This is a genomic window from Streptomyces sp. NTD91, from assembly GCF_059510455.1.
Genome location: NZ_JCAJZW010000037.1, coordinates 1 through 55,736, shown reverse-complemented (window position 1 = coordinate 55,736; position 55,736 = coordinate 1). Strand labels below are relative to the sequence as shown.

The following is a 55,736-nucleotide window of genomic DNA, read 5'->3' as shown; positions in this document are numbered from 1 at the left end:
CCCGAGTTCACGCCCGCCAGCACATGGGCGGAACACCGGATGCGGGTCATGCGACTCAACATGCCGACCCACATTGGCACCCACGTGGACGCCCCGTCGCACTTCGTCGAGGACGGCGCCACGCTCGACCAGGTGCCGCCCTCGGCGCTGGTCGGCCGGGCGTACTGCCTCGAGATACTGCGGGACGGCCCCACTCCGATCACGGCGGCCGACCTGAAGGCCGCCGATGACCTCGAACCCGGTGACGCCCTGCTGATCCGCACCGGCTGGGACGACCGCTACGCCGAACCGGCCTACGTGGACAGGCATCCGTACCTCGCGGTCGACGCGGCCGAGTGGGTCGTGGCCAAGGGACTCCGATTGATCGGCATGGACACGATCAGTCCTGACCTGCCGATGAGCATGCGCCCGCCGAACTTCCCCTACGACGTGCACCGCACGCTGCTGGCGGCCGGCACGCTGATCGCGGAGAACCTCGTGCTGCGCGAGATCTCCGACCGCTGGTGCACGCTGTTCCTCGGCGTGCTCAACCTCCACGGCGGCGACGGCGCGCCGGCCCGGGTGCTGGCCGTGCTGGGCTGACGGGCGGGTCCGGCCGGTCGCTCGCGGGGCAACCGGTCCTGGGGCCGAGGGCGTCACCGGCTGTAGCCGGGTGCGGCTGACCGCACCCGGCCTTTCGTTCCGGACCCCGTGCACGCCGTCTGCTCATGCGGCCTGCGCACGCACGGCACTCACGCAGGTCCGAATGATGTCCAGGCCCTCGTCCAGGTCGTCGTCGCCGATGGTCAGCGCAGGCATCAGCTTCACCACGTCGCCCCGTGCGCCGGAGGTCTCCACAAGGAGCCCGCGTTCGAACGCCTCCGCACAGACCTGGTGCGCCAGTCCCGGGACGCGCAACCGCAGCCCGATCGCGAGACCGCGGCCGCGGACGTCGAGATCCGGGTCGGCCCCGGCCAGTTCGGTCAAAGCTTCGAGGACTCGGCTGCCCCGGACCCGAGTGGAATCCTCCAGTGCCGCGTCGCTCCAGTACGAGTGCAGTGCCTGCGCCCCGGTCACGAACGAAGAGCTCACACCGCGGAACGTTCCGCTGTGGTCACCCGGCTTCCACACGTCCAGATCCGGCCGGACGAGCGTCAGCGCCAGCGCCAGACCGTAACCGCCGATGGACTTGGACAGGCAGACCATGTCCGGCACGATCTGCGCGTCCTCGAAGCTGAAGAAGGGCCCGGTCCGGCCGCAACCCATCTGCACGTCGTCCGCGATGAGCAGTACGTCGTGCCGGCGGCAGACCTCGGCGAGATCGCGCAGCCACTGCGTGCCGGCCGTGTTGAGCCCCCCCTCGCCCTGCACGGTCTCCACGACCACGGCGGCGGGCCGGTCGAACCCGCTGCCCGCGTCGGACAACAGCCGGTCCAGGTAGCGCGGTCCCGACTCGACGTCGTCCAGATATCCCGCGTACGGCAGCGGATTCACATGGGTCAGCGGCACTCCGGCCGCGGCACGCTTGGTCGCGTTGCCGCTGATCGCCAGCGCTCCCAGGGTCATCCCGTGAAAGGAGTTGGTGAAGCTCACCACCGTCTGCCGACCGGTCACCCGGCGGGCCAGCTTCAGTGCCGCCTCCACCGCGTTGGCACCGCCGGGCCCGGGGAACACCACCTTGTATTCCAGTCCCCGCGGGACGAGCACCAGGTCCTGCAGCGCTTGCAGGAAGTCACGCTTCGCCACGGTGAACATGTCCAGCGCGTGCGATACACCGTTCCGCTGGATGTAGTCCAGCAACACCTGTTTGAGCACCGGGTTGTTGTGCCCGTAGTTGAGGGCGCCCGCACCGGCGAAGAAGTCGAGGTAGGCGGTGCCGTCCTCGGCGTACAGCCGACTGCCTTCGGCCCGGTCGAACACGACCGGCCACAGGCGGCTGTACCTGCGCACCTCGGACTCCAGCGTGGTGAAAATCGTCATCTCGCATTCCCCTTCCCGAGCGCACATCCGCCTTGGCCCACCTGTAACGAGCATGAGGCAAAAGGCTGGGAGATGGTTTGAGGACTCGGTGCCGCTTGGCCCCTTACCCTGCCAATTGGTACACGGCAGAGTCCCTTGCCGCAAGGAATTCCTCACTGCCCGGAGAGGCAGTTGAGCCCCTCAATGTGCTTCTTTCTGCCGGGTTTCTGCCGCTGTCAGACGTGCGGTTCTCGGCTAGTGTCGACGCAGCGCATTTTCCATACTTCTCTGCTTGAGGTGTTCAATGTCAGAGACATCGCCGATGGCCGCCGAGGACGGGCAGTCGTCCACAGTCGAAGTTCTGGACTGCACGCTCCGCGACGGCAGCTACGCCGTGGACTTCAATTTCACCGAGGGTACGATCAGGAGCGTCCTGGCCGGTCTTGAGGGATCGGGTGTCCGGTTCGTCGAGCTGGGTCATGGAATGGGCCTCAACGCCGCCGTGTGCACGCCTCATCCCACCCGTGTCTCCGACGCACGGTGCTTCGCCATCGCGTCCGAGACGCTGACGCACGCGAGTTGGGGAATGTTCTGCATCCCGGGAATCGCCGAGCTGGATCACCTCAGACAGGCCGTGGCCGCCGGCATGCGGTTCGTCCGGGTCGGAGTGGACATCACCGACGTCGCACCGGCCGAGGCTTTCATCGCCCTCGCCAAGGACCTCGGCATCACGACGTTCGCCAACCTCATGAAGACGAACGTGCTCGGCACCGACGGTGTCACGGACGCGGTCCGGCAGTGCGCGGAGTACGGCGCTGACACCGTCTACCTCGTCGACTCGGTGGGTGGTTACCTGCCGTCGGACGTCACCGAGCTGTTCGAGAAGGTCGGCCGGTCGGTGGCGATTCCGCTGGGCTTCCACGGGCACGACAACCTGAGCCTGGCCAACGCCAACTCGCTCGCCGCAGCGATGAGCGGGGCGCAGTTCGTCGACACGACGCTCGACGGCATCGGCCGCGGAGCCGGCAACACCGTCACGGAGACGTTCGCAGCGACCCTGCATGCCCAGGGCCGGCGCGGCACCTACGACTTCCGGGCTCTGGCGGAGCTGAGCGAGTCCGTCATCCGCCCGCTGGAGCGACTGCACGACGACCGCACGTACCAGCTCGTCGGCGGGATCACTCGCACACACTCCAGCTTCTTCCCGCTGATCAGCAGGTGCGCGAAGACCGCGAACGTCGACGTCTTCGAGCTGATGGCCGCGGTCGCCGACATCGACCGGGTCCGCCCCGCGGAAGACATGGTGCTGAAAGCCGCCAACGCCATGGCCGCGCGCTAGCCGCCGTCGCCGCGGGCGTCGGCGACACCGCCCCCTGACCATTCGTACGCATGGCCCGAGAAGAGCTTCCGTGGAACCCAAAGACCAAGTGATCCTGCTGATCGACCCCACCAGGACCGGCAACGGACGGGAGTACGAGACCGCCGTACGCGAGCTCGGTTTCGAGGTGCTCTCGCTGTTCACGGGTCTCTCCGCAGTCGCGAGCCGGCAGGCCGATCTCGACGACGAGATGTCGCTCCGGGTCAGCGACGCGGACGACGCCGTCCGGCAGATTCGTTCGGCCGGGTTCGACGTGCGTGCCGTCGTCCCCGCCAATGGTTCGAGCCTCCACGTGGCCGACGAGATCGCGGCGCGGCTCGGGTTGCCCGGAAACGACCCCGCTCTGGGCTGGGCCCGGCGCAACAAGGCGGAAATGCGGGTCAGGGCCGCGCAGACGGGACTGCGCGTGCCGGAGTTCCGGCTGGTCCACTCGCCCCGAGAAGTGGCACAGGCAGCAGGGGACATCGGATTTCCCGTCATCGTGAAGCAGACGATGGGAACGGGTTCCTACGGCGTTTCGGTGGTCAGTGACGCTGCGGCGCTGGGCGAGGCGGACAAGGTGTGGACGGTGGACCGGCTCGGTCAGCCGGTCACCGAATGGCTGGTGGAGCGCTACATACGCGGGCGCGAGTACGCGGTGAACTTCCTCAGCGCTGACGGCGAGCACCGCCTGATCGACATCTGGGAGTACCGGCGGCCCGACGACCGCGACTACGACTTCCCCCTGTGGGACATCATCCAGATCGATGGCGCACATCCCGACCATGGCCGGGTGGAACGGTTCTGCCGGCAGGTGCTCGACGCGTTCGGCATCCGTCAGGGACCTGGCCACATCGAGGTCAAGTGCGACGCGGACGACGTCTACCTGATCGAGCTCGCGGCCCGGTTCTCGGGCGGCCCCGCGGTTCCGATGTGGGCGAGACACTCCGACCTCCGGCCGTTCCGCGACGCCGTGGAATGCTTCCTCGGCCGCCGTCCGAAGATGATCGACGGGGATCACGGGTTCAGGGCCGTGCTGGGCTCGGTCGTCCTTCGCAACGACGACGCGCCCGGCACGCTGGTGGCCGTGCATGGGCTGGACGAGCTGAACGCCCTGCCCGGCGTCGCCGACGTGCTCGTGGAGTTCCGGCCGGGGGACCACGTGCCGGTCACTCACCACAGCATGTGCATTCCGGTCAGCGCCTCGGTCCACGGCCCGGACCGGGAGACCGTGCTGCGCACCATGGCCGTCGCGCGGCAGACGGTCAGGCTGGAGATCGCACCCGACCCCGCCGGCCTGACCACGGCGGCACCGGGCACCGTCGCCGCGGGCTGAGGGCGTCCGGGCGCGTGGGTCGGCGCAGGGACCCGGATCGCTTGCCGAGCCCGTGCACAGGGTTGGTCCCGGCCGGAGCGACGTCGGCCCGGCTCGACGAGTGGCGGTCCGCCGGACCGTGGCCCGGGCGGGGCCTGCGGAAACCGCCGCTCGTGCTCTCACCGGGCCGATCGGAAGGACAAGCTGGGGCTCGGCCTCGGGATCGGACCCCGGTGCGCTGGCCGGGCGTTGAGCGCCGGCACCCCGCACGGTGGCGGATGCCGGCGGCGTCGACACCCATGGAGCTGCATGCCGCCGCCGACCGGCCGGCGGCGGGCAGCGGCGGTTCGGACCCGCTCGGCCAGGTGTTACTCGGCGGACCTGAGCCTGACGGTGTTGCGGAGGTCACCGACGCCTTCGACACGGGCTTCCACCGTGTCGCCGTCGTGGATGACGCCGGCGCCGGGGGTTCCCGTGGCGATCACGCTTCCGGCTTCGAGGACCATGCTGCCGGAGAAGTAGCCGACCTGCCAATAGGGGTCGTACATCATCGCGGACACCTGGTTGGACGCGATCGTCCTCCCGTTGACGACGGTGGAGATCCGCACGGCGGAGAGGTCGGGGATCTCGTCCGGGGTGACGACCCAGGGGCCGAGGCTGCAGAAGGTGTCGAAGGCCTTCGCCCAGGGGATGTGGCGGGCGTTGACCCGGATCGCGTCCTCGGCGGTCATGTCCAGGACCGTGGTGTAGCCGAAGATGACGGACGAGGCGTTCTCCGGCGCGACGTCGCGGCAGGTGGTTCCGATGACCACGCCGAGCTCGGCCTCGGCGGTGACGCGCTGCGACTGGCCGGGGAGCAGGATGTCGTCGCCGTACCCGATCACCGTGGAGGACGGGCGCAGATAGGAGCCGGGAGCGTCGGTCGGCTGCCGTACGCCTAGGTCGTCGGCGTGGCGCAGGTAGTTCAGGCCCACACCCCACAGCTTGGGCGGACACCGGTACAGCGGCCCGAATACCGGCTCGGCCTCCATGACCGGCACGCTGGGGCCGGAAAGGGGGGCGACGGTGGCCGCGAGCGCGACGGCCTCGCCCTTCTGGATGATGTCCAGCATGGTGGGGCCGTAGCTGGTTCCTGCGGTCGCGTTGATGAGGCTCAGCGCGGCGACACCGCCGGGCACCGATAGGCCGACGTCCTCACCGGTCTCGGTCTGGAGAGTGCAGAGTCGCACTGTTACGTCCTTCCTGGTCGTGCGCAGATCACGCGGCTGCGTTCTGCTCGGCCATCGCCTTCTCCCCGGCGATGCTGACGATGTTGAGTGCCCTGAACATCGCCACGTCGTGGTGGTCGACGCGGCGCAGGACACCGAGGATGAGAAGGTGGTAGATGTCGTCGGCGCATTCCGCAGCCGTCAGACCTGTCTTGTCCGCCACCTCGGGTATCGACCAGTAACCGTCCGCCTCGGGAGACGTCCTGTGCGACATGGTCGACAGCAGGTCACGCTGCCGGGTGCTCAGGGTGGCGATGATGTGGTGGACCGAGGCGTAGGCCTCCGGCTGCCGGCGGCCGGCGGGGGGGCGTCGCGCCACGGTGAGCGGCTCAGTGGTGAGTTGGTGGGCGAGCTGCCGCAGGGAGTAGACCAAGCTCCAGTGGGCAGCGGATTCGAGAGCAGCGGGAAGGCCGTCGAGTGCGCGGCAGATCCGGGCGACGTCCGCGAGGATATGGGCGTCGGGACGGAAGGCCGGCTGGATTCGTTTCAACTGGGCGAGCAACAGCGCCACAGAAGCCACTTCCTCCAGGTCCGCAGGTTCGGTGTGGGACGGGGGCACCGGAAGCGGCGCGAGGGGGAAGAGGGTGTCGAAGGGCATGCCGGCGGGGTTCCTCGTCGTGACCAGGATCCGCAAACGGGGGCATGCGGCCACGAGATCGGCTGTGATGTCCGCCGGCTCGTCCTCCGGTCGGGCACCGTCGAGGACGAGGAGGCCGTTCGACTCCCCGATGGTGTCGGCGAGGCGCCGGCGGCTGTCGGATCCGGAGTGCACCAACTCGCGCAGCCATGTGGGTTGCTCCGGACGCCCCACCGGCACCCTTCCGCTTCGGAGCGGGTCGCCGTCGAGGGGAAGCCAGAAGATCGTCGAGTGCTCGGCTGCCTCCAGTGCGTGCGCCACCTCCAGCGCGAGCCGTGTCTTGCCGACGCCCTCGATCCCGGTGATCGTGATCAGGCGGTGGTGCCCGGCGCCGAGCATCGTCGTCAGCGCCGCCAGCTCCTGCTCCCGCCCGATGAACGGGCCGCTCACGGCCGGCTCGGCCGCCCTCGCCAGGAAGCCGGGCGAATGGTCGTGTGCCAGCCGGTTCATCTGGAAGGCGCTGAGGCCGAGGGCGTCGGCGAGAAGACGCAGGGAGTCCGCCCTGGGTTGCCGTACCCTGCCGTTCTCCAGGTCGCGTATCGCTCGAATGCTGAGGGTGCTGGAGCGCGCCAGCTGCTCCTGGGACAGTCCTACCTGGAGCCGCAGGTCGCGGAGTCGCCGGCCGAAGGGCGCGGCCCCCGCCCCGCCGCCGTCGGCCCAGCCCTCACGGAATCCGATCGGGATATTCCGCTTGATCGACTCGCCGGCGGCGCTCGGTTCGCGGCGCAGGGTCATCGGCGTCTCCCGCCCCGAAGGCCGAGTGGAGATCCGGCCGATTCCCGACACCGATGGTGTTTCCATGGCACATGCTCCTCGGGGGCCGCGCCAGCGGCCCCGGATCGGTGTACGGGGCCGCTGGCGCGGCCCCGTACAGGTCTCAGTGGTGCGGATCGGTTTCAGGGGCGCAGCAGGTTGAACATCTCGGCCCGGAGCGCGGCGTCCTCGCCGAAGGCCCCGCGGTAGGCGGTCGAGGTCATCTGGGCGGCCGCCTTGATGCCGCGCATCGTCATGCACAAGTGCTCGCCCTTGGCGATGACGGCCACGTCCTTCGAGCCGCTGAGCACGGCGACGTCCTCGGCGATCTCGGACACCAGCCGCTCCTGCACCTGGAGCTTGTGCGCGTGCCGATGGGCGATCCGGGCGAACTTCGACAGGCCCAGCAGCTGCTCGGCCGGCCGGTAGGCGATCATCACCGAGCAGTTGAACGGCAACAGGTGGTGCTCGCAGAGGGACCAGACCTGGATGTCCGAGACGACCACCAACTGCTGGGTCCCGATCGACTCGAACAGGGTGCCGATCGAACCCGGTTCGTAGTTGATGAATTCGCGCCACCAGCGGGCGAAGCGCGTCGGCGTATCGCGCAGCCCATCGCGGTCGGGATCCTCCCCGATCTCTTTCAGGAGTTGCCGGGCGAGTGCGACCAGTGGATCCTCCTCACGCGGCTCCTCCGAGTCGACGTCGCCCTCCTGCACCCACGTCGTCACAGACATTCAGGCACCTTTCCAGTCCGACCGGCACGGCCGTTGCTCGATTGCGATGAACGGGCGGCCGGTCTGCCCGGCCGGCCTGCGTTTCAGGGCCGGTACTCAGCCCACGTCTTGGGGGTTTCGGAGATCCGCACGGATGTCAGCTCCGGGAACTCCTTCGACCAGCGCTCGTAGAGCCACACCGCCAGGTTCTCGGCGGTGGGGTTGGTGTCCACCACCTCGTTGAGGTGGCGGTGGTCGAGCGTCTGGTCGAGCCACGACTTGAAGGGGACCAACTCGCCGTAGTCACGGACGAACCCCGTCGGTGTCAGCGCCGTCAGGTCGGCGCTCAACTCCAGCTCAACGACGTAGTTGTGGCCGTGCAGCCGGGCACACTGGTGTCCCTCGGCCAGGCCGGAAAGTTGATGGCTGGCCGAGAACTCGAACCTTTTCGTGATCCGCAGCGTCATGTCTCCGATTCGTCCTTATCGTTTGGTTCGGCCACGCGTTCAGACACCTCGCGTGTCGCCCCACACCAACGTGTGCAGGCGTGTTGTGAGATTCCAGCCTCGTGCGATCACCGCGTCGGCCAGTTCGGCCAGGTGCCGGCCCACCTCGGCACCTGTCTGCCCCTTCGGCATGATCCAGACCGAGCCCAGACCGAACTCCTCGACCAGTCCGGCCACCTCGTCCAGGTCGGCGGTGTTACGGCAGACGAACTTGAACGTGGTGCCTTCCGTCACCGCCAGGCTCTTCAACGCGTGCGGAACGATCCGCCGATCGGCCGGATCGCCCGAGTGAGCGAGTTTCGGCGAGACGTTGAAGCGCACTCCGGCGGCTACCAGGGCCGGGTCCGCGGCGTGCGTGCCGTTGGTCTCGATCTCGATCTCCAGACCACGTGCCGTGAGCAACTCGACCAGCGGTACCAGCCGGTTCTGCTGCCCGAGCGGCTCGCCGCCGGAGACGACGATCAGCCCGACACCGAACGCGAGGAGTTCCTCGGCCACCTCGCTGACCGGACGGCGGTGCAACTCCTTGCGAGGGTCGTACGCGACCCCGGAGTCGCCCGCCCCGGTCCAGTCCCACGTGTAGGGCGTGTCGCACCACGTACACGACAGGTTGCAGCCGCCGAGTCGCAGGAACGCGCACCGGCGCCCCATGGACCGGCCCTCACCCTGGACGGTGGGGCCGAAGATCTCGTTGACTACCAGCTCCGGTTCCACACGGCACCGCCTCCTTCCCTATCGAGTCCACCGGTGAGGCGGCCGGCACCGGTCACCGCGGGGTCCACGCTTCGCGGTAGACCGTCGGGTCCGTGATGCCCAGATCCGCGAACGCCCCGCGTCGCTCCACACACGCCGCACACGCACCGCAGTGCATGTCCTCGCCACGGAAGCACGTCCACGTCCGGTCCCAGGGCACGCCGAGCTTCTCGCCGAGCAGGACGACTCCCGTCTTCGGCAGTTCGATCAGCGGAGCGAGCAGGTCCACCTCGGGCGCGAGCGAACCCTTGGTCGCCACCCGCTCCATCGCGAGGAACAGCCGCAGGAACTCCAAGGAAGTGTCGGACGGGCCGACGTCCTCGGCCATGACGCCGAACGCAACGGCATCCGCCTGCACGGTGACCGCCAGGGCGAAGGCCACCGACAGCAGCACGGCGTTCCGGTTCGGCACGATGTTCGGATTCCCGCCGACCGGCCGGTCCGGGCGGGGGACGGCCACGGACGGATCCGTCAGCGACGATCCGCGCATGACGCTCCGCAGCGAGCGCAGATCGACCTGCTCGTACGGGGCACCGAGCCGTTCCGCGGCAGCGGCAGCGAACTCCAGTTCCCTGCGGTGGCGTTGGCCGTAGTCGACGGCCAGAACGTGAAGGTCGTGGCCCTCGGCGGCGAGGTGGTGCGCCATGGTGACCGAGTCGATCCCGCCGGACACCACCGTAACGATTCTGCTCATGGCTCACCCCACCGGGACGGAGTCGGGCGAGACGCCGAGCTTCTCGAGGACCGTCCGCCGCGCGTACGCCGGCGGCAGTCCCCGGCCCCCACCGACCGGAGCGGCCAACGGCTCGATCAGAGTGTCGGGGTCGGTCTCGAAGAAGAAGACCAGCGACAGGAGTTCCTCATCCGGAGCCGCCGGGCTGGGCGGCAGCACACGGTGCTTCAGCGCCCGCCAGCGCCCATCGGTCCACTGCTCCATCAGGTCACCGAGATTGACGACGAGCGAGTCCGGGCTGTACGACGGTGAGAACCAGCCGTCCTCCTCGTTCCACGCCTGCAACCCGCCGACACCGGGCTGACGGCTCAGCAACGTGACGGTGCCGAGGTCGGTGTGCGGCCCGTTGCGGAACTGGCCGCGAGCGACCTTCTCGATGCTCGCATAGGACGGGTACCAGCTGGCGTTCTGCGTCCACGTCGCCCTCTGCGCGCGCGAGGTGAAGAAGTCCTCCGGCAGCCCCAGTGTGACAGCGAGCACCTCGTTGACCGCCTGCACCACCCGCACCATGTGCGTGGTGTACGCCTCCGCGGCCGTCCGCAACTCCGGCAGCTCGACCGGCCAGCGGTTCGCCGGATAGTTGTACCGGTCCCGCTGCTCGTCGCCGGTACGGTGACCCGGCCCCACGTAGAACGACTCGTGCAGATCCGGCGCGCTCGGGGCCTCCTCGCCCTCGCGCACCGGCACCCCGACTCCGCCGGGGGGATGCATCTCGAGCCACCCGCCCTCGTATGCGGCCTCGATGGCGTACTGGTCCTTGACCTCCTTGCGCAGAACGAAGAACCGCTTGGCGGCGATCCGGAACGCGTCGGTCACGGCCTGCGGGACACCGTGCCCGGACACGAGGAACATTCCGGTGCTGCGCAGCGCGGCGTCCAGCTCCGCGGAGATCGGGGCGCGGTCGGCGTCGGACGCCCTGCGCCATGCCTCGAGGTCGACTTCGGGAATTCTGCCTGGCACAGCCGTGACCTCTCATTTGCTCCGTGCGAGTACCGAGCCCACGCACGTACGGATGATGTCGAGACCTTCGTCCAGGTCGTCGTCGCTGATGGTCAGCGGGGGCAGCAGCTTCGCCACGTCACCGGCCGCACCGGACGTCTCCATCAGCAGGCCGTTCTCGAAGGCCGCGACGCAGACCGCGCGCGCCGCGCCGGGTGCCGCGAACCGCAGCCCGGCGGCGAACCCACGGCCCCGGACCTCCAGGTCCGCCTCGGGGTGCTCGGCGGCAAGGGCGCCCAGCGCCGCCGCGATCCGCTCCCCCCGCTCGCGGGTGGACTTCTCCAGCGTCCCGTCACTCCAGTACGACCGCAGTGCCTGCGCTCCGGTTACGAAGGCCGGATTGACACCGCGGAACGTCCCGTTGTGGTCGCCCGGCTTCCAGACATCCAGTTCCGGCCGGATGAGCGTGAGCGCCAGAGGAAGGCCGAACCCTCCGATGGACTTGGACAGACACACGATGTCGGGGGTGATGCCGGCGTCCTCGAAGCTGAAGAACGGTCCTGTGCGGCCGCAGCCCATCTGGACGTCGTCCACGATGAGCAACACCTCGTGCCGTTCGCACACCCCGGCGAGATCGCGCAGCCAGTCCGCACCGGCGCCCCTCAATCCGCCCTCGCCCTGAACGGTCTCCACGATGACGGCGGCGGGCCGGTCCAGGCCGCTGCCCCCGTCGGACAACAGCCGGTCGAGATAGCGGGGGCCGGCGTCGCCGATGCCCGGGTAGCCGTCGAAGGGCATCGCGGTCGTCAAGGTCAGACTCACGCCGGCGGCCGCACGCTTCGCCGCGTTGCCGCTGACCGCGAGGGTCCCCAGGGTCATCCCGTGGAAGGAGTTGGTGAAGCTCACCACCGTCTGCCGTCCGGTGACCCGACGGGCGAGCTTCAGAGCCGCCTCGACCGCATTCGCACCGCCCGGACCGGGGAATACCACCTTGTACGGCAGCCCGCGCGGCGTCAGGACGACGTCCCGGAAGGTCTCGAGGAAGTCCCGTTTCGCCACGGTGCACATGTCTAGGGCGTGCGAGATCCCGTTCCGGGCAATGTAGTCCAGCAGGGCCTGCTTGAGGAAGGCGTCGTTGTGACCGTAGTTGAGCGCACCCGCACCGGCGAAGAAGTCAAGGTAGGGCCGACCGTCCTCGGAGAACAGCCGGCTGCCCTCCGCCCGGTCGAACACGACCGGCCACAGCCGGCTGTAGCTGCGGACCTCGGACTCGAGGTCGGCGAAGATCGTCATGTCGCCGTCCGTGCCTGGACCACGAACCAGTGCCGGTCGAGCCGGACACCACGGTCGCTGCCGGCCGCGGCCACATAGCGCTCGAACGGAACCCGGTCCGCCACCGTGTCGTAGTCCTCGAAGATCGGCACCTGGCGCAGGAACCTGTCGAGTTCGACCGGCGAGTGGTAGAACTCCTCGGTCCGGAAGGACTGTTGCAGCTCCACCACGAAGCCCGCCCCGGTGAGCTCCTCGACCACCTCGTCCATCACCGGCCTGCCGTCCCAGCGGCCGTAGAGCTGGCCCCGGCCGAAACTCTCCTTCAGCTCGCGAGCGTCCGTCTCGCCGATGCCCATGTAGAGCAGATGACCGCCGGTCCTGAGCACCCTGCGGAACTCTCCCGGGAACAACGGTCCGCGTCGGGACGTGAGCACGTCGGCCTCCCCGTCAGGAAGGCCGGTGCGGGAGGCATCGCGCCGCTCGAACCTGACGTTGACCAGTCCCGCCTCCTCACGCCTGCGCTCGGCGGACCTCAGCATCGACGCCGACAGGTCGATGCCGAGCACGCTGCCGAACGCCGGCGCGACCCTCAGCAGACTGCGTCCGTCGGCGCAGCCGACGTCGACCAGCCGGCCGTCGGAACCGCACAGGCCCCTCGCCAGCTCGTCGAACGCGGCCTCTGGGTCACCGTCCGGAAAGACGTCGGTACGCAGCCCCCCGCTGGTGTATTCGCCGAACTCGTCGGCGACCCGCGAGTAGAAATCCGGGTTCATCATCACCTACCTTGGTCTGATCGGTTCCGCGGAGTTATTGCGCGGAATCCGTTCGGCACGTGGGCCGTATTGCGCCCGGCCGTCTGTGCGGAAATACCGGGTCGAAGCTTTTTCGGCCTCGCGCTGTTATTTCCCTGCAGCGATTCTTGCTCGGACCGGGATCGCCAACAATGTCCGTCCGTACAGAACTCTCGGGCAAGGATGGGTGCGGGCCGGCGCCAGAGGCCGCGCCGACGGGACAACACGCAGGGTCCCGGGTATGGTTCGCGCCCCCGGTCTGCACGTCCCCCACCGGCGGGGCACCCGTACTCCGCGGGCAGGGGGTGGGGATCCACGCCTACAGGCCGTGCTCGCTCAGCCGCTACCAGCTCAGTGGGGCGTGCGTACCGCCGTCGTCTCCTTCCACACCGCGCGGGCCGCCTGCAAAAAGGCGTCGTTCTCCGCTGGTGTCCCCACAGAGGCGCGCAGTCGACTCGGTACGCCGTTGTCGCGGACCAGGACTCCGTGGTCGAGCAGGGCCTGCCACGCCCGGCGGGTGTCGTCGAAGGCGCCGAACTGTACGAAGGGTGCGTCGGATTCGTCGGCCTCGTAGCCGATGGCGGTCAACTCGTCCACGACGCGGCGCCGTTCATCCTTGAGCTGTTCCACGTAGGCCAACAGCGTGTCGGAGTGCTCGAGCGCCGCCATGGCGAGCGCCTGGGTCACGGACGACAAGTGGTAGGGAAGGCGTACGAGTTGCACCGCGTCGACCACGGCGGGTGCGGCGACCAGATAGCCCACTCGCAGCCCCGCGGCACCGAAGGCCTTGGACATCGTGCGGGTGACCACGAGGTGGGGCCGGCCCTCGATCAGCGGCACCAGGGACGGTCGGTCGGAGAACTCCCCGTACGCCTCGTCCACGATGACCATGCACGGACGGGCTTGCTGCGCCGTGTCGTACACCTCGAGCACGGTTTCCGCGGGCACGGCGGCACCGGTCGGATTGTTCGGGGAGGTGATGAGGACGAGGTGGGGCCGTTGCCCGGCGAGAGCCTCGCGTGCGGCGCGCAGATCGATGCCGAAGTCCCGGTCCCGCGTGCAGGAGACCCACGCCGTACCGCTGTTGCGAGCGATCAGCGCGTGCATCGTGTACGACGGCTCGAAGCCGAGGGCGCGGCGGCCCGGCCCGCCGAACGCCTGGAACAACTGCTGGAGCACCTCGTTGGACCCGTTGGCAGCCCACACCCGCCGGGCGTCCACCGAGTGACCGGTGACGCGTGTCACGTACCCGGCCAGCCCGGCCCTCAGCTCCAGGGCGTTCCGGTCCGGATAACGGTTGAGCCCGCCCGCGACCTCGCGCACCCGTTCCGCCATCGCCCGCACCAGCGGCTCCGGCAGCGGGTAGGGGTTCTCGTTGACGTTCAGGCGTACCGGGACATCCAGTTCGGGCGCGCCGTAAGGGGTCTGTCCGCGCAGCTCGTCGCGGACGGGCAGATCGTCGATGCGGGTCACCGGGGGCACTTTCTGGTCGAGGAATTCGAGGACGAGCGGGCCTGGCGAGGTCACCGCACTCCTCGAAGCAGGAGTGACGGGCGCGGGGTGTACATCAGCTCCGGCAGCGCGTCGCGCCCGGGGCCGGATCGGACTTGGTCAGGGATCCGCGGACGTCCGCGCCGCGGTGGACGGCGTGCCGGTCGCCGGCTGAGGTGCAGCCGAGCACGAGGGCACGCACCTGCCGGCAGCGGCGGCGGCCAGGCACTGGGCGACGCGCCCGCTCATGGACATGCCGTGGGCGTCCGCACAGTCCACGTCCAGTTCGTCGAGACCGTGGCCACCTCGTGGGCGAATCCCCCGGTGGAGCAGTGCGGATGAGGCTTGGCGCTCTCACCCGTACCCCGGTGGCCGACCGTGACCGTGCTCCGCGGGTCGGCGAAGTCGTCGCGCACGCCGTCCCACCAGCGGTGGTCGTTCGCCTGGCCGGCGAGCAGCACGAGCCGGGGGCCCGTCCCCGCGGATCCGGTAGGCGATGCGGACCCCGCCCGAGGTCTCGGCGTGCGGCACTGTGGTTCCTTTCGGAGACGACATGCTGGGCGGACCGCGCCTGAGCCGGGCGGCCGTCCGGGGCCATGGCGGGCACGTGCTCGCCCCACCGGGCCAGGGCGAAGCCAGATCTTGCCGTTGCGGTGCAGCACGGCATTGCCGGGACCTGTCCTATCGACCCGGTGGCCATATTCCCGGCAATACCTGACCCGGTGGCGGGTGCGGGGATTCTTTCCGCACCCAATGTCCTCTGGTCAGTCTCGCACTCTGCCACTGGGCATCACAAGGAAAGAAGAGACATATCAGGGGGCACTTTCACTCCGCCAACTGCCTCTTTTCTGCCGCCGCATTACGGTCGCCGCGCGCGGTACGCGCCTTACGGCGCGGCGGAGTTTTTCGAGTGCGTTCTGGCCGCTGCCGAGGGCGAGGTGAGTTGGTCGGCGATGTCGGCGGCACCGGCTCTCCTGTGTGTCCACTGCCGTCCCGCGTCCGCATCGGTACCGCTACCGGGCCAGGACCTCGTGCTGAACGAGGTAGCCGCACCGATCAACGATCCTGCTCCCTCAATCGCCGTCTGCCAGCTCAGAGCGGGCCTGGATGAATGTGTCCGATGTGGGTGTTGATCGCAACCATGACGAAGGGCGCCCGTTGGTCAGTGCGTGAAGACGAACCTGGACGACCGATCAGCGGCGAGAGCCCGCACCGCGAAGCGAACGGCGTTCCCATGTCCTGCGAGGACGGGTGAGGTGCGCCTTGTTCCGTATCCCTACAAGGAGTGCCCCAGGGGGAGTTGACGGCGGACGATACAGTCGTGGTGACACAGGGGCCGCTCCACGTGTCGATCCCAACCTGATCACGGCCAGAGCCTCAATCGACAATCAAATTCCCTCTACGATCAGCCGTCGAGTCGACGCACCCAGTCGTCGCGGTACGCCGCCCAGTCCGCCGCCGTCGCGGCGAAGTCCACGTAGAGGGCGACGCCGAAGTGGGCGCGGTCCGCGTCCGTGCGGGACAGTGCAGCTGCCGAGAATGTCATCCATGCAGCTCAGGGACTTGCTCGGCGCTGAGGCAGGATTAGCACTCGTGTTGCTTCGTCTCGCCCACCTGACCATCACCAACGCTTTCCCCGTGCTGCGGCTGTTACCGATGAGTGAGCGCGACAAGGACGCTGAGTTTCTCGTCCTGCGCCACCAGATCATGGTCCTCGAGCGGCAGCTCGGGGAGGGCCGGGTGAAGTTCGCCTTGGAAGACCGAGCCTTCCTCGCCGCTCTGCTGGTGCCGCTGCCGCGTCAGGTTCTGCGTCTGCTGCGGTTGCTGGTCCAACCCGACACCGTACTGCGATGGCACCGCGACCTGATCGAGCAGCGCCACGCCCGCACCTGCCGACCCAATAGGCCGGGCCGCCCGCCCACCGTTCGCTCGATCCGCATCCTGATCCTGCGCCTGGTCCGGGAGAACCCGTCGTGGGGCTACCGCAGGGTGCACGGCGAACTCGCCACGCTCGGCGTCAGCATCGCCGCCTCCACCGTATGGGAGATCCTCAAGATCGAGGGCATCGACCCCGCACCCGACCGGGCCGCCACGACCTGGGCCGGCTTCCTGCGCTCCCAAGCCGACGCGGTCCTGGCCTGCGACTTCATCGAGATCGTCACCCTGACCGGCCAGCGCCAGTACATCCTCGCGGTCATCGAGCACGCCACCCGCCGCATCCGGATCCTCGGCACCACGGCACACCCCACCGCGCAACGGGTAAGCCAGGCCGCACGAAACCTGGTGATGGACCTGGAGGACGCCCGGACCAGCGTCAAGTATCTGATCCGGGACCGGGACGCGAAGTTCCCGACACTCTTCGACCAGATCCTGGGCGAGGCCGACATCCAGGTCGTGCTCACCGGCGTTCGGATGCCGCGCATGAATGCCATCATGGAGCGCTGGGTCCAGACCTGCCGCCACGAACTCCTGGACCGCACTCTCGTCTGGAACGAGCGCCACCTGCGCCACGTACTCCGCCAGTTCGAAGAGCATCACGACAGCCACCGGCCCCATCAAGCGATGAACCAGGCCGCGCCACTGCGTGCGGTACCCGAACCAATCACCGATCCCGGGCGCATCTCCCGTCTGGCCATACGCCGCCGAGACCGGCTCGCCGGAGTGATCCACGAATACCGCCACGCCGCCTGACCTGGCCGGATGACATATTCGGCAGCCGCACCGCTCTACGACGCCCTGGGCATCACCATCAGGTACGAACACGCAATGAGGACCGCGACCGTAAGGTCGAGGCCCTCGTCACCGTATCGTCAATCGTTGTGTGTCCGAGGGGCGAGTTGACGGCTGACGATACGGTTCCGGTGGCACAAGGAAAGCTCTGTGCCTGAGACTGGTCCTTGCGTACTCCAACCTCCCTTGCGGCGCAATCCGGTTGACGTCCCCGCATCCAGGTCGGCACGACTCGCGCGGGCGGCGAGCTGACACGCTCCCGTTTCGGGCGCCGGACCGAGGGGGCCGGTGACGCCCAGCCACCGGGCGAGCCGGATGGCGGCGTCCCGCGTTGTCCATCGGCTGCGGGACGCGGGGGTTGCATCGTGTTCCGCAGCCCGCACCGACGCGCGTGGTCGGGCGGGCCGGCGATCGGGGTCGGTGACCGCCCCGACCGCTTGGTGAGACCTCGACGGACACGCGTGGGTCCCCCGCTCCCGAAAAGGTGCCCGCCCCATCCGCCCGGTTCCGCGCGACGGACCCGCCCTCCAGCCGCGTAGAGCAGACGACGGATTCACCCACGGAGGGGACTGCACAGTGACATCGCGTGCACTCAAGGGGGCACTGAGGGGTGCCAGGGGTACGGCGACCGCGGCGGCGGCGATGGCCGTCCTGGCCGCGTCGCAGGCGCCCGGGGCGGTCTCGACCGAGGCCGCGGAGCCCGCGCGGAAGGCGGCGCCCGCCGAGCACGGCCCCAGCGTGTCCGGCGACACCCCGTACCGCACCGGCCTTCCCCCGCTGCGGACACGGGAGAACGGCTCGGCACCGGGAGCGACGGGCGGCGCCGCCCTACCCGCGAGCGTGTTCACCGCGTACCGGCGTGCCGAGGAGAAGCTGGCGCGCAGCGCGCCCGGCTGCCGGCTGCGCTGGCAACTGCTGGCCGCGATCGGCCAGGTGGAGTCCGGGCAGGCATGGGGCGGCCGGGTGACCCCGGACGGTACGACCGTGACGCCCATCCTCGGCCCGCGGCTGACCGGCGGCGCGTTCGCCGTCGTGCCGGACACCGACGGCGGCGCGTACGACGGGGACGCAGTGTACGACCGCGCGGTCGGCCCGATGCAGTTCATCCCGTCCACCTGGGCCCGCTGGGGGACGGACGGCAACGGCGACGGACGGTCGGATCCGAACAACGTCTACGACGCGGCGCTCGCCGCCGGCCGCTATCTGTGCGCGGGCGGCCGGGACCTTTCGCTTCCCGCCGACCTGAACCGGGCGATCCTGGGCTACAACCACTCGGACGCTTATCTGCGCACCGTCAAGGCCTGGTACGCGTACTACCTGACCGGACACCGGGTAGTGCCGGACGCGCCCGCCGAATCCCGGCCGTACCGGCCGAAGCCGTCCCACCCGAAGAGGCCGAAGCCCTCGCAGCCGAAGCCCTCGGACGACCGGAAGCCGACCCCCGGGCCCTCGCGCACGGCGTCGGCGCCGCCCGCCTCACCCTCCCCCGGCCCGTCCGGTACGGCCGGCGTCCCCAAGGAGTCCGGGACGGCGCCGGTCCCCGCTCCCGAGCTGAGTCTCACGCCGCCCGGCGGCGTGCTGCCCGACGTGAAGCCGCTGACCATCGGCAACAGCTAGAACACGATGGGCGTCTCCCCCTCCACAACCACGACTACTCGGCGGTAATGTCGCCACCCGCCGGAAGCACAGGACCGGCAGGTGAGTGCGAAGGGGCCCTCATGGCGACGGACACGCCCACAACGGCCGCCGAGGAGCGTTGGCAGCGCATGTGGAGCCATCGTGAGCAGCTGCTCAAGGTGGCCCGGCGACGCTCCATGAGCCAGGAGGACGCCGAGGACGCCGTGCACGAGGCGATGTTGCGGGCCGCGGAGCGCCCGGACCTCGACGACGAGCGGCTCGGCGCCTGGCTGACGACGGTGACGATGCGGCTGTGCGTCGACCGGTACCGTCAGGTCAACCGCGAGGCCGAGGTGGGCAGCCGCCCCACGCTCGTCGTGCCGGGTCCGGTACCCGTCGAGGAGGCGGTGTGCGACCGGGCCGAGGCCAAGTGGCTCGCCGTGCGCAGCGGTGAGCTGCCCGCCCGGCAGGCGGAGGCCCTCCGGCTGAAGTCCGAGGACCTGGACGTGAGCCAGGTCGCGGTACGGATGGGGCTCAGCTACCGGACCGTCGAGTCCCTGCTCGCCCGGGCCCGGCGGACGCTGCGCGCCTCGCTGGCCGGGACGCTCGGACTGGTGCTGTTCCTGGTCGGGCGCGGGCGGCTCCGCGGGAGCGGCAAGGCCCAGGTGGTCGCGGTGACCTCGACGGCGGCGACCCTGGCGGTGGCGGGGTTCGTGCTCCCGTACGCGCTCAACGCGGGCGGGAACGGGAGCGGTCCGGCGCAGCGGCCGGCCGCGTCCAGCGACGGGCAGGTCCGGCGCGGCGACACCGCGGGCGGGGGGCGTACCCCCAGGACGCGCGCCCCTTCGCCCCCGGCGCCCGGGGCCCGGAGCCGGACGCCCTCACCAACCGGGGGAACGTCCCTGCCGCTGCCGTCTCTGCCGGACGTGTCCTCGTCCCCGCTCCAGGGGCTTTCGGCGCCGCAGGTCCCGCAGGTGCCCGACGTGCCGAAGGTGCCGAACCTGCCGACGAGCTCAGCCGCCTCGTCGGTCCCGTCGCTTCCCCCGGCCTCGGCGATACCGGCGGCTCCGCTCTCCTCCCTTGGCCCTGGTTTGAGGACGCCTTCGAGCCCGCCGTCGCCGAAGCTGCCGTAGCACGCCGTAAACGCGTCCGTGCCGTAGCCCGCCGTAACCGCGTCCGAAAAAAATCCCGGTCGCCGCGACGGACGCCCCGCGCCTCCCCGTAGAGCAGATGTCGGAGCTGCTCCACAGGCGAAGGGTGGGACCGGATGGGTGTCGAGATCTGTGTGGAGGGGCTGACCAAGTCCTTCGGCCACCAGGTCATCTGGCAGGACGTCTCGCTGACGCTGCCCGCCGGGGAGGTCTCGGTGATGCTCGGCCCCTCGGGGACGGGCAAGTCGGTGTTCCTCAAGACGCTCGTGGGACTGCTGAAGCCGGAGCGCGGCTCCATCACCATCCAGGGCCGGGACATCACCAATCTCCGTGAGCACGACCTGTACGAGGTGCGGAAGCTTTTCGGCGTGCTGTTCCAGGACGGCGCGTTGTTCGGCTCGATGAACCTGTACGACAACATCGCGTTCCCGCTGCGCGAGCACACCCGCAAGTCCGAGAGCGAGATCCGGCGCATCGTGCTGGAGAAGATGGACATGGTCGGGCTGATCGGCGCCGAGGGGAAGCTGCCCGGTGAGATCTCCGGCGGCATGCGCAAGCGTGCCGGACTCGCCCGCGCCCTGGTCCTCGACCCGGAGATCATCCTGTTCGACGAGCCGGACTCGGGCCTGGACCCGGTCCGGGTGGCCTACCTCAACCAGCTCATCGTCGACCTCAACGCACAGATCGACGCGACCTTCCTGATCGTCACCCACGACATCGCCTCGGCCCGCCAGGTGCCGGACAACATCGGGCTGCTGTTCCGGCGCGAGCTGGTTATGTTCGGGCCCCGTGAGGAACTGCTGACCAGTGACGAGCCCGTCGTACGGCAGTTCCTGAACGGCCGTATGCAGGGGCCGATCGGCATGGCGGAGGAGAAGGACGCGGCCCAGGTCGAGCAGGAGCTGGCCCAGATCGACGAGGGTCCACGAGTCCGGGACCTGACTCCCCGCCTGCTGCCCGGCCCCGGCATCACCCGCCCGCCCCGCTGGGAGGCGATCACGAGACGCGAGGCAGAGCTGCACGGGACGGGGGTGAGCAGCGCGTGAGACTCTCCCCGACAGGTGCGCTCCGGCACTCGGGCAACCTCTTCGCGATGGCGCTGGACGTCGCCCGGACCATGCCCCGACGGCCCTTCCAGGCACGGGAGTTCATCCAGCAGGCGTGGTTCGTCGCGAGCGTCACCATTCTGCCGACGGCACTGGTCTCGATCCCCTTCGGGGCGGTCATCGCGCTGCAGATCGGCAGCCTGACCCGCCAGCTGGGCGCACAGTCCTTCTCCGGTGCCGCGTCCGTGCTCGCGGTGCTGCGCGAGGCCTCGCCCATCGTCACCGCGCTGCTGATCGCGGGCGCGGGCGGCACGGCGATCTGTGCGGACCTCGGGGCACGCAAGATCCGGGACGAGATCGACGCGATGCAGGTGCTCGGCATCGACCCGATCCACCGGCTCGTCGTACCGCGCGTGCTCGCGTCGATGGTCGTGGCCGTGCTGCTCAACGGCCTCGTCTCGGTCGTCGGTGTCGCGGGCGGCTACTTCTTCAACGTCGTCCTCCAGCACGGGACGCCCGGCGCCTATCTGGCGTCCTTCACCACCCTCGCCCAGCTGTCCGACCTGTGGGCGGCGGAGGTCAAGGCGCTCGTGTTCGGGGCCATCGCGGCGATCGTCGCCTCCTACAAGGGGCTGACGGCGCAAGGTGGTCCCAAGGGCGTGGGCGATGCCGTCAACCAGTCCGTGGTGATCACCTTCATGCTGCTGTTCGTGACCAACTTCGTGATGACCGCGGTGTACTTCCAGGTCGTCCCGCAGAGGGGTTAGCCGATGAGACCACGGAATCTCCTCGATCGCCCCTTGCGCTCACTCGAAGAGCTGGGCACCCAACTGTCCTTCTACGGGCGTTCGCTCGCGTGGACGGGCCGCACCCTGCGCCGCTACAAGAAGGAGGTCCTGCGGCTGCTCGCCGAGGTGAGCTTCGGGCGCGGCGCGCTCGCCGTCCTCGGTGGCACGGTCGGCGTGATCGCGTTCCTGTCCTTCTTCACCGGCACCGAGGTCGGCCTCCAGGGCTACGCGGCCCTCAACCAGCTCGGCACCTCCAACTTCGTGGCGTTCCTGTCGGCGTACTTCAACACCCGGGAGATCGCTCCGCTGGTGGCCGGGCTCGCCCTGTCCGCGACGGTCGGCGCCGGGTTCACCGCGCAGCTCGGTGCGATGCGGATCAGCGAGGAGACCGACGCGCTGGAGGTGATGGGCGTCCCGTCGCTGCCGTTCCTGGTGACGACGCGGATGATCGCCGGCTTCGTCGCGGTGATCCCGCTGTACGTGATCGGACTGCTCTCCTCGTACCTGGCCGCCCGCACCATCACCACCGGCTACTACGGGCAGTCGACGGGCACGTACGACCACTACTTCCACCAGTACCTGCCGCCCGTCGACGTGTTCTGGTCCTTCGGCAAGGTGATCGTCTTCGCCGTGCTGATCATCCTGGTGCACTGCTACTACGGCTACCACGCGAGCGGCGGCCCGGCGGGTGTCGGCGTCGCGGTGGGGCGTGCGGTGCGGACCTCGATCGTCGCCATCAACGTCCTGGACTTCTTCCTGAGCCTCGCGATCTGGGGAGCCACCACGACCGTACGGATAGCGGGGTGACAGCGATGCACATGCACAGAATGAGACTCAGGCTGTACGGCATCGCGTTCCTCGCCGTGCTCGCGCTGCTGCTGTCGCTCGCGGTGGCCGTCTACCAGCAGACGTTCACGTCCGTCGTGTCCGTCACCCTTCAGGCCGGCACCCTCGGCAACCAGCTCGATCCACGGGCCGACGTCAAGCTGCGCGGGCTGCTGGTCGGCGAGGTGCGCGAGGTGCACGCGGACGGTACGAAGGCCACGCTGGACATCGCGCTCGATCCCCGGTACGTCCCGTCCATCCCCTCGGACGTGCACGCCCGCCTGCTGCCCAAGACGCTGTTCGGCGAGAAGTACGTCGACCTGGTCCCGCCCCCGCGCTCCGCGTCGTCGCCCCGGCCGATCCGCGCCGGAGACGTCATCACCCAGGACCGCACGAAGGTCGGCATCGAGGTGCAGCAGCTGATGAACGACCTGCTACCGCTGTTGCGCACGGTCCGGCCGGGTGAGCTCAACGCCACGCTCTCGGCGTTCGCCACAGCGCTGGATGGCCGCGGCGACCGGATCGGTGACAACCTCACCCGGGTCGAGGGATATCTGCGCCGCCTCAACCCGCACATGCCCTCCCTCAAGGAGGACATCTCGCGGTTCGCGGACGTCGCCGAGGTGTACGGCGACGCCGCGCCCGACCTGATGCGGATCTTGCGCAATGCAGTCACCACCAGCCGCACGATCGTCGACAAGAAGGACCAGCTGGCCGCCGCGCTCCGCTCGACCGCTTCCGTGGCGGACACGGCGAACGGCTTCCTGTCCGAGAACGGCGACCGACTGATCACCCTGGGCCGGGTCTCCCGCCCCACGCTGGAGTTGTTCGCCCGCTACTCCCCCGAGTACCCGTGCCTGTTCCAGGGACTGGTCCGGCAGGAGAAGGCCTCGGAGGACGCGTTCCGGGGCGGCGAGATGCGGATCACCCTCGAAGTCGTCCGGCCGCAGGGGGCGTACCAGCCCGGTGAGGAGCCGGTGTACGGCGAGCGGTCCGGCCCGAACTGCCGTGGCCTGCCGCATCCTCAGGTGCCCGGCCCGAAACCCCATCTCGATGACGGTACGTCGGCCGGAGATTCCGGCGGCGCACTCCCCGGAGGTGTCAACGTGTCCGCCACCCGGGGTGAGCAGCAGGCCGTCGGCTCGCTCGTGGCCCCTGTCATGGGCGTCCCCGCCAACCAGGTGCCGCCCGTAGCGACCCTGCTGTTCGGTCCGCTCGCGCGCGGAACGGCGGTGAGTGTCGTATGAACAGGTCAGGAGCCCGGCAGACCGCCGCCCCGCTGGTCAAGTTCAGCCTCTTCGCCCTGGTCACGATCGCGGCGACGGCGCTGCTCGCCGCCACCATCGTCAATGTCTCCTTCACCCCCAAGGACACCTACCACGCCGTGTTCACCGACGTCACCGGGCTGGAGACCGGCGACGACATCCGCGTGGCCGGTGTGCGGGTGGGGGAGGTCGAGGGCATCCGGGTCAAGGACCGGACCCTGGCGGAGGTCACGTTCACCGTCAGCGCGGACCGGCCGCTGCTGGCGGGGACCCACGCGGTCGTCCGCTACCGCAACCTGGTCGGGCAGCGGTACATCGCGCTCACCGAGGGCCCCGGCGACGTCACCGCCCGGCTGCGGCCGGGCGGCACCATCCCGCTGTCCCGGACCCAGCCGGCCCTGGACCTCAACGCCCTGCTGAACGGCTTCAAGCCGCTGTTCGCCGCGCTCAGCCCGAGCGACGTCAACCAGCTCGCCACCGAGATCGTCCAGACCCTCCAGGGCGAGGACGGCACGGTGAACAGCCTCCTCGCGCACACGGCCTCACTCACCAGCACCCTCGCCGACCGCGACACGCTGATCGGATCGGTGATCGACAACCTCAACACCGTCCTGGACACGCTCGACAAGCGCGGCTCCCGCTTCTCCGAGCTACTCACACAGCTGCGCCGGGTGGTCTCGGGGCTGTCCGCCGACCGGGGGCCCATCGGAGAGTCGCTGGTGCGTATCGGCGACCTCACGGACGTCACGTCGGGGCTGCTGAAGGACGCGCGTCCACCACTGAAGGACGACATCGCCGGACTCGGCGATCTCACCGGAACGCTGAACAAGAACGAGAACACCGTGGAGGGCGTCCTGAAGCGGCTGCCGAACAAGCTCAACGCGCTGACCGGGACTGCGTCGTACGGCTCCTGGTTCAACTTCTACCTCTGCGACTTCGACGGCCGGATCGTGCTGCCGAAGACCAAGCAGGTGATCACCCCGGAGCTGCACGTGGCGCGGGCGAGGTGCGGCGGATGAGACTGCGTGTCCTACGGAAGCGCCGTCCTGAGCCGCTGGTGAAGGTACGGGTCCTACCACCGAAGCTGCCGAAACTCCCCCGGCTGCTGCCGAAACGCAAACCCCGCCCCCAGCCGCTGGTCAAGGTGCGCGTCCTACCACCGAAGCTGCCGAAACTCCCCCGGCTGCTGCCGAAACGCAAACCCCGCCCCCAGCCGCTGGTCAAGGTGCGCGTCCTACCGCCGAAGCTGCCCAGGCTCCGGCTGAGGCGCCCACGCCTGAAGCCCTTTCGTGAGCGCAACCCGGTCGTCGTGGGCGCCGTCGGCCTCACTGTCCTCGCGCTGCTCACGTTTGCCGCCTTCAACGCCGACAGCCTGCCGCTGATCGGCGGCGGCGACGCCTACAGCGCGGCCTTCTCCGAGGCCGGCGGGATCAAGCCGGGCGACGAGGTACGGATCGCCGGGGTCAAGGTCGGCAAGGTCGACGGCGTCGACCTGGACGGCGACCACGTCAAGGTCACCTTCAAGGTGAAGGGCCATCCCGGGTTCGGTACCGACACGGGCGCGGCGATCCGCGTCAAGACGATCCTCGGCGCGAAGTACCTGGCCCTGTACCCGAAGGGGCCCGGCCAGTTGAAGCCGGGCAGCGAGATCCCGCTCGGCCGGACCGTGTCGGCGTACGACGTCGTCCAGGCCTTCAGCGACCTGACGACCACCACCGAGGCGGTCGACACCGACCGGCTCGCGAAGGCGCTGGACACCATCTCCCTCACCTTCCAGGACTCCCCCGCGGAGGTGCGGGCGTCGATCAAGGGACTGTCACGGATCTCGCGGACCGTCGCCTCCCGTGACCAGGCGCTGCGCGGGCTCCTCGACCACGCGAACGGGGTCACCAAGGTGCTGGCCGGTCACACAAAGGACTTCTCCGCGCTGCTGAAGGACGGTGACGCGCTGTTCAAGGAGGTCGACGACCGGCGCGCGGCGATCCACACCCTGCTCAAGAGTTCCGCGCTGCTGGGCATCGAGCTGTCCGGCCTGGTGGACGACAACCGCAAGGCGATCGGGCCGGCGCTGAAGAACCTCGACACCTTCCTGAAGATGCTCGAACGCAACCAGGCGAGCCTCGACCGCAGCGTCCAGCTCCTCGCCCCCTATGTGCGGCTCTTCTCCAACACCCTCGGAAACGGCCGCTGGTTCGACTCCTACGTCCAGAACCTGGCCGCCGCCCCGGTCACGCCACGGACGGGAGGCACCCGATGACCCGCAGACTCCTGGCCCTGTTCACCACGCTCGCGGTCGTCGCCGGCCTCGCCGTCGTCCTCTGGCCAGGCCCGGCCCCCGTCCGCGTCACGGCGTACTTCCCGCGCACCGTCGGCATCTACCCCGGCTCCGACGTCCGCGTCCTCGGCGTCCGCATCGGCGAGGTCAGGAAGATCACGCCGGAGGGCGACCGGGTCCGGGTGGAGCTGGAGTACGACCGGGGACGCAAGGTCCCAGCCGGCGCGCAGGCAGCCATCGTCAACTCCTCGGTGGTCAGCGACCGTTACGTGCAGCTGTTGCCGGTGTACCGCAACGGCGCGGTGATGCGGGACGGAGACGTCATCCCCGAGTCCCGTACGGCCGTCCCCGTCGAGCTGGACCGGATCTTCGACAGCCTGCACACCACCGCCGAGGCGCTCGGCCCGAACGGCGCCAACAAGCAGGGCTCGCTGTCCCGGCTGCTCGGGGTGAGCGCGGACAACCTCCGCGGGCAGGGCCAGAACCTCAACCAGACGGTGGACGACCTGTCCCAGGCGGTCACCACGCTGTCCGACGGGCGTGGCGACCTGTTCGGGACCGTACGGAACCTTCAGGTGTTCACGGCCGCGCTGGCGGCGGACGACACCAGCGTGCGGTCGTTCGACACCGACCTCGCCGCCGTGGCCGGGCAACTGGCCGGGGAGCGCAAGGATCTCGCCGCCGCGCTGAAGTACCTGGCCGCCGCGCTCGGTGACGTGGCCGGCTTCGTCAAGGGCAACAAGAAGGCGCTGACCTCGGACGTGCGGGGCCTGGCCGGGGTCACCAAGGTCCTCGTCACCCAACGGGCCGCACTTCAGGAGCTGTTGACCGTCGCCCCCACGGGCCTGTCGAACCTGCAGAACGCCTACAACCCCGCCGCCGGCACCCTCGACACCCGCAACAACGCGGGGGCCCCTCAGGATCCGTCATCGCTGCTCTGCTCCATCCTGAAGACGACCGGCGACGACCACGGCAACTGCGCCGGGCTGAAGAAGCTCTTCGACTCCCTGCCCAAGGTGCCGTCGGCCCCGGCGTCGACGGGCACGGTCGACAAGACCCTCGGCGGAATCCTGGGGGCACCGGCATGAACGTGAAGCGCTTGGGGCGGGTGGCCGCCTGGACGGCGATCGGCTCGCTGCTGCTGACCGGCTGCGAGTTCAACGGCTGGTACGACGTCCCGCTCCCCGGCGGCGCCGCCTCGGACGGCCACGCCTACCACGTCACCGTCGAGTTCCGGGACGTTTTGGACCTGGTGCCGCAGTCGGCGGTCAAGGTCAACGACGTCACCGTGGGCACGGTCGAGAAGGTGGAGCTGGACGGCTGGCACGCGCGGGTACGGCTGCGCATCGCCGACTCGGTGAGGCTGCCCGGCAACGCGGTCGCCGACCTGAGGCAGACGAGCATGCTCGGCGAGAAGTACGTCGCGCTGTCCGCGCCGGCCGGCACCGCGCCCGTCGGACGGCTCCACGACGGCGACCTCATCCCGCTGTCCCGCAGCGGCCGCAACCCGGAGGTCGAGGAGGTGCTGTCGGCCCTGTCCGCCCTGCTCAACGGCGGGGGGGTGGCGCAGCTGAAGACGATCACCGTCGAGCTGAACAAGGCCCTCAGCGGCCGCGAGGACCGGGTCAGGTCCCTGCTGAAGCAGCTCGACACCTTCCTCGGCGGCCTCGACGGCCAGCGGGCGGAGATCGTGCGCGCGCTCAAGGGCGTCGACCGGCTGGCGAAGCGGCTGAAGAACGAGAAGAAGACGATCGCCCTGGCCGTCGACACCATGCCGCCCGCTCTGAAGGCACTCGCCGACCAGCGCAAGGACCTGACGAAGATGCTCACCGCCCTGTCCACACTCGGCAAGACCGGCACCAGGGTGGTGAACGCCTCCCACGACGACACCGTCGCCAGCCTGAAGGAGCTCCAGCCCATCCTGCAGGAGCTGAACAAGTCGGGCGACGACCTGCCCAACTCCCTTGAGATCCTCACCACTTACCCGTTCCCGCGCAACGCGACGGACGCCGTCAAGGGCGACTACGTCAACCTGAAGATAACCGCCGACCTCGACCTGGCGGACCTGTACGGCAACGTCACCGGCAAGCCGGGCAAGAGCGGGAAGCCCCCGGCCCCGAGTACCCCGCACCTTCCCGGCCTCCCCACTCCCACCCCCCTCCCGTCCGTCCCGTCCCTGCCGGGCACCCCGTCCGTGCCCCCCGTGCCCTCCGCACCCGCCGTGCCCTCGAAGCCCTCCGACGGCAGCACCCTGCTGTGCCCGCCCGTGTGCACGGCGGCCTACGGCACCGGGGACGGCTCACGTCGCCTCCCGCCCGGGATCGATCCCGGCCTCGCCGAGCTGATGCTGAAGGGGATAATGCCGTGATCACACGTACGGTCAGGGCCCAGCTGCTCGCCTTCGCGACCGTCACCGCCCTCGGGGTGTCGTACGTCGGCGCCCGCTACACGGGCCTCGTGGACGACGTCCTGCACCGCGGGTACACCGTGCGCGCCGACTTCGCCGAGTCCGGGGGCGTCTTCCCCGGCGCCGAGGTCACCTACCGGGGCGTGCCGGTGGGCCGCGTGGGCGATCTGCGGCTGACCGGGTCCGGGGTCTCGGTGGCGCTGAAGATCGAGGACGGCGCCCCGAGGATCCCGGCCGACACGCTCGCGGTGGTCGCCGACCGTTCGGCGGTGGGCGAGCAGTACGTCGACCTCCAGCCGCGGCGGTCGGGCAGCCCGTACCTCATGGACGGCAGCCCGATCCCGCGCAGCCGCACCCGGACCCCGCTGCCGGTCACCGACCTGGTCCTCAGCCTCGACCGGCTGGTCAACTCGGTCGGCAAGGACGATCTGCAGGTCACCGTGGACGAGTTGGGCAAGGCCTTCGCCGGCACCGGACCGAACCTGAGCCGGCTGGTGGACTCCGGCAACTCGCTGGTGGAATCGGCATCCGCGTCGCTCCCCCAGACGGTCTCGCTGATCGAGCACTCGCGAAAGGTGCTCAAGACACAGGCCGACCAGGGCTCGGCCATCAAGTCGTTCTCCCGCGACCTGGCCACGCTCACCGAACAGCTGAAGTCGAGCGACGGCGATCTGCGCAGGCTGATCGGCAACACCGCGCCCGCCGCCCAGCAGTTGGACTCCCTGCTGAAGTCCACCCGGCCGCACGTACCGGTCCTGCTGGCCAACCTCGTCAGCGGCGGCCAGATCACCCTGGCCCGGCTGCCCGGCGTCGAACAGGCCCTGGTCACGCTCCCGCTCACGGTCGCGGGCAGCTACACGGTCATCCCCGGTGACGGCACCACCCACTTCGGGCTGACCGTGAACGCCGACGACCCGCCCGCGTGCACCCAGGGCTACGGCACCCAGCGGCGCGACCCCGCCGACACCAGCACGCGCCCGGCGAACACCGGCGCGCGCTGCACGGCACCACGCGGCAGCAAGACCTCGGTGCGCGGTGCCCAGAACGCGCCCGGCCCGACCACCGGTCGGGACAGCGCCGGCCAGGCCGCGTTCGTGGCCCCGTACGACCCGGAGACCGGCACCGTGACCGGCCCGGACGGAACGCCCGTCGAGATCGGCTCGACGGGCGGCGAACAGACCGTGTTCGGAAAGGAGTCGTGGCAATGGCTGCTCGTGGGAGCGATGGCGTGACAGGAGGCCGGGCTAGGCTGCTGTCGGCGGGGCTCGTCGCCGCGACCGTGCTGACGACCGTGCTGTGTGTCTGGCTGGGTCTGAAGCTGGCCGACCAGCGCGCGGCGGAGCAGCGCCGTCAGGACATCCTGGCGGCGGCCCGCCAGTCGGCGCTGAACTTCACCTCGCTGGACTACCGGCACTACGACCGGGACAGCCGCACCGTGCTGCAGGGGGCCACCGGCGACTTCAAGAAACAGTTCGCCGCGCAGACGGCGCAGCTGACGAAGCTCGTCGCCCAGAACAAGTCGGTGTCCGAGGGGCAGGTCCTGGAAGCGGGCATCGTGCGCTCCGACGCGCGCTCGGCCCGGGTCCTGGTCGTGGCCGACAGCAAGGTGACCAACACCGCGGCGCCCGAGGGCCAGGCGCGCACCTACCGGCTCCAGCTCGACCTCGTGCGCGTGGCCGGCCGCTGGCTGACCTCCGATGTCACGTTCGTGGGCTGACCCGACTGTGAGGCCATCGATGAGGAGAGACACCGTGGCGAACCCGACCTCCCGCACCCGCGGCACCGGCTCCCCCGCCCGGCGCACCATGACCGCGGCCGCCCGCGCGGCGGCCAAGCGCGCCGGGCGGCCGGGGCGCCCCGAGCGCGCTGCCCGCCAGGAAGAGGAAGTCATTCCCAGGCGCACCCTGCTCGCCGAGTCCCCGGCGGACGGCCGCGAGAACCCGTCGGAGCCCGCGCCCGAGTCCGAGCCCGAGCCCTTCGAGGATGAGCCGGAGGAGAGCGCGCCCTCGCGCAGGGTCGGCCGGAGCGTGCTCACCGCGGTGCTGGGCCTCGTCCTCGTGGCGGCCCTGGTGGTGGCCGCCGTCCTAGGGCGGCAGTACCGGCAGGGGCGGCAGGCGGAGCAGGCCCGGGGCGAGGCCCTCGCGGCCGCGCGGAATGCGGCGCCGGTCGTGCTGTCGTACGACTACCGGCACCTGGACCGGGACTTCGCCCGGGCGCGCGCCCTGCTGACCGGGCACTTCCGCGACCAGTACGGCAGGACGACGAGGACGGTGGTCGCACCCACAGCGACGACGTACCACGGCGTGGTGAAGGCGACCGTGGCCACACCCTCCGACGGCGGCACCCCTGCTGCGTCGGTCGTGTCGGCCACACCGGACAAGGCCGTCGTCCTGCTCTTCGTCAACCAGGTCACCCAGAGCACTCAGGTCCCAGAGCCCCGGCTGGACCTGAACCGGGTGCGATTGACGCTCACCCGTACCTCCGACGGCTGGAAGGTGAGCGGCGTCGACGCCCTCTGACCAGACATATGCATTCACGGTGATTCGATGAAGACATACTGCCGAGCAGGCTCGAATTCACAAGTCACCGGGTCGAGCGTGGCCGCTCTACCTCTGATGAGGTGTGCCGGGAGAGAGGGTGACCCGCAGGATGGCGTGACGTGGCACCTGGCTGCCGGGCGAGAGGGGCTGCTCACATACTCGGCCCACAGGCGTGCCGGGGTGAGGGCACACTCGGTGCCGGATGGGCTGGACGCGTACGCCGACTGCGATGGCGTCCCTTGTCGTGCAACACCGTTGCACGACAAGGGAAACGACCGCACCGATCGTGCGGACGGGGCGGCCATTCGCTTCTTGTGGGCGTAGTAGGGGGAAGGGGCGACCTTGCAGTCGTACTCGGTGAGCGCCCTGCAGATCGGCTCGACACCGCCGAAGCGGTCCCGGTGCTCGTCGATGAACGCTACGAGCGTGTGTGTGGCCGGTCGAGCTCGGCCGCGAAGAAACTTGCCGCGGCCTTGAGGATCTCGTTGGCCCGCTTGAGTTCAGCGTTCTCCTTCTTCAGCGCCTTGAGCTGGGCAGACTCCTCCGTCGTCGTCCCCGGCCGCGTCCCCGCATCGATCTCGTGCTGCTTCACCCAGTTCCGCAGCGTCTCGCGGGAGCCGATGCCGAGCTTCTCCGTCACCGCTTGCAAGGCGGCCGTCTCGTTCGGGTAGTCGTCGCGCGCCTCGGCGACCATGCGCACCGCACGGCGGCGGCTCAAGCGGGTAACGGGAAGGTCGTGCCATGAACGTCACCTGGGCAACGGTGTGATACTCACGCAGACCTGGGACGAGGTCGATCGCCTCACCGCCCAATCTCTCACAGCGGGTGCGCACAACCTGTTGCAGCACCGCGCGTACGCCTACCGAGCCGACGGCCACCTGACCGAGTTCCGAGAACTCGCAACGGGCACACGTCACTTCGACCTCGACACCATGTGGGACGAGTGACGGGTGTACGAGCCCACGGCTGGAGCGAGACCTATGCCTACGACAGCTCAGGCAACCTCACCGACGTGTCCGCGGCCGACCACGCCGCCCCCGGTGGTCGTGACATCGACGGCATGCTGATCCAGCGGGCGGGCGACACCACGTACACCTACGATTCCCAGGGCCGCCGGACCCACAAAACGCGCAAGCTGTTGAGCGGACAGGCGAAGACGTGGGCGTACGCCTGGAACGCGGAGGACCGGCTCGTCGAGGTCGTCACGCCCGAGGGCGACCGATGGCGGTACGTCTACGACCCGCTGGGCCGACGCATCGCCAAGTTCAGGCACCTGCCGGGCGGTTCGGAGGCCGACCGGACGGACTTCACGTGGGAGGAGACTCTGCTCGCCGAGCAGAGTCTCGCGGACGGCAGGGTCACGACGTGGGACTACGCCCCCGGTACACACCGCCCCGTCGCCCAGACCAGCAGCAGGCACGTGGTCGTTCCCGAGGGTGCGTCCTTCCTCTCCCGGCTCGTCGAGGAGACCACGGCCGACCACACCACTCGCTTCCACGCTGTCATCACGGACGTGATCGGCACCCCGACCGAACTGGTCTCCTCCGACGGTGACGTCGACTGGCAGATGCGTACCGCCCTGTGGGGCACCCGGTATCCGACACCCGTGGACGATGCCGAGGCCGTGGATTGCCCCTTGCGTTTCCCCGGCCAATACGCCGATGCGGAATCCGGCCTCAACCAGAACCTCCACCGCTACTACGACCCCGAGACTGCGGCGTACCTCTCCCCGGACCCGCTCGGTCTGGAAGCCGGCTCGAACCCGTACTGGTACGGCCCTCATCCGCTCACCTGGATGGACCCATACGGTCTCGCGCTCTGCCGCACCACTCCGAGGCTGGAGAACGGCAACCCCAAGGAGGGCTCGCAGCACATCGACGAGCGTCATATCTCGGGCACCGCCCAAGGCGGCCACGGTGAACTGATGCCTCCGTCGACCACCGTGAGCAGGTGGAGAAAGCCGTGAAGACAATGATCCAGCGAGGCCAGCGGGTATCGGATCCCGCGCGCCGGATCCAGACCTTCGAGAAGAGGATGACCGTGAACGGTATGTCAGCCCGGTATCGGCTCATCGTCGACTCCGAGGACGGAAACCGCGTCATCACCTTCTTCCCGGTAGGAAAGAGCTACACACCGTGATTACTGTGCAGTTCACCGTACGGCCCGGCCAGGGCGAGGCCAGCGGTTTCGAGCTGGGGGACATGGCCGTCGCCGGGGACCTCGGCACGGCCGACTCGGCTGGCCACGTTCCCGATCAGGGCATGATGATCTACCTTTCGGTCGTCCAGTTGCTGGACAGCCTGGGTGCCTTTCTCCGGGGCAACGCCCGTGTGCTGAGCTTCACCGGTGCCGACACCTCCTTCGGTCTTGTCGTGCGACGGACCAAAGACGGCCTGTCGGTCGCTGGCAAGAGCGGCGTCGTCGCACGGACGACGGCGCCGGAGCTCGCCTCAGCCGTGCTGCGCGCGGCAGAAGACCTGGATCCCGCCCTCCCCCCGGAAGACCCGGTCGCATCCGACTGGGAAGCTGCCCTAGCCGCATTCCGTCCCCTCGTACCAAGCAGGAAGGGGTGAGTGGCTGAGGAGCAATTGTCAAGAGTTGTGGTTCGGGTGACGCGTGATCAAGCAGCGTCGGCTTCTGTGCGCTCGACCAGGACGCCGTTTTCGAACGTGGCGCCCGCGCGGACCAGGGCGACGAGGTGGGCTCCTCGGATTGCGCGCCAGCGGGCCTGGGCGGACTCGACGAGCTTGAACACCATCGCGAGGGCCGCGGCCGGGCTGCCGGCGCCGCGGGTGACCTTGGTGCGGAGCTTGACCGTGGAGAAGGTCGACTCGATGGGGTTCGTGGTCCGCAGGTGGATCCAGTGCTCGGCGGGGAAGTCGTAGAACGCCGGCAGTTCCTCGGCGTCGTCGGTGATCTTCGCGACGGCCTTGGGGAACTTGGCGCCGTAGGTCTTGGCGAACGCCTCGATCGCTTTCTCGGCGTGTGCGCGGTTGAGTCGGCCTGGAGCGCGGTGCTGGCGTTGCCGCCAGCGAAGCTCGACGCGCAACCCGCCGTCCCCCGGAAGAAGCAATCCCCGCTCGACGCGCGACAGATCCGGGGGATCACTGAGAGTCTTGGAGAGATTGCACAGCGCATCCAGACTGCTGCCGTCGAGAAGAAATATCCGCTCTACGAGGCCCTGGGCATCACGATCAGCTACGAACACGCAACGAGGACCGCGACCGTAAGGTCGAGGCCCTCGTCACCGTATCCTCAATCGTTGTGTCCGAGGGGGGACTTGAACCCCCACGCCCGATAAAGGGCACTAGCACCTCAAGCTAGCGCGTCTGCCATTCCGCCACCCGGACCAGGTGTGTGCCGCCTTGCGGGGGTGGTCCCCGTGGCGACAGGGACAACAATACCAAGGTTTCGGAGTACGTTTCACCTGCGTATCCGTCCTGTGGGCGGGGGCCCGGGGAGGCGGGCCGGCCCCCTTGCGGCGTGCACGGAACGCGACATCGCGTGTGCGTGCCGTGAGGTCACGGCATGAGCTGGTAGTCCGGGAAGTTGCCGGGCAGCCGCTCCCCCGCGGGGCCCTGGGTCACGGAGCGTACGAGGAGGTCGCCGCCGACGAAGGCGCCGCGCCAGGAGGAGCCCCGGCCGCGGGTGTGGCGGCGAGACAGCGCCGCCAGGCGTCGGGGTAGGCCGTGCCGGGTTTCAGGAGGGGGGCCGGGGGGCGTCGGGCCGGTGGTTCGGCGGCGAGGGGTTCGGGGTGAGATGGGTGGCATGCGTCGGATCCGCTCTCGGTGCACGGCGGTGTCGTCGTGGGTGTGGAGGGCGCCGCGGCGGTACGGTCGGCGTTCTGCCGCATCATCGAGAACGCCCGCGCCCACGACGCGGGGGCCCGGATCGAGGGCGTGCAGGTGCAGGAGCTGCTGCCCAGGGGCCAGGAGGTCATCGTCGGCGCGGTCACCGACCCGACGTTCGGGAAGGTGGTGGCGTTCGGGCTCGGCGGTGTGCTGGTCGAGGTGCTGAAGGACGTGACGTTCCGGCTGGCGCGCCGGTCACGGCCGACGAGGCGCTGTCGATGCTGGACTCCATCCGCTCGGCGGAGCTCCTGCGCGGGGTGCGCGGGCAGACCGGCATCGACCGGTGGGCGGCGGCCGCCGAGCAGATCCGGCGGGTCTCCCAACTGGTCGCGGAGTTCCCGGAGATCGCCGAGGTGGACCTGAACCCGGTGATCGCGACGCCCGAGGGCGCGGTCGCCGCCGACGTCCGGGTGATCCTCGCCGAGCATCAGCCGGTGCCGAGGAAGGCGTACACACGCGAGGAGATCCTCGCCTCCATGCGCCGGCTGATGCAGCCGTCCTCGGTCGCCGTCGTCGGCGCTTCCAACGAGCCCGGCAAGATCGGCAACTCGGTCATGCGCAACCTCGTCGACGGCGGGTTCCCCGGAGAGATCCATCCCCTGAACCCCAAGGCCGATGACATTCTGGGCCGCAAGGCGCACAAGAGGGTCACGGACGTTCCCGGTGAGGTGGATGTGGCCGTCTTCGCCATTCCCGCCCGGTTCGTGGCAGCCGCGCTGGAGGAGGTGGGCCGCAAGGGGATCCCCAATGCCGTCCTCATTCCCTCCGGATTCGCGGAGACTGGCGAACACACGCTCCAGGCGGAGATCGTGGAGATCGCCGAGCGGTACGGCGTCCGCCTGCTCGGCCCCAACATCTACGGCTACTACTCCACGTGGCAGGACCTGTGCGCCACGTTCTGCACGCCGTACGACGTCAAGGGTGGCGTGGCGCTGACCTCGCAGTCCGGTGGCATCGGCATGGCGATCCTCGGCTTCGCCCGCACCACGAAGACGGGTGTGTCGGCGATCGTCGGCCTCGGCAACAAGTCGGACCTGGAGGAGGACGACCTGCTGACCTGGTTCGGCGAGGACCCGCACACCGAGTGCATCGCCATGCACCTCGAGGACCTGAAGGACGGGCGGGCGTTCGTGGCGGCGGCGCGGGCCACCGTGCCGAAGAAGCCGGTGGTGGTGCTGAAGGCGGGCCGTACGGCGGCGGGCGCCAGGGCGGTCGGCTCGCACACGGGCGCGCTCGCGGGCGACGACGCGGTGTACGACGACGTCCTGAAGCAGGCGGGTGTCATCCGGGCGCCGGGCCTGAACGACATGCTGGAGTACGCCCGCGCCCTGCCCGTCCTGCCCGCTCCGAGGGGCGACAACGTGGTGATCACCACCGGTGCGGGCGGCAGCGGGGTGCTGCTGTCGGACGCGGTGACCGACAACGGGTTGTCGCTGATGGAGATTCCGCCGGACCTCGACGAGGCGTTCCGCCGGTTCATCCCGCCGTTCGGCGCGGCCGGCAACCCGGTCGACATCACCGGGGGCGAGCCGCCGTCGACGTACGAGGCGACGGTCCGGCTGGGTCTGGAGGACCCTCGGATCCACGCGCTGGTGCTCGGCTACTGGCACACCATCGTCACCCTGCCGATGGTCTTCGCGGAGCTGACGGCGCGCGTGGTCGCCGAGTTCCGTGCGCGCGGGATCGAGAAGCCGGTGGTGGCTTCCCTGGCGGGCGACGTGGAGGTGGAGGAGGCCTGCCAGTACCTGTTCGAGCGCGGGGTCGTGGCCTCCGAAACCGCGAACGGTTCGCCGGAAGGCGAACACCCGTGCCCGGCGAGCGGGGCGGTCAGGCGCCGCCCCGCTGGTGGTAGGAGCGGCGGGTGTGCTCGGTGTGGATGCGCATCAGCGCGGCGGCCCGCGCGTCGTCGCGGTCGGCGATCGCGGAGATCAGCTCCCGGTGCTCGATCCACGACTGGCGCCCGCGCTGCCGGGCCACCGGGGTGTAGTACCAGCGGACCCGGCGGTCGACCTGGGCGGCGAGTTCGGCGAGGACCGCGTTGCCCGCGAGTTCCATGATCTTGGCGTGGAAGGCCGCGTTGAGGGCGACGGCGCGGTCGACGTCGTCGGCCGCGACGGCCTTCTCGCCCTCGGCGCACAGCTCCACCAGCGCGCCGACCTTCTCGGCGGTGGCGTCGACGGCGGCCAGCCGGGCGGCCTCCGCCTCCAGCAGGGTGCGGACGGTGAGCAGCTGGTCGGCCTCCTGGGCCGTCGGTTCGTGCACGAACGCGCCCTGCGCGGGCCGCAGATCGACCCAGCCCTCGGTGTTGAGTCGCTGCAGTGCCTCGCGCACCGGCTGCCGGGAGACGCCCAGGTGCCCGGCCAGTTCGCTCTCGACCAGGTGCTGGCCGGGCTGCAGCGCGCGGGTGGTGATGAGCTCCAGCAGCGCCTCGTAGACGCGCTCGCGCAGCGGTCCGGGGCGTTCCAGCTTGGGCACGGCCCCCTGCGGCAGTCCGGTCGACAACATCGCGGTCCCCCTCCTGGGCAGGTCCGGTGCGTTCACGCTGAAGCTCAGTATCGATTGTCTTTTGTCTACAGACTACTGTGCACAAGATCCAGCCCTGTTCGCGCCGGCTTCACCCGCTCACGCCGGCCGCCTCACGGGCAGCGTACGACCTGCCCGGCGTACGACAGGTTGCCGCCGAAGCCGAACAGCAGCACCGGGTCGCCGGCGCTGAGCGCTCCCTGTTCGACCAGCTTGGAGAAGGCGAGCGGGATGCTGGCGGCCGAGGTGTTGCCGGATTCGGTGACATCGCGGGCGATCACCGCGTTGACGGCGCCGAGCTTCTCGGCGAGGGGTTCGATGATGCGCAGGTTGGCCTGGTGCAGGACGACCCCGGCGAGTTCCCCTGGCGCCACGCCGGCCCTGTCGCAGGCGCCGCGGGCGATGGCGGGCAACTGGGTGGTGGCCCAGCGGTAGACGCTCTGCCCCTCCTGGACGAACCGCGGCGGGGTGCCCTCGATCCGCACCGCGTGCCCCATCTGAGGCACCGACCCCCACAGGACCGGCCCGATCCCCGGCTCCTCCCCCGGCGCGCAGGCCTCGACGACGGCGGCGCCCGCCCCGTCGCCGACCAGGACACACGTGCTGCGGTCGCTCCAGTCGGTGACGTCGGACATCTTGTCGGCGCCGATGACCAGGGCGCGCCGTGCCGCGCCGGCCCGGACGGTGTGGTCCGCGGTGGCCAGCGCGTGCGTGAACCCCGCGCAGACCACGTTGACGTCCATCGCGGCGGGCCGCGGGATGCCGAGCCGGGCCGCGACACGGGCGGCCGTGTTCGGGGAGCGGTCGATCGCCGTGGAGGTGGCGACGAGGACCAGGTCGATGTCGCCGGGGGCCAGACCGGCGCCGGCCAGGGCCTTGGCCGCGGCGCAGGCGGCCAGTTCGTCGACGGGCTCGTCGGGGCCCGCGATGTGCCGGGTCCGGATGCCGACGCGGCCGCGGATCCACTCGTCGCTGGTGTCGACCAGGCCGGCCAGGTCCTCGTTGGTGAGCACTCGGGCGGGCTGATGGTGACCGATGGCGGCGATGCGCGAGCCGTGCATGGCGGGAAGTCCCCTCGTTGCCGTGGGTAGCGGGATCCACCAGTCTGATCAGTGACCCGCGGGTACGACGGCAGGTGAAGCCACAGGAATCGGGCGCCCGAGTTGTCGGCTTCCCTCAGACCCTCGGACGCCCGAGCATTCATCCCGTGAACAGCTGGGTCGCCTTCTGCACGAGTTCGTACACCCCGTAGCCGAGGGGTGCTCCCACCCACAGCCAGGCGAGGGTGATCAGGCCCCGCCGGCTGGGCGGGCTGCTGTCGCTGGGCATCTGCGACCTCCCTCTGCGGGGAGGTGGTGGTGGCGGGTGTGGACGGGACGGACAAGTTCGTTGGCGACGAAGCCGACGACGAGCAGGCCGATCATGATGCCGAACGACAGCCCGTCAGCGCCGCGCCGTGCTTGCCGGCCTCCTTCTGCCGGTCCGCGATCCAGTTGACGATCAGCGGCCCGAGTACGCCCGCGGTGGACCGGGCGGTGAGCAGCCGGCCGTGGATGGCGCCGACCTCATAGGTGCCGAAGAGGTCCTTCAGATAGGCGGGGACCGTCGCGAAGCCGCCGCCGTAGAAGGAGAGGATCACGAGGGCGCACGGGACGAACAGCGGCTTCGCCGAGTCCCCGAACAGCGCGAGGAGCAGGTACATCGGCGCGCCGACACCGAGGTAGCAGCGGTAGATGTTCTTGCGGCCGATCCGGTCGGAGGCGGACGACCAGCCGGTCCGGTCGGCCATGTCGGCCGCCGACAGCAGTGCCACGAATCCGGCGGCCGCGGAGGCCGACACCGGCGTGGAGCTGTTCGCGAAGAAGTCCGTGATCACCGGCGCGGCCTTCTCCAGGATGCCGATGCCTGCGGTCACTGGGGCGACACGCTGCGCCCGAAGAACGCCTGCCGGGTGTGCGTGGTGGAGGTGGAGGGCTCCCGGACGCTGGTGCCGGCCTGCTCGCGCCGGGCCGAGCCGGGAATGGAGGTGCGCACCGGCACCGGGCGTGCCCGGCACAGCCGGAAGATCGTCCTGGAGCTGCTCGCCTCCTCTGTCGACTTGTCGACCACACCGGGAGCGACCGAGTGGATCAAGGAGTACGAGGCGAAGCCGGACCGGTGCGGTCCCGACGCGGCACGCGTGGACGAGGAACCGAGGATCGACAACGAATTGTACGTGTGCGACTACGGAAAGTGCATCCTGTCTACAAGTGCGTCGACGCCTGCGGCGACCAGTGGCAGAACACCTTCGCGATCTCGGTGGCCGGGCGCGGTTTCGACGCCCGGATCGCCGTCGAGCACGACGCCCCGCTGCCCGACTCGGCCTGCGTGTACTGCGGTAACTGCGTCGAGGTGTGCCCGACGGATGCGCTCGCGCCGAAGACGGAGTACGACATGCGGGCGGCGGGCACCTGGGAGGAGTCACGGCAGACGCGGACGTCGACGGTGTGCGCGTACTGCGGTGTGGGCTGCACTCTCACGCTCCATGTGCAGGACAATGAGATCGTGAAGGTCACCTCACCGCACGACGAGCCGGTGACCCACGGCGAATCTCTGCATCAAGGGCCGTTTCGGCTACCAGCACGTACAGAACCGGGGCTGATCAGGACATGGGACGAGTCACGGAACGACGCAAGGTCCTCCGTGTCCGGGGCGGGGTGCTCTCCTCCCGACCGGACACACTCGTCGCCGAGGAACCCCTGGAGATCCGGCTGAACGGAAAACCGCTCGCCATCACCATGCGCACGCCCGGCGACGACTTCGCGCTGGCGGCGGGGTTTCTGGTGAGCGAGGGTGTCCTGGCCGCCGCGGAGGATGTGCGGAACATCGTCTACTGCGCGGGGGCGACGGTCGAGGGTTCCAACACCTACAACGTGGTCGATGTGACGACCGCCCCGGACGTGGCCCTTCCCGACTTCACCCTGGAGCGGAACGTCTACACGTCCTCCTCCTGCGGCCTGTGCGGCAAGGCGAGCCTGGACGCCGTACGGACGACCGCCCGCTTCCCGATCGCCGACACGCCCCCGGTCCGGGTCACCCCGGAGCTGCTGGCCGGCCTCCCCGACCGGCTGCGGGCGGCCCAGCGGGTGTTCGACCGGACGGGGGGCCTGCACGCCGCGGCCCTGTTCGGCGAGGACGGCACGCTGCTGGACGTGCGGGAGGACGTGGGCCGGCACAACGCGGTCGACAAACTGGTCGGGCGGGCGCTGCGCGACGGGGAGCTGCCGCTGTCGCGGTCGGTCCTCCTGGTCTCCGGGCGGGCGTCGTTCGAGCTGGCGCAGAAGGCGGTGATGGCGGGCATCCCGGTGCTGGCGGCGGTGTCGGCGCCGTCGTCGCTGGCGGTGGACCTGGCCGCGGAGACCGGCCTGACCCTGGTGGGCTTCCTGCGGGGCAGCTCGATGAACGTGTACGCGGGCGAGGACCGCATCGCCCTGCGGGAGGCGGCCGCCCAGGGCTGAGGAGGTCTCCCCCGCGGCACGGCGGCGGGGTCCGGACGGCGGGGAGCGCCCCCTGCGCCGCCGGGCCCGCGTCAACGGAGCGACCGCGCCGCGTCGGCGAACGCGGCGATCGGCGGTGAGCGGCGGCCCGTCTCCCAGAGGTACACCTGGTCGGGTTCGACGTCCGGCACGGGCGCGTAGGTGATGTCCGGGCGGGTGTACTGCTCGGCGATCGACACGGGGACCAGCGTGACGCCCGTGTCCGCGGCCACCCGCTTCGACTTCTCCTCGACCGAGCGGATCAGCACGTCGTCCGGCGCCGGGTCGGTGCAGCGCAGCCAGGTCTCGCCGTCCAGGTCGGCCAGGGCCGGCTGGGCTTTGCCGGCCGGCCGCTGGTCCGCGGGCAGCATCGCCACGCGGGTCTCGGTGAACAGCGGCACCAGGGTGAGCCCGCGCTCGTCGAGGCGCACACGGGCGAGGTCGACCGTCCCGTCGAGAATCAGCTGCGCCCGGTCGTCCCACTCGACACGACGGCCTGTACGTCGATGTCCGGGTGGGCGGCGCCGAAGGCGCGCAGGCCCGGCGTGACCACGAGACCGGCCCGGAAGCCGACCACGAGCCGGTGCGGGCCCCGCGCGGCCCGCCGTACCCTGCGCCGGGCCGCGTCGGCGGTGGCGAGGAGATGACCGGCGTCGTCGAGGAGTTGGCGCCCGGCCGCCGTCGAGTGTGCGGGGCGACGGAGTCGCCGACCCGGGCGCCGGCCGTGGAGCCGGCGCCGCTGCGGGTGAACGTGGTCTCGCCCGGGGTGGTGCGCACCGGGCTGCGGCGGGAACTGCCGGAGGCCGACCGGGAGGGTTCCGGTCGTCCGCCGAGTCGCTGCCGGTGGGGCGGGTCGGCGAGCCGACGGATGCGGCCGGGGCGTACCCGTAACTGATGCGGGCGGGTTACAGCACCGGTGCGGCGGTGGTCGTGGACGGGGGCGGGCCGCTGGTGTGAGGTCTCAGGCGGGCCTGAGGCGTACGTCGGCGGCGGCCGCGACCGTGCCGAGACGGGGGAAGTCGAACCGGACGGACGCCTCGTGCTCGGCGGCGGTGAAGGCGGCCATGGCGTCCTCGACGAAGACCAGGTCGTAGCCGAGGTCGGCGGCGGCGCGGGCGGTGGACTCGACACCGAGGTTGGTGGCGATGCCGCCGAACACCAGGGTGGTGACGCCGCGTTCGCGCAGCCGCTCATCGAGGCCGGTGCCCTGGAAGGCGCCGATGGTGCGCTTGACCACCTCCAGGTCGCCGTCGGCGGCGAGGCCGGGCACCAGCGAGCTGCCGGGCGGCTGTTCGGCGACCGAGGGGCGTTCCACCCGGACGAGGACGACGGGTGCCCCGGCGGTGCGGAAGGTGTGCGCCAACTCCTGGGCGGTGGCGAGCACGTCGGTGCCTTTGCGGGGTTCCAGGGGCAGCGCGACGATGCGTTCCATCAGGTCGATCAGGACCAGGGCGGTGCGCTGCGGGTCGAGAACGGAAGCTGCGGTCATGACGGAACGTTAGCCGCCGTCAGCCGTCCGTGCCGGAAATCCGGATCAACAGGCCAATGAACTGATCGCGTTCGGCGGCCGACAGCGGGGCGAGCAGCTCGTCGTTGGCGGCGCGGGCGGCCTGCTCGCAGCGGGCGAGGAGGCGGGCGCCGCGGCCGGTGAGGGTGACGGCGTTCTTGCGCCGGTCGCGGGGGTCGGGGGCGCGTACGACGTGGCCGGCGGACTGCAGGTCGTTGAGCACGCCGACCAGGTCCTTGGGGTCCAGACCCACGCTGCGGCCGAGGTCGGCCTGGGCGACGGGCTGCAGGTCGCGGACGGCCGAGAGGACCACGTGGTGCCACATCTTCTGCCCCTCGGCCGCGAGCGCGCCGGCGACCAGGGCGCGCCCCCGGGCGGCGGCGCGGCCGAGGAGCCAGCTGGGCAGGGAGCGGATCGCGGGCAGGGGTGCTTCGGCCATGGCGGGAGCCTACCCGAGAAAACGTTGGGCCTCCCAACGAATCTCGGCTACGTTGGACCTCCCCACGAATTCATGGGGATTCCCAACGGTTGAGAGGCCGGACCGCCCGGCCCGAAGCTGAGCCGGACACATCCGGCGTGGAGGTGTGCACGATGCGACGCGTCCGGTACGAGTCGACCGGCGGCCCGCTGTTCCTGGAGGAGACCCCCGTCCCCGAGCCCGGCCCCGGGGAGCTGCTGGTGCGCTGCGGCGCGGTCGGCGTCACCCTGCCCGTGGTCCGCAAGGTCACCGAGGCCGCCGAGCCGATCGCGCTGGGCGGAGAGATCGCCGGCGAGGTGGTGGCGGCCGGCGACGGCGTCACCCGCTTCCGGACGGGCGAGCGGGTGACCGGGCTGTGCTTCGGGCACGGGTACGCCGACTTCGCCCTGCTGCACGAGACCATGGCCTCCCCGGTACCGGACGGCGCGAGCGTCGTGGACGCGGTCGCGCTGGTGCGCGGCGGCCTGGTGGCCTACGGGGCGCTGGAGGCTGCGCGCCCGGCGCCGGGCGAGTCGGTGCTCGTCACGGCGGCGGCGAGCGGGGTCGGCCACCTGGCCGTGCAGCTGGCGCGGGCGCGGGGCGCGGGGCGGGTGGTGGGGGCCGTGTCGGATCCGGGCAAGGCGGAGTTCGTCCGGTCGCTCGGCGCGGACGACTGCATCCGGTACGGCGACGACAGCTGGGGAGATCCCGTCGACTGCGTACTGGATGCCGTGGGCGGCGACCTGCTCACCCCCGCCCTTGCCGCCCTGGCCCCGCACGGCCGGCTCGTGGCCTACAGCTCGGGCGGCGGCACCATCCGGGCGTACGACCTGCTGGTGGGGGCCAAGTCGGTGACCGGGTTCCAGATGGCCCTGATCGCCCGCGGCCGGCCGGACCTGTACGAGCGGTGGCGCCAGGAGCTGTGGCGGCTGTTCACCGAGGGCGCCCTGAAGCCCGCCGTACACGCGGAGTTCGCGCTGGAGGACGCCGCGAAGGCACACGAGGCGATCGAGCTGCGAGCCAATCTCGGCAAGGTGGTGCTGCGCCCGTAGGGCCTTCGCGGGTTCTGTGCGCCGCACGCTTCTTGTGGGGCGCCCTTGCCCCAACTACCGTCGACGGTGCGCACGTCGGAGATGGGATGTCCGGATGTCCAGATGTCCGGCCGACGAAGGGCAAGGTCGCACCTGCCGTCAGGTCTACGCGCCCGCCTCAGAGCCGTACTCACCACCGCTCTCAGCACGGCGGCACTGCTCCTGGTGCCGCTCGCACCCCCCACCCCGCACACGCGCACCATGCCGCAAGCACCCCCGAGTTCGAGCAGCAGGTCCTGTTCAGGGCCTCCCAACCCCGGCAACGCCTGCTTTCGCATACCGGCGATCGTGCGGACGACCGACGCCACGCTGCTGGCGTTCGCCGAGGGCCGGGTCCTCAACTGCGGCGACGCCGCCGACATCGACATCGTCGTCAAGCGCTCCACCGACGGCGGCCGCACCAGCGCATGGACAGCAGGTCCTTCTGCACCGGCGACATCGAGGAGGTGCACGTCTGGGACCGGGCCCTGAGCGACGAGGAGGTGTCGGACCCGAAGGCGCTCAGGTCACCGAAGGACACGGTGCTGTGGCTGCCCCTGGACCACGTGAGCGGCTGACCCGCGGCCGGCGCCCGGAGTCCGTTCCGGGTCCCGGGCCCGGCGCTTGGCGATGACCGCGCACACCATCAGCTGCATCTGGTGGAACAGCATCAGCGGCAGCACGGCGAGGGAGGCGTGGGCGCCGAACAGGACACTCGCCATGGGCAGCCCGGAGGCGAGGGACTTCTTCGAGCCGGCGAACTGGATGGCGATCCGGTCCTCCCGGCCGAAGCCGAGCGCCTTGCCGCCGTACCAGGTCAGGGCGAGCATCACGGCCAGCAGGACGGCCTCGACGGCCAGCAGCCCGCCGAGCCGGACGGGGCTCACCTGGTGCCAGATGCCGCGGATCATTCCCTCGCTGAACGCCGTGTAGACGACCAGCAGGATCGAGCCGCGGTCGACCATCCCGAGAATCCTCCTGTGCCGGGCGACGAACCCCCCGATCCAGCGCCGCAGCACCTGCCCCGCGAGGAACGGCACCAGCAGCTGCAGGACGATCTTGACCAGAGAGTCGGCGGAGAACCCGCCGCCGCTGTTGCCCAGCAGTCCGGCCGCCAGGAGCGGGGTCAGGACGATGCCGACGAGGGAGGAGAAGGAGCCCGCACAGATCGCCGCCGGCACGTTGCCGCGGGCGATCGAGGTGAACGCGATGGACGACTGGATCGTGGACGGCACCAGCGTCAGGAACAGAAGGCCCTGGTAGAGCGGCAGGGTCAGCAGCACCGGCACCAGGGCGCGGGCGGCCAGCCCGAACAGAGGGAAGAGCACGAACGTGCAGACCAGCACGGTGACGTGGAGCCGCCAGTGGCGCAGTCCGTCCAGCGCCTGCCGCGTCGAGAGCCGGGCGCCGTAGAGAAAGAAGAGGAAGGCGATCGCGGCCGTGGAGGCGCCGGAGGCGACGTGGGCGGCCGTGCCGTGCGCCGGGAACAGCGCCGCGAGGCCCACCGTCCCGAGCAGCAGCACGATGTACGGGTCGACCGGCATCCAAGTCGGCCAGCGCAGGCGTTTCACGGTGCTCCGATTGCAGTGTGGTCGTTCGGTCCGGGGCCGCACGGGCCCCTCTCGATGATCCTCCTCGGACCGCTGTTCGGGAATCCCGTATACCACTCTGACTGCCATCATGATTCGCGATTACCGATAGGCTGAGGGGCGTGTACGACCCGACACAGCTGCGTACCTTCCTGGCCGTGGCCCAGACGCTGAGCTTCACACAGGCCGCGCGCCGGCTGGACCTGCGCCAGTCCACGGTCAGCCAGCATGTCCGCCGGCTGGAGGACGCGACCGGTCGGCAGCTGTTCACCCGGGACACCCATGCGGTGGAGCTGACCGGGGACGGCGAGGCGATGCTGGGCTTCGCCCGCCGGATTCTGCAGGTCCACGAGCAGGCGACGGCGTTCTTCACCGGCACCCGGGTGCGTGGCCGGCTGCGGTTCGGCGCGTCGGAGGACTTCGTGCTCACCCGGCTGCCGGAGATCCTCGAGAGCTTCCGCTACGACCATCCGGAGGTCGACCTGGAGCTGACCGTGGAGCTGTCCGGGACCCTGCACGAGCAACTGGCCGCCGGAAAGCTGGACCTGGTGCTGGCCAAGCGGCGCCCGGAGGATCCCCGGGGCGAACTGGTCTGGCGCGACGACCTGGTGTGGATCGGCGCCGAGCGGCTGCGCCTGGACGCGGACCGGCCCGTGCCGCTGATCGTGTATCCGCCGCCCGGCATCACCCGGGCCCGCGCACTCGACGTGCTGGAACGCGAGGGACGCGACTGGCGGATCGTGTGCACGAGCGGCAGCCTCAACGGGCTGACCGCGGCGGCTCGCGCCGGGCTCGGCGTGATGGCCCACTCCAGGCGCCTGATCCCGCCCGGACTGTTCCGGCTGCCGGACCGCTTCGGCCTGCCGGACCTGGGCAAGGTCGACTTCGTGCTCGTCCACGGCCGCCGCCGGGGCACTGCGGAGGAGGCCGCGAACGCCCTGGCGGCGGCGGTCCTCGCGGGCGGGGAACGTCTGCGACGGCGGGGCGGCTGACGCCTCACGGCCGACTGCGGCACGTCCACCCGGACGGGAAGCGACGACGCCGGCGAGGCGGCCGGCCCCCCGGGCCGAACACCGTGCGACAGCTCGGGTACGCGCTCGGGGTCGCCGTCTTCGGCGCGGTGCTCACCTCGCGGATGTCCGGCGCGCTGCGCGGCCGGGTCCCGGAGCGCACCCTGCACACGGCGTTCGCGGCGGGGCTGAACGGTGCCCCGGTGGTGGCCGGACTTGCGGGCATGGCCGCGGGGGCGCTGGTGCTTCTGCTGGTGCGTCCGGGCCGGCCGGCGGCGGAGAAGGAGGAGGTCTCGCAGGCACGGAGGGCGGTGCCGGTGCACCGTTGACGGGCTGAACCGCGGCGGGGGCGGCCCGGGACTCCCGGGCCGCCCCCGCACGCGCGTCTTCACAGGCTCCGGCGCCTGCCGCATATGCGGCGATGGGGTCGGTGTGCGCCGTAATCGCCGCGTACAGATTCGGTGGAGATTACGGCACCGGAACTTACTGACCCGTCAGTATTGTGTCCGGCCCCTCCCCTTGTACGGGCATTTTCCGGTCACCGCACTGAGGAAACGTGACGTTTATTCGGTTTCCTACCCTCTCCCGCCCCGTGACGGCGTGGGGTAGCTTTCACCGCGCTGTGCCGAGCATCACGGGCGTGACCATGCAGCGAGGATCGGGGAGCGAGGTTTGCGCGAGTTCACCAACCCGCCGCTCACATCGGCACCGCCTGTGGGCGGTCTGGCCGATGTGGTCTTCGAGCATGCCCTGACGGACCCGGCGCACGTCGCGCTCGGCCGTAAGGACGCCGCCGGTCAGTGGCGCGACGTGACCGCCGCCGAGTTCCGCGACGAGGTCATGGCGCTCGCCAAGGGCCTGCTGGCACGCGGCATCCGCTTCGGTGACCGCGTCGCCATCATGTCCCGCACCCGCTACGAGTGGACCCTGTTCGACTTCGCCCTGTGGTCGATCGGCGCCCAGGTGGTACCCGTCTACCCCACGTCCTCGGCCGAGCAGTGCTTCTGGATGCTGTACGACGCCGAGGTGTCCGCGGCGATCGTGGAGCACGAGGACCACGCGATGACCATCGCCACCGTCATCGACCGGCTCCCGCAGCTGCGCCAGCTGTGGCAGCTGGACTCCGGCTGCGTGCAGGAGCTGTACGACGCCGGGGCGCACCTGGACGACGAGCTGGTGCACCGCCACCGGCAGGCGGTCACTCCGGAGTCGACCGCCACCGTCATCTACACCTCGGGCACCACCGGCCGCCCCAAGGGCTGTGTCCTGTCGCACGGCAACTTCATGTTCGAGGCGGACAGCGTGGTCAGGCGCTGGGAGCCGGTGTTCCACTCCAAGAAGGGCGACGAGGCGTCCACCCTGCTGTTCCTGCCGCTCGCGCACGTCTTCGGGCGGATGGTGGAGGTCGCCACCATCCGCGGCAAGGTCCGCCTCGGCCATCAGCCGCAGCTGAACGCCGCCGCCCTGCTGCCCGACCTGCAGGCGTTCCGGCCGACCTTCATCCTCGCGGTGCCGTACATCTTCGAGAAGGTCTTCAACGCCTCCCGGCGCAAGGCGGAGAAGGAGGGCAAGGCGGGGCCGTTCGAGAAGGCGGTCGACATCGCGGTGAAGTACGCGGAGGCCGTGGAGGCGAAGGCCTGGGGCATCGGGCCCGGCCCCTCGGCCGGGCTGCGCATGCAGCACCAGCTCTTCGACAAGCTCGTGTACGCGAAGGTGCGCGCGGCCATGGGCGGCCGGATACGCAACGCGATGTCCGGCGGTTCGGGGATGGACCGCCGGCTGGGCCTGTTCTTCGCGGGCGCGGGCGTGCAGATCTACGAGGGCTACGGCCTGACCGAGTCCACGGCCGCGGCGACCGCCAACCCGCCCGAGCGCACCCGCTACGGCACCGTCGGCCAGGCCATCCCCGGAACGACCGTGCACATCGCCGACGACGGTGAGGTCTGGCTGCACGGCGCCAACGTCTTCCAGGGCTACCTCAACAACCCCAAGGCCACCGACGAGTCCCTGCACGACGGCTGGCTGGCCACCGGCGACCTCGGATCGCTCGACGAGGACGGCTACCTGACCATCACCGGCCGCAAGAAGGAGATCCTGGTGACCTCCGGCGGCAAGAGCGTCTCCCCCGGGGTGCTGGAGGAGCGGGTCCGCGAGCATCCGCTGGTCAACCAGTGCATCGTCGTCGGCAACGACCGCCCCTACATCGCGGCCCTGGTCACCCTCGACCAGGAGGCGGTCGAGCACTGGCTGCAGATGCGCGGGAAGCCGAGCATGAGCCCGGCCCAGCTGGTGCGCGACCCGGACCTGGAGACGGAGGTGCGGCGGGCGGTGGTCGCCGCCAACACGCTCGTCTCCCAGGCCGAGTCGATCCGTACCTTCCGCATCCTCGCGCAGCCGTTCACCGAGGAACACGGCCTGCTCACCCCGTCGTTGAAGCTGAAGCGCAAGGCGATCGAGAAGGTGTACGACAACGAGGTCGAGGCCCTCTACCGATCTTGACGCCAGGGGGGACCGGTCTCCACGACGCACCGGTCGAGCCGGCCGGCACCGTCAGGAATGCGGCGCGGCCCGTGATCGTTGACCATGGGAGTAGCAGCTGTCGACAACCGAAGGATCAAGAGGCTCGTGAGCAGCAAGGTCCCCCCGATCATCCTCAACAACGGCATCGAGATGCCCCAGCTGGGCTACGGCGTCTGGCAGGTGCCGGACGCCGAGGCCGAGCGGACCGTCGCCCTGGCGCTGGAGGCCGGGTACCGCAGCATCGACACCGCGGCCGTATACGGCAACGAAGAGGGCACCGGCCGGGCCATCGCCGCCTCCGGCCTGCCCCGCGAGGACGTCTTCGTCACCACCAAGCTCTGGAACGCCGACCACGGGTACGACGCCGCGCTGCGCGCGTTCGACGCGTCGCTGGCGCGGCTGGGCCTGGACTACGTCGACCTGTACCTGATCCACTGGCCGCTGCCGGCCCGCGGCACCTGCGTCGGCACCTACAAGGCGCTCGAGAAGCTGCTCTCCGACGGCCGGGTCCGCGCCATCGGCGTGTCCAACTTCCTCAACGAGCACCTGGAGCGGCTGATCGCCGAGACCTCCGTCATCCCGGCGGTCGACCAGATCGAGCTGCACCCGCACCTGCAGCAGCACGCGGCCCGCGAGTTCCACGCCGAGCAGGGCATCGCGACCGAGGCCTGGTCGCCGCTGGGCCAGGGCAAGGGCCTGCTGGAGGTGCCGGCGATCGTCGCCATCGCGCAGAAGCACGGCCGTACGCCGGCCCAGGTCGTGCTGCGCTGGCACATCCAGCTCGGCAACATCGTGATCCCGAAGTCCGTGACGCCGTCCCGGATCAAGGAGAACATCGAGGTCTTCGACTTCAGCCTGGACGACGAGGACCTCGCGGCGATCAGCGCGCTCAACGAGGACCGGCGCCTGGGTCCGGACCCGGCCACGTTCGACATGGGCTGACGCCCGCGCCCGGCACCTCGCGGCCGTCCGCCCCCGGGAGTGCGGGACGGACGGCCGTACCCGTTCTCGGGGTCAGTCGCCGCGGACGGCGGCGTACAGGACCTCGAACTCCTCCAGCGTGACCACCGTGACGCGCGCCTTGGCCGCGCCCTCGCGCCGCACCGCGGCCTGGCGGGCCCGGCTCGCGGTGAACGAGGGGTGGTCGGCGAAGAGGACGCCGGTCATGCCGCGGCCGCGTTCGCGGTCCAGGAACAGGGCCGCGCCGGCGAATCCGGGCAGCACCTCCAGCCGGGGCAGCACACCCGTGCGGAAGGTGTCGGCGGCGAGGTCCGCGTCGGCCGGGTCGCACTCGAAACGGGTGATCCGCAGCCCGCCGCCGGTGAGGGGCCGGCGCCCGGAGTGCAGGACGGCGGCCTCGTAGTTCTCGACGGCGACGGTGCCGGCGAAGGGCTGCAACAGCTCCGGCCGCCGCACGCTCATCACCTCGTCGCTGTTGCGGCGCGCCTCCGCCGACTCCCACCAGCTGACCGTGAGCATCTTGCCCGGCTCACGGTCGACGAAGACGCCCGCGCCCCGGTAGCCCGGCCGGTCCTCCAGCAGGTCGTGCCCGCGGGTGTTCACAGCCCCGACGGCCAGGCCCAGCTGCCCCGGATCGCCGGTCGCGTACACCGTGCGTACGAACATGCGCCTCGCCTCCCGGAACCGTGACCACGCGGCCGATGACGGCCGACATATCCGGAAAAGTGCTTTTCTCCAGTCTTGCCACGGTCGGAAGTCACCGCAATACGCAGAGGTTTCGACAGGCGGCCTCCATGGATTGGCAGGGATATGACCATGAGCCACGGTAGGCATCATCAGTAAGGAAACTTTCCCAACAGAAGCGCCTCCCGCCGTGCGCCTTCGAACCCGGGCCTTCGCCGCGGCCTCCGGGGCCGCGCTGCTCGCCGCGAGCGTGCTGCCCGCGCACGCGGAGTACGCCGTCGTCGGCGACACCGGACCCACGAAGATCATCGGTGAGGCGTCGTGCGCCAAGGCCGCGGCGCTCGGCATCGACCCCGACCCGAAGACGGGCGGGGCCGACCCCGGCGTGACCCACGACCTGTTCAGGAACTCCAAGGTCTCCCCCACCGAGAGCCACAGCGCAGCGGTCTCCCTCGGGGACCAGCCGGCCAGGCGGTTCGTCGCGAACAACTGACCGGCGCAGTACGTCAGTTGGGCTGTCCCAGCGGGCGTACGACCACGGTGTTGACGTCGACCCCGGCCGGCTGCCGGATCGCCCAGACCACCGAGTCGGCGATCTGGTCGGCGGTCAGCAGATTCCCCGGAGGCAGACTGCCGAGGCCGTCCCAGAACGGGGTCTCCACCCGGCCGGGGGCGACCAGCGTGACACCGATCCCGAACTCCGTGACCTGGCGCCGGGTGTTCTCGGCCAGCCCGGTGACCGCCCACTTGGTGGCGCCGTAGAGGTTGCCGGGAGTGTTCACGAACCCGGCAACGCTGCCGACCAGCACGATCCGGCCGCGGGACTCCTTCAGCGCCTCGACGGAGGCCCGGACGAGCAGGGCGGGACCGAGGACGTTGGTGAGCACCATCTCGGGCCAGCCGGCCGGGTCGCCCTCGGCGACGGTGTCATGGGTGGCGAAGCCGGCGTTGGCGACGACCGTGTCCAGCCGGCCGTACGTCTTGAGCGTACGGTCGACGGCATCCTGTACATCGTCGAACGTCGCCGCGTTGCCCGCGACCGTCAGCAGCTCCTCGGGATCGCCGAGTCCGGCGGCGAAGTCCCGCAGCCGGGTCTCGGTACGGCCGGTGACGGTCACCCGGTGACCGGCGGCGAGCAGCTGCCGGGCGACGGCGGCGCCGATGCCGGTGGCGCCGCCGGTGACGAGTGCGACCGGAGAGTCGTTCATGCGAGGTCCCCCTGTGCGTCGGTGAGACCGGGAGTCCATCACTTGGAGCACTCTCGAAGTCAAGTGCGCGTTGACCGGCCCCCGTGCCGGGGCGGCACGGAGCGGGCGCGCCGTCGGTCAGACCGGCCGTACCGCCCGGTGCACCGTGTGGGCCGACAGGACGAACACGTCCGGGCGCTGGTGGACGCTGCGGGGGTCGGCGGGGTCGAGGAGGCGGTCGAGGGTGGCGATGTCGTCGGTGTCGAGGGTGTCGGTGAGGACGTCGCGGACGCGGGTCAGCGCGGCGACGACGAAGGCGCGGGCCCGCTCCGGTACGGGCGCGGGGATGTCGAGGAGGAAGCTGCGGGTGCCCGTGTGCTTCAGGCCGGCCGCGGTCAGCAGGGCGGGCCAGTCCTCGGTCTCGGCGACCGCGCCGGGCAGCTCGGCGCGCATCCGGGCGAAGCGGTCCTCCTGGGCGGCGTCGAGGCGCGCCTGGAGTCCGGGGCGGCCGAAGCCGATGTCCCGGGGGAGGTAGCGGGAGGGCAGGCCGCCCTCCAGGATGGCCAGCGTGCCGCCGGGGGCGAGCCGGGCGCCGAACGCGGCGAGCGCGGCCTTCTGGTCGCCGAGGTGGTGCAGGCTGCGGCTGGCCCACAGGAGGTCCACCGGGTAGTCGAGCTCGGCGAGGGACTCGGGCAGTTCACCGGCGAGGGTGTCGAAGCGGTCGGCGACACCCTCTCGGGCGGCCCGGGTCCGGGCGCGCTCCAGGAGCGGTCCGGAGCCGTCGGCGGCGACCACCCGCGCACCGGGGAACGTCTCGGCCATCAGGCAGGCGATCACCCCGGGCCCGCTGCCCGCGTCCACGATCAGACCGGGCTCGGTCACCTCCCTGCCCAGCCAGGCGAGCGCGCGCGCGTACGCCGGTGCGAACACCTCGGCCTCCGCCTCCAGCGTCGCGGCCATCGCGGCCCAGTCGATGTCGTCGCCGTGGGTGTGGCCGTGATGCGCGCCGTGCCCGGGGTGGGCGTGGTGGTCGTGTGCCATGGTGGTCAGCCTCTCGCTCGGGTGCGGCCAGGGTGCGACGGCGCACGGGGGCGGTGCCAGTTTCGTTGCCGGTGCCGCAAAAAACGGGATGCGCGGGAACGGGACGGGCGCCAGCATGGGGCCTTGTGGACGACGACCTGGCGCACCGTTTTCTCACCGACGGCTTCGTGAAGATCGACGGCGCGGTCCCGGCCCCGGTCGCGCGGGAGTGCGCCGGGCTGCTGTGGCGGGAGACCGGCTACGTCCCGGACGACCCCGGCACCTGGAAGGACCCCGTGGTGTGGGTCGGGGACATGGCCCAGGAGCCCTTCGACGCGGCGGTCAACTCTCCTGCCCTGCACGAGGCGTTCGATCTGCTCGTCGGTGAGGGCCGGTGGGCGCCGCGCCATTCGCTGGGCTCCTTCCCGCTGCGGTTCCCGCACGCCGAGGAGCCGGACGACGCGGGCTGGCACATCGAGGGGAGCTACCTGCCGGAGGGCGAGAGCTGGTCCTTCGCCAATCTGCGCTCGCGGGACCGCGCGCTGCTGATGCTGTTCCTGTTCAGCGAGGTCACCGAGGCCGACGCCCCGACCCGGATCCGGGTCGGCTCCCATCTGGACGTGCCCGCGCTGCTGGTGCCGTACGGCGAGGCGGGGGCCTCCGTCCTGGAGCTCGGCCCCCGGCTGGAGCGGGCCTCGACGCACCGCCGGCTCGCCCACGCCACCGGCCGCCCCGGCGACGTCTACCTCTGTCACCCCTTCCTGGTGCACGCGGCCCAGCCGCATCACGGCAGCCGGCCCCGTTTCATGGCGCAGCCGCCGCTGTATCCGGCGGTGCCGTACGCGCTGGAGCGGACCGACGGCGCGTACTCGCCGGTGGAGCGCGCGATCCGCCGGGGCCTCGGGCATTAGCGCCCGGAGCCCCGGCGGAGGTTCAGCGCGCCGGTGTCAGGACAGCGGCGGGTTGGCGTTCTGCATCAGCTGCCGGAACTGGGCGGAGAACCAGTGCCCGGCCAGCGGGGCGTCCGGCAGGGCGCCCGTCGGGTTGTTGCCGTTGCGGGCGTTGCCGCCGTACGTCGGGTCGCACATCCGGTCGAAGCCCTTGCCCTCGTCGTTGGCGACGGCGGTGCTGGAACCGTCGGACTCCCCCGGCGGCTTGGCCCACACGTAGGCGTCGATACCGGCGGCCGGGGCCGCGGTCGGCCGTTCGCCGAGACCGGCGCCGCTCTGGTTGCACCAGTTGCCGACGTGGATGCGCCGGTCGGTGCGGCTGCCGTCGACGTAGTCGTCCACGGAGGTCAGCGGTCCGGGACCGGTGGGCCGGGCGGTGCCGCCCCAGCCGTTGCGGGAGGTGTCGATCAGCATGCCGATGCCGGAGCCGAACCCGGCGGCGACCAGCTTGTCCCGCAGGGCGAGCGCGTACGACTGCTCGTCCACGTGCTGGTTCCAGTCCACCCACTTCGACTGGCGCACGGTCGTACCGTTCACGGTGTCGGTCACCTTGAAGTAGGGCTCCTCGGTGGCACTGTAGTTGGCGGTGTTGACGATGAACCCGGCCACGTCGCCCACGTCGGCGCCGTTGGTGGTGGCCACCTTGTAGAACTCCTGCACGGCCGGGCCGAGGTTGGTGTCCCAGCCGAGCCAGCCGTGGTGGGCGGCGTCCACGTAGTTGTAGACGTTGGGGATGGCACCGAGCTTGGACAGGGCGTAGGAGACGCCCTTCTCGTAGTTGCCGTTGCTCTTCATGGTCACGCAGGCGTCCGTGCTGGTGTCGGTGCCGCCGGCGTTGGTGACCAGGTTGGGCAGCGAGTCGGGCTCGATGACCGTGGCGATCCTGAGTCCCGCGTAGGCCGGGTCGGAGAGGATCGAGGCGATCGGGTCGATGTAGTCGGTCTTGTACTTGTCGATGTCGTCGGGGCCGAGTTCGCCGTTGGAGGCCAGGGCGGCGCAGTCGCGGCCGGGAAGGTCGTAGACGACCAGCTGCACCACCAGGTCGCCGGAGCCCTTCTGCTTCAGGGCCTCGTTCAGGTGGTCGCGCAGGCCCATGCCGCCGTTCACGCCGTTGATCGCGGCGATCCGGTCGAGCCAGACGGCGGTGGGCTGGCCGGAGATGCGGCTGCCGCCCGGTTCGGCGGCGGCGTGGGCCGACCACTCGGGGTTCACATAGACCTTGGCACCGGCGTAGGGGTTGTCCACCTTGCCGCCGGTGCCGCCCGTACCGCCACCGCCCGTGCCGCCGCCGTCGTCGACGTTGCAGGTGACGCCGTCGAGGGTGAACGTGCCGGGCACGGCGTTGGTGCCGCTGTAGGAGGCGTTGAAGCCGAAGCGGACCGAACCGCCGCTCGCCAGCGCGCCGTTGTAGCTCGCGTTGGTGGCGGTGACGTCGGCGCCGCTCTGGCTGATCTGCGCGTTCCAGCCGCTGGTGACCTTCTGGTCGCCGGCGTACGACCACTTCAGCGACCAGTTCGACTTGGCGGCCGCGTTGTTGGTGAGGGTGACGGCGGCGGTGAAACCGGTGTCCCACTGGTTCTGCACCTTGTAGTCCACGCTGCAGGGGACGGCGGCGGACGCGGCGGAGGCCGGCCCGGTGCCGAGCGCCGTCCCGGAGGCCCCGGCGACCAGCGCCAGGGCAGCGATCAGGGATGTTCTGGTACGACTCATGAGTGGGGTTCCTTCTGTCGTCCGGCGGACCTAGTGTCCTGAGTCTTTGATTCGGTTCAGATATCCGGTA

General features: G+C 70.4%; 54 protein-coding genes, 1 tRNA gene and 6 pseudogenes (1 of these 61 running past the window's edge). 34 read left to right on the top strand and 27 right to left on the bottom strand.

From position 1 onward, the window contains the following. Positions 1 to 582, top strand: the 3' portion of a protein-coding gene (locus tag AC5WRT_RS29565; RefSeq protein WP_496100786.1) for a cyclase family protein. 69 nt of this gene lie to the left of the window's left edge; the window shows 582 of its 651 coding nt (coding positions 70-651); the start codon falls outside the window, past its left edge; it ends in the stop codon at positions 580 to 582. 123 nt (positions 583 to 705) lie between these two features. Here the strand turns inward: AC5WRT_RS29565 and ectB (AC5WRT_RS29560) are convergent, their stop codons facing one another. Further along, positions 706 to 1,959 carry a diaminobutyrate--2-oxoglutarate transaminase gene (gene ectB / locus AC5WRT_RS29560; RefSeq protein ID WP_496100785.1) on the bottom strand — a complete coding sequence of 418 codons (1,254 nt, stop codon included), beginning with the start codon at positions 1,957 to 1,959 and terminating at the stop codon, positions 706 to 708. Between the two features lie 283 nt (positions 1,960 to 2,242). Here ectB (AC5WRT_RS29560) and AC5WRT_RS29555 point away from each other — a divergent pair, with 283 nt between their 5' ends. Then, positions 2,243 to 3,277: a hydroxymethylglutaryl-CoA lyase-like TIM-barrel protein gene (locus tag AC5WRT_RS29555; RefSeq protein ID WP_496100784.1), complete on the top strand. Its 1,035-nt coding sequence runs from the start codon at positions 2,243 to 2,245 to the stop codon at positions 3,275 to 3,277. A 70-nt stretch (positions 3,278 to 3,347) separates the two neighbouring features. After that, on the top strand, positions 3,348 to 4,631 hold the full coding sequence (locus tag AC5WRT_RS29550) for an ATP-grasp domain-containing protein (protein WP_496097181.1): 1,284 nt from the start codon (positions 3,348 to 3,350) through the stop codon (positions 4,629 to 4,631). 347 nt (positions 4,632 to 4,978) lie between these two features. Here AC5WRT_RS29550 and AC5WRT_RS29545 read toward each other — a convergent pair whose 3' ends face one another. From AC5WRT_RS29545 to AC5WRT_RS29495, 11 genes are all read right to left on the bottom strand, one after another. Further along, positions 4,979 to 5,839, bottom strand: coding sequence for a fumarylacetoacetate hydrolase family protein (locus tag AC5WRT_RS29545; protein WP_496100783.1), 861 nt, complete (start codon positions 5,837 to 5,839; stop codon positions 4,979 to 4,981). Between the two features lie 28 nt (positions 5,840 to 5,867). Continuing rightward, the gene (locus tag AC5WRT_RS29540; RefSeq protein WP_496097183.1) at positions 5,868 to 7,316 is read right to left on the bottom strand and encodes a helix-turn-helix domain-containing protein; all 1,449 of its coding nucleotides are present in this window, start codon (positions 7,314 to 7,316) and stop codon (positions 5,868 to 5,870) included. Positions 7,317 to 7,411: 95 nt separating this feature from the next. Next, complete coding sequence (gene folE, locus AC5WRT_RS29535) at positions 7,412 to 8,005, bottom strand: GTP cyclohydrolase I (RefSeq protein WP_496100782.1); 594 nt, start codon at positions 8,003 to 8,005, stop codon at positions 7,412 to 7,414. Positions 8,006 to 8,088: 83 nt separating this feature from the next. Beyond that, positions 8,089 to 8,451 carry a 6-pyruvoyl trahydropterin synthase family protein gene (locus AC5WRT_RS29530; protein WP_496097185.1) on the bottom strand — a complete coding sequence of 121 codons (363 nt, stop codon included), beginning with the start codon at positions 8,449 to 8,451 and terminating at the stop codon, positions 8,089 to 8,091. A 39-nt stretch (positions 8,452 to 8,490) separates the two neighbouring features. Further along, positions 8,491 to 9,204 carry a 7-carboxy-7-deazaguanine synthase QueE gene (locus tag AC5WRT_RS29525; RefSeq protein ID WP_496097186.1) on the bottom strand — a complete coding sequence of 238 codons (714 nt, stop codon included), beginning with the start codon at positions 9,202 to 9,204 and terminating at the stop codon, positions 8,491 to 8,493. A gap of 52 nt (positions 9,205 to 9,256) precedes the next feature. Then, complete coding sequence (locus AC5WRT_RS29520; protein ID WP_496097187.1) at positions 9,257 to 9,937, bottom strand: 7-cyano-7-deazaguanine synthase; 681 nt, start codon at positions 9,935 to 9,937, stop codon at positions 9,257 to 9,259. A 3-nt stretch (positions 9,938 to 9,940) separates the two neighbouring features. Beyond that, positions 9,941 to 10,936, bottom strand: a complete 996-nt coding sequence (locus AC5WRT_RS29515; protein WP_496097188.1) for an isopenicillin N synthase family dioxygenase — start codon at positions 10,934 to 10,936, stop codon at positions 9,941 to 9,943. Positions 10,937 to 10,948: 12 nt separating this feature from the next. Beyond that, positions 10,949 to 12,208: a diaminobutyrate--2-oxoglutarate transaminase gene (ectB, locus tag AC5WRT_RS29510; RefSeq protein ID WP_496100781.1), complete on the bottom strand. Its 1,260-nt coding sequence runs from the start codon at positions 12,206 to 12,208 to the stop codon at positions 10,949 to 10,951. Continuing rightward, positions 12,205 to 12,963 (bottom strand): class I SAM-dependent methyltransferase, encoded by a 759-nt coding sequence (locus tag AC5WRT_RS29505; protein WP_496097190.1) that lies wholly within the window; start codon positions 12,961 to 12,963, stop codon positions 12,205 to 12,207. Before AC5WRT_RS29505 ends, ectB (AC5WRT_RS29510) begins: the two co-directional genes overlap by 4 nt. A gap of 366 nt (positions 12,964 to 13,329) precedes the next feature. Further along, on the bottom strand, positions 13,330 to 14,451 hold the full coding sequence (locus AC5WRT_RS29500; protein WP_496100792.1) for a histidinol-phosphate transaminase: 1,122 nt from the start codon (positions 14,449 to 14,451) through the stop codon (positions 13,330 to 13,332). A gap of 1,423 nt (positions 14,452 to 15,874) precedes the next feature. After that, positions 15,875 to 16,015, bottom strand: coding sequence for a hypothetical protein (locus AC5WRT_RS29495; RefSeq protein ID WP_496097231.1), 141 nt, complete (start codon positions 16,013 to 16,015; stop codon positions 15,875 to 15,877). 47 nt (positions 16,016 to 16,062) lie between these two features. On the opposite strand from AC5WRT_RS29495, the gene AC5WRT_RS29490 reads away from it, so the two are divergent. From AC5WRT_RS29490 to AC5WRT_RS29425, 14 genes are all read left to right on the top strand, one after another. Then, on the top strand, positions 16,063 to 17,160 hold the full coding sequence (locus AC5WRT_RS29490) for an integrase core domain-containing protein (RefSeq protein WP_496100791.1): 1,098 nt from the start codon (positions 16,063 to 16,065) through the stop codon (positions 17,158 to 17,160). Positions 17,161 to 17,775: 615 nt separating this feature from the next. Then, a complete protein-coding gene (locus tag AC5WRT_RS29485) occupies positions 17,776 to 18,816 on the top strand; it encodes a lytic transglycosylase domain-containing protein (RefSeq protein WP_496097191.1) in 1,041 nt (346 codons plus the stop codon). A gap of 101 nt (positions 18,817 to 18,917) precedes the next feature. After that, positions 18,918 to 19,949 (top strand): RNA polymerase sigma factor, encoded by a 1,032-nt coding sequence (locus AC5WRT_RS29480; RefSeq protein ID WP_496100780.1) that lies wholly within the window; start codon positions 18,918 to 18,920, stop codon positions 19,947 to 19,949. Between the two features lie 134 nt (positions 19,950 to 20,083). After that, positions 20,084 to 21,013, top strand: coding sequence for an ABC transporter ATP-binding protein (locus AC5WRT_RS29475; protein WP_496097193.1), 930 nt, complete (start codon positions 20,084 to 20,086; stop codon positions 21,011 to 21,013). Beyond that, complete coding sequence (locus tag AC5WRT_RS29470) at positions 21,010 to 21,780, top strand: MlaE family ABC transporter permease (RefSeq protein ID WP_496097194.1); 771 nt, start codon at positions 21,010 to 21,012, stop codon at positions 21,778 to 21,780. The genes AC5WRT_RS29475 and AC5WRT_RS29470 overlap by 4 nt, the downstream gene beginning before the upstream one ends. A 3-nt stretch (positions 21,781 to 21,783) precedes the next feature. Further along, positions 21,784 to 22,608 carry an MlaE family ABC transporter permease gene (locus tag AC5WRT_RS29465; protein ID WP_496097195.1) on the top strand — a complete coding sequence of 275 codons (825 nt, stop codon included), beginning with the start codon at positions 21,784 to 21,786 and terminating at the stop codon, positions 22,606 to 22,608. Between the two features lie 11 nt (positions 22,609 to 22,619). Beyond that, positions 22,620 to 23,873 carry an MCE family protein gene (locus AC5WRT_RS29460; protein WP_496097196.1) on the top strand — a complete coding sequence of 418 codons (1,254 nt, stop codon included), beginning with the start codon at positions 22,620 to 22,622 and terminating at the stop codon, positions 23,871 to 23,873. After that, complete coding sequence (locus tag AC5WRT_RS29455; RefSeq protein WP_496097197.1) at positions 23,870 to 24,910, top strand: MCE family protein; 1,041 nt, start codon at positions 23,870 to 23,872, stop codon at positions 24,908 to 24,910. The genes AC5WRT_RS29460 and AC5WRT_RS29455 overlap by 4 nt, the downstream gene beginning before the upstream one ends. A gap of 227 nt (positions 24,911 to 25,137) precedes the next feature. Continuing rightward, on the top strand, positions 25,138 to 26,148 hold the full coding sequence (locus AC5WRT_RS29450) for an MCE family protein (RefSeq protein WP_496100790.1): 1,011 nt from the start codon (positions 25,138 to 25,140) through the stop codon (positions 26,146 to 26,148). Beyond that, complete coding sequence (locus tag AC5WRT_RS29445) at positions 26,145 to 27,254, top strand: MCE family protein (RefSeq protein WP_496100779.1); 1,110 nt, start codon at positions 26,145 to 26,147, stop codon at positions 27,252 to 27,254. The genes AC5WRT_RS29450 and AC5WRT_RS29445 overlap by 4 nt, the downstream gene beginning before the upstream one ends. Next, on the top strand, positions 27,251 to 28,534 hold the full coding sequence (locus AC5WRT_RS29440) for an MCE family protein (protein ID WP_496100778.1): 1,284 nt from the start codon (positions 27,251 to 27,253) through the stop codon (positions 28,532 to 28,534). Before AC5WRT_RS29445 ends, AC5WRT_RS29440 begins: the two co-directional genes overlap by 4 nt. Beyond that, entirely contained in the window at positions 28,531 to 29,805 is a 1,275-nt protein-coding gene (locus AC5WRT_RS29435; RefSeq protein ID WP_496100777.1) for an MCE family protein, read from the top strand. The genes AC5WRT_RS29440 and AC5WRT_RS29435 overlap by 4 nt, the downstream gene beginning before the upstream one ends. Next, positions 29,778 to 30,290 carry an Rv1363c family protein gene (locus AC5WRT_RS29430; protein ID WP_496097201.1) on the top strand — a complete coding sequence of 171 codons (513 nt, stop codon included), beginning with the start codon at positions 29,778 to 29,780 and terminating at the stop codon, positions 30,288 to 30,290. Before AC5WRT_RS29435 ends, AC5WRT_RS29430 begins: the two co-directional genes overlap by 28 nt. 34 nt (positions 30,291 to 30,324) lie before the next feature. Then, a complete protein-coding gene (locus AC5WRT_RS29425) occupies positions 30,325 to 31,092 on the top strand; it encodes an Rv1363c family protein (protein ID WP_496097202.1) in 768 nt (255 codons plus the stop codon). A gap of 439 nt (positions 31,093 to 31,531) precedes the next feature. Here AC5WRT_RS29425 and AC5WRT_RS29420 read toward each other — a convergent pair whose 3' ends face one another. Further along, the gene (locus AC5WRT_RS29420) at positions 31,532 to 31,831 is read right to left on the bottom strand and encodes a transposase (RefSeq protein WP_496100776.1); all 300 of its coding nucleotides are present in this window, start codon (positions 31,829 to 31,831) and stop codon (positions 31,532 to 31,534) included. 46 nt (positions 31,832 to 31,877) lie between these two features. Here AC5WRT_RS29420 and AC5WRT_RS29415 point away from each other — a divergent pair, with 46 nt between their 5' ends. From AC5WRT_RS29415 to AC5WRT_RS29400, 4 genes are read left to right on the top strand one after another with little or no spacing between them, the layout of a single operon-like run. Then, positions 31,878 to 32,060: a hypothetical protein gene (locus tag AC5WRT_RS29415; protein ID WP_496097203.1), complete on the top strand. Its 183-nt coding sequence runs from the start codon at positions 31,878 to 31,880 to the stop codon at positions 32,058 to 32,060. After that, positions 32,057 to 33,079 carry an RHS repeat-associated core domain-containing protein gene (locus AC5WRT_RS29410; RefSeq protein WP_496100775.1) on the top strand — a complete coding sequence of 341 codons (1,023 nt, stop codon included), beginning with the start codon at positions 32,057 to 32,059 and terminating at the stop codon, positions 33,077 to 33,079. Before AC5WRT_RS29415 ends, AC5WRT_RS29410 begins: the two co-directional genes overlap by 4 nt. Beyond that, positions 33,076 to 33,252, top strand: a complete 177-nt coding sequence (locus tag AC5WRT_RS29405; protein ID WP_496097205.1) for a hypothetical protein — start codon at positions 33,076 to 33,078, stop codon at positions 33,250 to 33,252. The genes AC5WRT_RS29410 and AC5WRT_RS29405 overlap by 4 nt, the downstream gene beginning before the upstream one ends. Positions 33,253 to 33,257: 5 nt before the next feature. After that, positions 33,258 to 33,686 carry a hypothetical protein gene (locus AC5WRT_RS29400; protein ID WP_496100774.1) on the top strand — a complete coding sequence of 143 codons (429 nt, stop codon included), beginning with the start codon at positions 33,258 to 33,260 and terminating at the stop codon, positions 33,684 to 33,686. Positions 33,687 to 33,733: 47 nt separating this feature from the next. Here the strand turns inward: AC5WRT_RS29400 and AC5WRT_RS29395 are convergent. Together AC5WRT_RS29395 and AC5WRT_RS29390 are read right to left on the bottom strand one after the other, a co-directional pair. Beyond that, positions 33,734 to 34,096, bottom strand: a pseudogene (locus AC5WRT_RS29395) (transposase); the annotation flags it as partial. Between the two features lie 282 nt (positions 34,097 to 34,378). After that, positions 34,379 to 34,463 (bottom strand) — tRNA-Leu (locus tag AC5WRT_RS29390). Between the two features lie 444 nt (positions 34,464 to 34,907). Between AC5WRT_RS29390 and AC5WRT_RS29385 the strand changes: the two are divergent. After that, positions 34,908 to 36,826, top strand: a pseudogene (locus tag AC5WRT_RS29385) (acetate--CoA ligase family protein); the annotation flags it as partial. Here the strand turns inward: AC5WRT_RS29385 and AC5WRT_RS29380 are convergent. The 4 genes and pseudogenes from AC5WRT_RS29380 to AC5WRT_RS29365 form a co-directional block, all read right to left on the bottom strand. Beyond that, positions 36,792 to 37,469, bottom strand: coding sequence for a GntR family transcriptional regulator (locus tag AC5WRT_RS29380; RefSeq protein ID WP_496097230.1), 678 nt, complete (start codon positions 37,467 to 37,469; stop codon positions 36,792 to 36,794). The pseudogene AC5WRT_RS29385 and the gene AC5WRT_RS29380 overlap by 35 nt on opposite strands. 131 nt (positions 37,470 to 37,600) lie before the next feature. Further along, positions 37,601 to 38,548: a beta-ketoacyl-ACP synthase III gene (locus AC5WRT_RS29375; RefSeq protein WP_496097207.1), complete on the bottom strand. Its 948-nt coding sequence runs from the start codon at positions 38,546 to 38,548 to the stop codon at positions 37,601 to 37,603. Between the two features lie 139 nt (positions 38,549 to 38,687). Further along, positions 38,688 to 38,816 (bottom strand): MFS transporter small subunit, encoded by a 129-nt coding sequence (locus AC5WRT_RS29370; protein WP_496097208.1) that lies wholly within the window; start codon positions 38,814 to 38,816, stop codon positions 38,688 to 38,690. Further along, positions 38,797 to 39,402, bottom strand: a pseudogene (locus AC5WRT_RS29365) (MFS transporter); the annotation flags it as partial. The pseudogene AC5WRT_RS29365 and the gene AC5WRT_RS29370, both read right to left, overlap by 20 nt. A gap of 3 nt (positions 39,403 to 39,405) precedes the next feature. On the opposite strand from AC5WRT_RS29365, the pseudogene AC5WRT_RS29360 reads away from it, so the two are divergent. Next, positions 39,406 to 40,128: pseudogene (locus AC5WRT_RS29360) on the top strand (2Fe-2S iron-sulfur cluster-binding protein); the annotation flags it as partial. A 7-nt stretch (positions 40,129 to 40,135) separates the two neighbouring features. Then, a complete protein-coding gene (fdhD, locus tag AC5WRT_RS29355; RefSeq protein WP_496097209.1) occupies positions 40,136 to 40,984 on the top strand; it encodes a formate dehydrogenase accessory sulfurtransferase FdhD in 849 nt (282 codons plus the stop codon). A 71-nt stretch (positions 40,985 to 41,055) separates the two neighbouring features. Here fdhD and AC5WRT_RS29350 read toward each other — a convergent pair whose 3' ends face one another. Further along, positions 41,056 to 41,433, bottom strand: a complete 378-nt coding sequence (locus AC5WRT_RS29350; protein ID WP_496100773.1) for a type 2 periplasmic-binding domain-containing protein — start codon at positions 41,431 to 41,433, stop codon at positions 41,056 to 41,058. Between the two features lie 83 nt (positions 41,434 to 41,516). Between AC5WRT_RS29350 and AC5WRT_RS29345 the strand changes: the two genes are divergently transcribed. After that, complete coding sequence (locus tag AC5WRT_RS29345) at positions 41,517 to 41,897, top strand: hypothetical protein (RefSeq protein WP_496097211.1); 381 nt, start codon at positions 41,517 to 41,519, stop codon at positions 41,895 to 41,897. Positions 41,898 to 41,963: 66 nt separating this feature from the next. Here the strand turns inward: AC5WRT_RS29345 and AC5WRT_RS29340 are convergent, their stop codons facing one another. Together AC5WRT_RS29340 and AC5WRT_RS29335 are read right to left on the bottom strand one after the other, a co-directional pair. Further along, the gene (locus AC5WRT_RS29340; protein WP_496097212.1) at positions 41,964 to 42,491 is read right to left on the bottom strand and encodes an isochorismatase family protein; all 528 of its coding nucleotides are present in this window, start codon (positions 42,489 to 42,491) and stop codon (positions 41,964 to 41,966) included. Between the two features lie 19 nt (positions 42,492 to 42,510). Then, positions 42,511 to 42,948: a MarR family winged helix-turn-helix transcriptional regulator gene (locus AC5WRT_RS29335; protein WP_496097213.1), complete on the bottom strand. Its 438-nt coding sequence runs from the start codon at positions 42,946 to 42,948 to the stop codon at positions 42,511 to 42,513. A 152-nt stretch (positions 42,949 to 43,100) separates the two neighbouring features. On the opposite strand from AC5WRT_RS29335, the gene AC5WRT_RS29330 reads away from it, so the two are divergent. The 3 genes and pseudogenes from AC5WRT_RS29330 (at position 43,101) to AC5WRT_RS29320 (ending at position 44,614) form a co-directional block, all read left to right on the top strand. After that, complete coding sequence (locus AC5WRT_RS29330) at positions 43,101 to 44,018, top strand: quinone oxidoreductase family protein (RefSeq protein ID WP_496097214.1); 918 nt, start codon at positions 43,101 to 43,103, stop codon at positions 44,016 to 44,018. A 132-nt stretch (positions 44,019 to 44,150) separates the two neighbouring features. Next, positions 44,151 to 44,459, top strand: a pseudogene (locus AC5WRT_RS29325) (laminin G); the annotation flags it as partial. Positions 44,460 to 44,464: 5 nt separating this feature from the next. Next, on the top strand, positions 44,465 to 44,614 hold the full coding sequence (locus AC5WRT_RS29320) for a hypothetical protein (protein WP_496097232.1): 150 nt from the start codon (positions 44,465 to 44,467) through the stop codon (positions 44,612 to 44,614). Here the strand turns inward: AC5WRT_RS29320 and AC5WRT_RS29315 are convergent. Then, positions 44,564 to 45,607, bottom strand: coding sequence for a bile acid:sodium symporter family protein (locus AC5WRT_RS29315; RefSeq protein WP_496097215.1), 1,044 nt, complete (start codon positions 45,605 to 45,607; stop codon positions 44,564 to 44,566). The two genes, AC5WRT_RS29320 and AC5WRT_RS29315, sit on opposite strands and share 51 nt — an antisense overlap. A 140-nt stretch (positions 45,608 to 45,747) precedes the next feature. Between AC5WRT_RS29315 and AC5WRT_RS29310 the strand changes: the two genes are divergently transcribed. The 4 genes from AC5WRT_RS29310 (at position 45,748) to AC5WRT_RS29295 (ending at position 50,097) form a co-directional block, all read left to right on the top strand. Then, positions 45,748 to 46,617, top strand: a complete 870-nt coding sequence (locus AC5WRT_RS29310) for a LysR substrate-binding domain-containing protein (protein WP_496097216.1) — start codon at positions 45,748 to 45,750, stop codon at positions 46,615 to 46,617. Positions 46,618 to 46,700: 83 nt separating this feature from the next. Next, a complete protein-coding gene (locus tag AC5WRT_RS29305) occupies positions 46,701 to 46,964 on the top strand; it encodes a hypothetical protein (RefSeq protein ID WP_496100772.1) in 264 nt (87 codons plus the stop codon). 343 nt (positions 46,965 to 47,307) lie between these two features. Next, on the top strand, positions 47,308 to 49,134 hold the full coding sequence (locus tag AC5WRT_RS29300; protein WP_496100771.1) for an AMP-dependent synthetase/ligase: 1,827 nt from the start codon (positions 47,308 to 47,310) through the stop codon (positions 49,132 to 49,134). A 126-nt stretch (positions 49,135 to 49,260) separates the two neighbouring features. Then, positions 49,261 to 50,097 (top strand): aldo/keto reductase, encoded by an 837-nt coding sequence (locus AC5WRT_RS29295; protein WP_496097219.1) that lies wholly within the window; start codon positions 49,261 to 49,263, stop codon positions 50,095 to 50,097. A gap of 72 nt (positions 50,098 to 50,169) precedes the next feature. On the opposite strand, the gene AC5WRT_RS29290 is transcribed toward AC5WRT_RS29295, so the two are convergent. Next, positions 50,170 to 50,781, bottom strand: coding sequence for a hypothetical protein (locus AC5WRT_RS29290; protein ID WP_496097220.1), 612 nt, complete (start codon positions 50,779 to 50,781; stop codon positions 50,170 to 50,172). A gap of 286 nt (positions 50,782 to 51,067) precedes the next feature. Between AC5WRT_RS29290 and AC5WRT_RS29285 the strand changes: the two are divergent. Continuing rightward, positions 51,068 to 51,292: pseudogene (locus tag AC5WRT_RS29285) on the top strand (glycoside hydrolase family 75 protein); the annotation flags it as partial. A 13-nt stretch (positions 51,293 to 51,305) separates the two neighbouring features. Here the strand turns inward: AC5WRT_RS29285 and AC5WRT_RS29280 are convergent. Together AC5WRT_RS29280 and AC5WRT_RS29275 are read right to left on the bottom strand one after the other, a co-directional pair. After that, positions 51,306 to 52,007, bottom strand: a complete 702-nt coding sequence (locus AC5WRT_RS29280) for an SDR family oxidoreductase (protein ID WP_496100770.1) — start codon at positions 52,005 to 52,007, stop codon at positions 51,306 to 51,308. Between the two features lie 117 nt (positions 52,008 to 52,124). After that, positions 52,125 to 53,027, bottom strand: coding sequence for a class I SAM-dependent methyltransferase (locus tag AC5WRT_RS29275; RefSeq protein WP_496100769.1), 903 nt, complete (start codon positions 53,025 to 53,027; stop codon positions 52,125 to 52,127). Positions 53,028 to 53,152: 125 nt separating this feature from the next. On the opposite strand from AC5WRT_RS29275, the gene AC5WRT_RS29270 reads away from it, so the two are divergent. Then, a complete protein-coding gene (locus AC5WRT_RS29270) occupies positions 53,153 to 53,917 on the top strand; it encodes a phytanoyl-CoA dioxygenase family protein (protein ID WP_496100768.1) in 765 nt (254 codons plus the stop codon). A gap of 36 nt (positions 53,918 to 53,953) precedes the next feature. On the opposite strand, the gene AC5WRT_RS29265 is transcribed toward AC5WRT_RS29270, so the two are convergent. Continuing rightward, positions 53,954 to 55,666, bottom strand: coding sequence for a glycoside hydrolase family 6 protein (locus AC5WRT_RS29265; protein WP_496100767.1), 1,713 nt, complete (start codon positions 55,664 to 55,666; stop codon positions 53,954 to 53,956). Positions 55,667 to 55,736 lie beyond the last annotated feature (70 nt).

Excerpts from the sequence above, each read along its gene's own strand:
- ectB (WP_496100785.1), bottom strand. The coding sequence starts at position 1,959 with ATGACGATTTTCACCACGCTGGAGTCCGAGGTGCGCAGGTACAGCCGC.
- AC5WRT_RS29555 (WP_496100784.1), top strand. The coding sequence starts at position 2,243 with ATGTCAGAGACATCGCCGATGGCCGCCGAGGACGGGCAGTCGTCCACA.
- AC5WRT_RS29540 (WP_496097183.1), bottom strand. The coding sequence starts at position 7,316 with ATGGAAACACCATCGGTGTCGGGAATCGGCCGGATCTCCACTCGGCCT.
- folE (WP_496100782.1), bottom strand. The coding sequence starts at position 8,005 with ATGTCTGTGACGACGTGGGTGCAGGAGGGCGACGTCGACTCGGAGGAG.
- AC5WRT_RS29530 (WP_496097185.1), bottom strand. The coding sequence starts at position 8,451 with ATGACGCTGCGGATCACGAAAAGGTTCGAGTTCTCGGCCAGCCATCAA.
- AC5WRT_RS29520 (WP_496097187.1), bottom strand. The coding sequence starts at position 9,937 with ATGAGCAGAATCGTTACGGTGGTGTCCGGCGGGATCGACTCGGTCACC.
- ectB (WP_496100781.1), bottom strand. The coding sequence starts at position 12,208 with ATGACGATCTTCGCCGACCTCGAGTCCGAGGTCCGCAGCTACAGCCGG.
- AC5WRT_RS29505 (WP_496097190.1), bottom strand. The coding sequence starts at position 12,963 with ATGATGAACCCGGATTTCTACTCGCGGGTCGCCGACGAGTTCGGCGAA.
- AC5WRT_RS29495 (WP_496097231.1), bottom strand. The coding sequence starts at position 16,015 with ATGACATTCTCGGCAGCTGCACTGTCCCGCACGGACGCGGACCGCGCC.
- AC5WRT_RS29480 (WP_496100780.1), top strand. The coding sequence starts at position 18,918 with ATGGCGACGGACACGCCCACAACGGCCGCCGAGGAGCGTTGGCAGCGC.
- AC5WRT_RS29475 (WP_496097193.1), top strand. The coding sequence starts at position 20,084 with ATGGGTGTCGAGATCTGTGTGGAGGGGCTGACCAAGTCCTTCGGCCAC.
- AC5WRT_RS29465 (WP_496097195.1), top strand. The coding sequence starts at position 21,784 with ATGAGACCACGGAATCTCCTCGATCGCCCCTTGCGCTCACTCGAAGAG.
- AC5WRT_RS29460 (WP_496097196.1), top strand. The coding sequence starts at position 22,620 with ATGCACAGAATGAGACTCAGGCTGTACGGCATCGCGTTCCTCGCCGTG.
- AC5WRT_RS29455 (WP_496097197.1), top strand. The coding sequence starts at position 23,870 with ATGAACAGGTCAGGAGCCCGGCAGACCGCCGCCCCGCTGGTCAAGTTC.
- AC5WRT_RS29445 (WP_496100779.1), top strand. The coding sequence starts at position 26,145 with ATGACCCGCAGACTCCTGGCCCTGTTCACCACGCTCGCGGTCGTCGCC.
- AC5WRT_RS29440 (WP_496100778.1), top strand. The coding sequence starts at position 27,251 with ATGAACGTGAAGCGCTTGGGGCGGGTGGCCGCCTGGACGGCGATCGGC.
- AC5WRT_RS29430 (WP_496097201.1), top strand. The coding sequence starts at position 29,778 with ATGGCTGCTCGTGGGAGCGATGGCGTGACAGGAGGCCGGGCTAGGCTG.
- AC5WRT_RS29380 (WP_496097230.1), bottom strand. The coding sequence starts at position 37,469 with ATGTTGTCGACCGGACTGCCGCAGGGGGCCGTGCCCAAGCTGGAACGC.
- AC5WRT_RS29375 (WP_496097207.1), bottom strand. The coding sequence starts at position 38,548 with ATGCACGGCTCGCGCATCGCCGCCATCGGTCACCATCAGCCCGCCCGA.
- AC5WRT_RS29370 (WP_496097208.1), bottom strand. The coding sequence starts at position 38,816 with ATGCCCAGCGACAGCAGCCCGCCCAGCCGGCGGGGCCTGATCACCCTC.
- fdhD (WP_496097209.1), top strand. The coding sequence starts at position 40,136 with ATGGGACGAGTCACGGAACGACGCAAGGTCCTCCGTGTCCGGGGCGGG.
- AC5WRT_RS29340 (WP_496097212.1), bottom strand. The coding sequence starts at position 42,491 with ATGACCGCAGCTTCCGTTCTCGACCCGCAGCGCACCGCCCTGGTCCTG.
- AC5WRT_RS29335 (WP_496097213.1), bottom strand. The coding sequence starts at position 42,948 with ATGGCCGAAGCACCCCTGCCCGCGATCCGCTCCCTGCCCAGCTGGCTC.
- AC5WRT_RS29330 (WP_496097214.1), top strand. The coding sequence starts at position 43,101 with ATGCGACGCGTCCGGTACGAGTCGACCGGCGGCCCGCTGTTCCTGGAG.
- AC5WRT_RS29320 (WP_496097232.1), top strand. The coding sequence starts at position 44,465 with ATGGACAGCAGGTCCTTCTGCACCGGCGACATCGAGGAGGTGCACGTC.
- AC5WRT_RS29290 (WP_496097220.1), bottom strand. The coding sequence starts at position 50,781 with ATGTTCGTACGCACGGTGTACGCGACCGGCGATCCGGGGCAGCTGGGC.
- AC5WRT_RS29280 (WP_496100770.1), bottom strand. The coding sequence starts at position 52,007 with ATGAACGACTCTCCGGTCGCACTCGTCACCGGCGGCGCCACCGGCATC.
- AC5WRT_RS29275 (WP_496100769.1), bottom strand. The coding sequence starts at position 53,027 with ATGGCACACGACCACCACGCCCACCCCGGGCACGGCGCGCATCACGGC.
- AC5WRT_RS29265 (WP_496100767.1), bottom strand. The coding sequence starts at position 55,666 with ATGAGTCGTACCAGAACATCCCTGATCGCTGCCCTGGCGCTGGTCGCC.